At 59.9% G+C, this 55,697-nt stretch carries 56 protein-coding genes and 1 other RNA gene (2 of these 57 running past the window's edge); 38 read left to right on the top strand and 19 right to left on the bottom strand.

Annotated features, from left to right (window positions below):
* The 10 genes from FHR98_RS05555 to FHR98_RS05510 form a co-directional block, all read left to right on the top strand.
* On the top strand, positions 1-707 hold the 3' portion of the coding sequence (locus FHR98_RS05555) for a cell division protein FtsQ/DivIB (protein ID WP_183415637.1). It extends 172 nt beyond the left edge of the window; only the last 707 of its 879 coding nucleotides appear in the window; its start codon lies off the left edge, out of view; the stop codon is at positions 705-707.
* 31 nt (positions 708-738) lie between these two features.
* Positions 739-2,055, top strand: a complete 1,317-nt coding sequence (ftsA, locus tag FHR98_RS05550; RefSeq protein ID WP_183415636.1) for a cell division protein FtsA — start codon at positions 739-741, stop codon at positions 2,053-2,055.
* A 119-nt stretch (positions 2,056-2,174) separates the two neighbouring features.
* Positions 2,175-3,890 (top strand): cell division protein FtsZ, encoded by a 1,716-nt coding sequence (gene ftsZ, locus FHR98_RS05545; protein WP_183415635.1) that lies wholly within the window; start codon positions 2,175-2,177, stop codon positions 3,888-3,890.
* Positions 3,891-4,162: 272 nt separating this feature from the next.
* Positions 4,163-5,113, top strand: coding sequence for a UDP-3-O-acyl-N-acetylglucosamine deacetylase (gene lpxC, locus FHR98_RS05540; RefSeq protein WP_183415634.1), 951 nt, complete (start codon positions 4,163-4,165; stop codon positions 5,111-5,113).
* 130 nt (positions 5,114-5,243) lie between these two features.
* On the top strand, positions 5,244-6,086 hold the full coding sequence (locus FHR98_RS05535; protein WP_183415633.1) for an outer membrane protein assembly factor BamD: 843 nt from the start codon (positions 5,244-5,246) through the stop codon (positions 6,084-6,086).
* A gap of 27 nt (positions 6,087-6,113) precedes the next feature.
* Positions 6,114-7,778 carry a DNA repair protein RecN gene (recN, locus tag FHR98_RS05530; RefSeq protein WP_183415632.1) on the top strand — a complete coding sequence of 555 codons (1,665 nt, stop codon included), beginning with the start codon at positions 6,114-6,116 and terminating at the stop codon, positions 7,776-7,778.
* Positions 7,775-9,868, top strand: coding sequence for an NAD-dependent DNA ligase LigA (gene ligA / locus FHR98_RS05525; RefSeq protein WP_183415631.1), 2,094 nt, complete (start codon positions 7,775-7,777; stop codon positions 9,866-9,868). The genes recN and ligA overlap by 4 nt, the downstream gene beginning before the upstream one ends.
* On the top strand, positions 9,838-10,815 hold the full coding sequence (locus tag FHR98_RS05520; RefSeq protein WP_221205732.1) for a threonine ammonia-lyase: 978 nt from the start codon (positions 9,838-9,840) through the stop codon (positions 10,813-10,815). Before ligA ends, FHR98_RS05520 begins: the two co-directional genes overlap by 31 nt.
* Positions 10,812-11,138 (top strand): hypothetical protein, encoded by a 327-nt coding sequence (locus FHR98_RS05515; protein WP_183415629.1) that lies wholly within the window; start codon positions 10,812-10,814, stop codon positions 11,136-11,138. The genes FHR98_RS05520 and FHR98_RS05515 overlap by 4 nt, the downstream gene beginning before the upstream one ends.
* Before the next feature lie 116 nt (positions 11,139-11,254).
* A complete protein-coding gene (locus FHR98_RS05510; protein WP_183415628.1) occupies positions 11,255-12,193 on the top strand; it encodes an AEC family transporter in 939 nt (312 codons plus the stop codon).
* Here the strand turns inward: FHR98_RS05510 and FHR98_RS05505 are convergent.
* On the bottom strand, positions 12,190-14,943 hold the full coding sequence (locus tag FHR98_RS05505) for an ATP-dependent DNA helicase (protein WP_183415627.1): 2,754 nt from the start codon (positions 14,941-14,943) through the stop codon (positions 12,190-12,192). The genes FHR98_RS05510 and FHR98_RS05505 overlap by 4 nt on opposite strands.
* Before the next feature lie 166 nt (positions 14,944-15,109).
* Here FHR98_RS05505 and FHR98_RS05500 point away from each other — a divergent pair, with 166 nt between their 5' ends.
* The 5 genes from FHR98_RS05500 (at position 15,110) to FHR98_RS05480 (ending at position 18,850) form a co-directional block, all read left to right on the top strand.
* A complete protein-coding gene (locus FHR98_RS05500) occupies positions 15,110-15,673 on the top strand; it encodes an RNA polymerase sigma factor (protein ID WP_183415626.1) in 564 nt (187 codons plus the stop codon).
* A 49-nt stretch (positions 15,674-15,722) separates the two neighbouring features.
* Positions 15,723-16,253, top strand: coding sequence for a hypothetical protein (locus tag FHR98_RS05495; protein WP_183415625.1), 531 nt, complete (start codon positions 15,723-15,725; stop codon positions 16,251-16,253).
* A 13-nt stretch (positions 16,254-16,266) separates the two neighbouring features.
* Positions 16,267-16,740, top strand: a complete 474-nt coding sequence (locus FHR98_RS05490; protein ID WP_183415624.1) for a Spy/CpxP family protein refolding chaperone — start codon at positions 16,267-16,269, stop codon at positions 16,738-16,740.
* Positions 16,741-16,810: 70 nt separating this feature from the next.
* Complete coding sequence (locus tag FHR98_RS05485) at positions 16,811-18,394, top strand: lysine--tRNA ligase (RefSeq protein WP_183415623.1); 1,584 nt, start codon at positions 16,811-16,813, stop codon at positions 18,392-18,394.
* 69 nt (positions 18,395-18,463) lie between these two features.
* Positions 18,464-18,850 (top strand): DUF1761 family protein, encoded by a 387-nt coding sequence (locus FHR98_RS05480; protein ID WP_183415622.1) that lies wholly within the window; start codon positions 18,464-18,466, stop codon positions 18,848-18,850.
* 61 nt (positions 18,851-18,911) lie between these two features.
* Here the strand turns inward: FHR98_RS05480 and FHR98_RS05475 are convergent, their stop codons facing one another.
* Entirely contained in the window at positions 18,912-19,751 is an 840-nt protein-coding gene (locus FHR98_RS05475; RefSeq protein WP_183415621.1) for a branched-chain amino acid aminotransferase, read from the bottom strand.
* A gap of 114 nt (positions 19,752-19,865) precedes the next feature.
* Here FHR98_RS05475 and FHR98_RS05470 point away from each other — a divergent pair, with 114 nt between their 5' ends.
* The 3 genes from FHR98_RS05470 to scpA all read left to right on the top strand — a co-directional run bounded on the left by FHR98_RS05470 (position 19,866) and on the right by scpA (position 23,589).
* Positions 19,866-20,213 (top strand): DUF952 domain-containing protein, encoded by a 348-nt coding sequence (locus FHR98_RS05470; protein WP_183415620.1) that lies wholly within the window; start codon positions 19,866-19,868, stop codon positions 20,211-20,213.
* A 6-nt stretch (positions 20,214-20,219) separates the two neighbouring features.
* A complete protein-coding gene (locus tag FHR98_RS05465) occupies positions 20,220-21,293 on the top strand; it encodes a quinone-dependent dihydroorotate dehydrogenase (RefSeq protein WP_183415619.1) in 1,074 nt (357 codons plus the stop codon).
* 145 nt (positions 21,294-21,438) lie between these two features.
* Positions 21,439-23,589, top strand: a complete 2,151-nt coding sequence (scpA, locus tag FHR98_RS05460; RefSeq protein WP_183415618.1) for a methylmalonyl-CoA mutase — start codon at positions 21,439-21,441, stop codon at positions 23,587-23,589.
* A 7-nt stretch (positions 23,590-23,596) separates the two neighbouring features.
* Here the strand turns inward: scpA and FHR98_RS05455 are convergent, their stop codons facing one another.
* Positions 23,597-25,417: an ABC transporter transmembrane domain-containing protein gene (locus FHR98_RS05455; RefSeq protein ID WP_183415617.1), complete on the bottom strand. Its 1,821-nt coding sequence runs from the start codon at positions 25,415-25,417 to the stop codon at positions 23,597-23,599.
* 191 nt (positions 25,418-25,608) lie between these two features.
* Here FHR98_RS05455 and rpmE point away from each other — a divergent pair, with 191 nt between their 5' ends.
* Both rpmE and FHR98_RS05445 read left to right on the top strand, forming a co-directional pair.
* Positions 25,609-25,833 carry a 50S ribosomal protein L31 gene (rpmE, locus tag FHR98_RS05450; RefSeq protein ID WP_183415616.1) on the top strand — a complete coding sequence of 75 codons (225 nt, stop codon included), beginning with the start codon at positions 25,609-25,611 and terminating at the stop codon, positions 25,831-25,833.
* A gap of 274 nt (positions 25,834-26,107) precedes the next feature.
* Positions 26,108-26,575, top strand: coding sequence for an Hsp20 family protein (locus tag FHR98_RS05445; RefSeq protein WP_183415615.1), 468 nt, complete (start codon positions 26,108-26,110; stop codon positions 26,573-26,575).
* A gap of 144 nt (positions 26,576-26,719) precedes the next feature.
* Here the strand turns inward: FHR98_RS05445 and FHR98_RS05440 are convergent, their stop codons facing one another.
* The 15 genes from FHR98_RS05440 to tkt all read right to left on the bottom strand — a co-directional run bounded on the left by FHR98_RS05440 (position 26,720) and on the right by tkt (position 42,139).
* Positions 26,720-27,496 carry a dienelactone hydrolase family protein gene (locus tag FHR98_RS05440; protein WP_221205731.1) on the bottom strand — a complete coding sequence of 259 codons (777 nt, stop codon included), beginning with the start codon at positions 27,494-27,496 and terminating at the stop codon, positions 26,720-26,722.
* Positions 27,497-27,681: 185 nt separating this feature from the next.
* On the bottom strand, positions 27,682-27,987 hold the full coding sequence (rpmB, locus tag FHR98_RS05435) for a 50S ribosomal protein L28 (RefSeq protein WP_183415613.1): 306 nt from the start codon (positions 27,985-27,987) through the stop codon (positions 27,682-27,684).
* Between the two features lie 140 nt (positions 27,988-28,127).
* Entirely contained in the window at positions 28,128-29,108 is a 981-nt protein-coding gene (meaB, locus tag FHR98_RS05430) for a methylmalonyl Co-A mutase-associated GTPase MeaB (protein WP_183415612.1), read from the bottom strand.
* Positions 29,109-29,180: 72 nt separating this feature from the next.
* On the bottom strand, positions 29,181-31,040 hold the full coding sequence (locus FHR98_RS05425) for an ABCB family ABC transporter ATP-binding protein/permease (protein ID WP_183415611.1): 1,860 nt from the start codon (positions 31,038-31,040) through the stop codon (positions 29,181-29,183).
* Positions 31,041-31,119: 79 nt separating this feature from the next.
* Positions 31,120-32,631: a peptidoglycan -binding protein gene (locus FHR98_RS05420; protein WP_183415610.1), complete on the bottom strand. Its 1,512-nt coding sequence runs from the start codon at positions 32,629-32,631 to the stop codon at positions 31,120-31,122.
* 4 nt (positions 32,632-32,635) lie between these two features.
* Positions 32,636-33,802 (bottom strand): flagellar motor protein MotA, encoded by a 1,167-nt coding sequence (locus tag FHR98_RS05415; protein WP_183415609.1) that lies wholly within the window; start codon positions 33,800-33,802, stop codon positions 32,636-32,638.
* A gap of 195 nt (positions 33,803-33,997) precedes the next feature.
* Complete coding sequence (locus FHR98_RS05410) at positions 33,998-34,948, bottom strand: OmpA family protein (protein WP_183415608.1); 951 nt, start codon at positions 34,946-34,948, stop codon at positions 33,998-34,000.
* A gap of 68 nt (positions 34,949-35,016) precedes the next feature.
* Complete coding sequence (locus FHR98_RS05405) at positions 35,017-35,817, bottom strand: inositol monophosphatase family protein (protein WP_183415607.1); 801 nt, start codon at positions 35,815-35,817, stop codon at positions 35,017-35,019.
* 84 nt (positions 35,818-35,901) lie between these two features.
* Positions 35,902-36,468, bottom strand: a complete 567-nt coding sequence (efp, locus tag FHR98_RS05400) for an elongation factor P (protein WP_183415606.1) — start codon at positions 36,466-36,468, stop codon at positions 35,902-35,904.
* Positions 36,469-36,619: 151 nt separating this feature from the next.
* On the bottom strand, positions 36,620-37,246 hold the full coding sequence (locus FHR98_RS05395; protein ID WP_183415605.1) for a thiamine phosphate synthase: 627 nt from the start codon (positions 37,244-37,246) through the stop codon (positions 36,620-36,622).
* A 17-nt stretch (positions 37,247-37,263) separates the two neighbouring features.
* Positions 37,264-38,184: a class I fructose-bisphosphate aldolase gene (locus FHR98_RS05390; RefSeq protein ID WP_183415604.1), complete on the bottom strand. Its 921-nt coding sequence runs from the start codon at positions 38,182-38,184 to the stop codon at positions 37,264-37,266.
* A gap of 73 nt (positions 38,185-38,257) precedes the next feature.
* A complete protein-coding gene (locus FHR98_RS05385; protein WP_183415603.1) occupies positions 38,258-38,614 on the bottom strand; it encodes a hypothetical protein in 357 nt (118 codons plus the stop codon).
* A 37-nt stretch (positions 38,615-38,651) separates the two neighbouring features.
* Positions 38,652-39,104, bottom strand: coding sequence for a VOC family protein (locus tag FHR98_RS05380; RefSeq protein ID WP_246377465.1), 453 nt, complete (start codon positions 39,102-39,104; stop codon positions 38,652-38,654).
* Positions 39,105-39,134: 30 nt separating this feature from the next.
* Complete coding sequence (gene gap / locus FHR98_RS05375) at positions 39,135-40,142, bottom strand: type I glyceraldehyde-3-phosphate dehydrogenase (protein WP_183415602.1); 1,008 nt, start codon at positions 40,140-40,142, stop codon at positions 39,135-39,137.
* Between the two features lie 41 nt (positions 40,143-40,183).
* On the bottom strand, positions 40,184-42,139 hold the full coding sequence (gene tkt / locus FHR98_RS05370; RefSeq protein WP_322091215.1) for a transketolase: 1,956 nt from the start codon (positions 42,137-42,139) through the stop codon (positions 40,184-40,186).
* Positions 42,140-42,434: 295 nt separating this feature from the next.
* Between tkt and FHR98_RS05365 the strand changes: the two genes are divergently transcribed.
* The 5 genes from FHR98_RS05365 to FHR98_RS05345 all read left to right on the top strand — a co-directional run bounded on the left by FHR98_RS05365 (position 42,435) and on the right by FHR98_RS05345 (position 44,751).
* Positions 42,435-42,677 (top strand): hypothetical protein, encoded by a 243-nt coding sequence (locus FHR98_RS05365; RefSeq protein ID WP_183415600.1) that lies wholly within the window; start codon positions 42,435-42,437, stop codon positions 42,675-42,677.
* A gap of 5 nt (positions 42,678-42,682) precedes the next feature.
* The gene (locus FHR98_RS05360; protein ID WP_183415599.1) at positions 42,683-43,057 is read left to right on the top strand and encodes a cell division protein ZapA; all 375 of its coding nucleotides are present in this window, start codon (positions 42,683-42,685) and stop codon (positions 43,055-43,057) included.
* 16 nt (positions 43,058-43,073) lie between these two features.
* Positions 43,074-43,231, top strand: a non-coding RNA gene (gene ssrS, locus FHR98_RS05355) — 6S RNA.
* Positions 43,232-43,339: 108 nt separating this feature from the next.
* Positions 43,340-43,939 carry a 5-formyltetrahydrofolate cyclo-ligase gene (locus tag FHR98_RS05350; protein ID WP_183415598.1) on the top strand — a complete coding sequence of 200 codons (600 nt, stop codon included), beginning with the start codon at positions 43,340-43,342 and terminating at the stop codon, positions 43,937-43,939.
* Positions 43,936-44,751: a TIGR00282 family metallophosphoesterase gene (locus FHR98_RS05345; RefSeq protein ID WP_183415597.1), complete on the top strand. Its 816-nt coding sequence runs from the start codon at positions 43,936-43,938 to the stop codon at positions 44,749-44,751. The genes FHR98_RS05350 and FHR98_RS05345 overlap by 4 nt, the downstream gene beginning before the upstream one ends.
* A 143-nt stretch (positions 44,752-44,894) precedes the next feature.
* On the opposite strand, the gene FHR98_RS16830 is transcribed toward FHR98_RS05345, so the two are convergent.
* Entirely contained in the window at positions 44,895-45,047 is a 153-nt protein-coding gene (locus FHR98_RS16830) for an EspF repeat-containing protein (protein WP_183415596.1), read from the bottom strand.
* Between FHR98_RS16830 and FHR98_RS05335 the strand changes: the two genes are divergently transcribed.
* The 13 genes from FHR98_RS05335 to ftsH all read left to right on the top strand — a co-directional run.
* Positions 45,036-45,785: a YebC/PmpR family DNA-binding transcriptional regulator gene (locus FHR98_RS05335; RefSeq protein ID WP_183415595.1), complete on the top strand. Its 750-nt coding sequence runs from the start codon at positions 45,036-45,038 to the stop codon at positions 45,783-45,785. The two genes, FHR98_RS16830 and FHR98_RS05335, sit on opposite strands and share 12 nt — an antisense overlap.
* Before the next feature lie 35 nt (positions 45,786-45,820).
* Positions 45,821-46,357 (top strand): crossover junction endodeoxyribonuclease RuvC, encoded by a 537-nt coding sequence (gene ruvC, locus FHR98_RS05330; RefSeq protein WP_183415594.1) that lies wholly within the window; start codon positions 45,821-45,823, stop codon positions 46,355-46,357.
* Positions 46,354-46,971, top strand: coding sequence for a Holliday junction branch migration protein RuvA (gene ruvA, locus FHR98_RS05325; protein WP_183415593.1), 618 nt, complete (start codon positions 46,354-46,356; stop codon positions 46,969-46,971). Before ruvC ends, ruvA begins: the two co-directional genes overlap by 4 nt.
* The gene (gene ruvB / locus FHR98_RS05320; protein WP_183415592.1) at positions 46,968-48,038 is read left to right on the top strand and encodes a Holliday junction branch migration DNA helicase RuvB; all 1,071 of its coding nucleotides are present in this window, start codon (positions 46,968-46,970) and stop codon (positions 48,036-48,038) included. Before ruvA ends, ruvB begins: the two co-directional genes overlap by 4 nt.
* On the top strand, positions 48,035-48,490 hold the full coding sequence (gene ybgC, locus FHR98_RS05315; protein ID WP_183415591.1) for a tol-pal system-associated acyl-CoA thioesterase: 456 nt from the start codon (positions 48,035-48,037) through the stop codon (positions 48,488-48,490). The genes ruvB and ybgC overlap by 4 nt, the downstream gene beginning before the upstream one ends.
* A 5-nt stretch (positions 48,491-48,495) precedes the next feature.
* Positions 48,496-49,224, top strand: a complete 729-nt coding sequence (gene tolQ, locus FHR98_RS05310; RefSeq protein WP_183415590.1) for a protein TolQ — start codon at positions 48,496-48,498, stop codon at positions 49,222-49,224.
* 3 nt (positions 49,225-49,227) lie between these two features.
* Positions 49,228-49,695: a protein TolR gene (gene tolR / locus FHR98_RS05305; protein ID WP_183415589.1), complete on the top strand. Its 468-nt coding sequence runs from the start codon at positions 49,228-49,230 to the stop codon at positions 49,693-49,695.
* A 3-nt stretch (positions 49,696-49,698) separates the two neighbouring features.
* Positions 49,699-50,673 (top strand): cell envelope integrity protein TolA, encoded by a 975-nt coding sequence (gene tolA / locus FHR98_RS05300; RefSeq protein WP_183415588.1) that lies wholly within the window; start codon positions 49,699-49,701, stop codon positions 50,671-50,673.
* A gap of 25 nt (positions 50,674-50,698) precedes the next feature.
* On the top strand, positions 50,699-52,027 hold the full coding sequence (gene tolB, locus FHR98_RS05295; RefSeq protein ID WP_183415587.1) for a Tol-Pal system beta propeller repeat protein TolB: 1,329 nt from the start codon (positions 50,699-50,701) through the stop codon (positions 52,025-52,027).
* Positions 52,028-52,206: 179 nt separating this feature from the next.
* Positions 52,207-52,689: a peptidoglycan-associated lipoprotein Pal gene (pal, locus tag FHR98_RS05290; RefSeq protein WP_183415586.1), complete on the top strand. Its 483-nt coding sequence runs from the start codon at positions 52,207-52,209 to the stop codon at positions 52,687-52,689.
* 214 nt (positions 52,690-52,903) lie between these two features.
* Positions 52,904-53,965: a tol-pal system protein YbgF gene (gene ybgF / locus FHR98_RS05285; RefSeq protein ID WP_183415585.1), complete on the top strand. Its 1,062-nt coding sequence runs from the start codon at positions 52,904-52,906 to the stop codon at positions 53,963-53,965.
* Complete coding sequence (tilS, locus tag FHR98_RS05280; protein ID WP_183415584.1) at positions 53,965-55,332, top strand: tRNA lysidine(34) synthetase TilS; 1,368 nt, start codon at positions 53,965-53,967, stop codon at positions 55,330-55,332. The genes ybgF and tilS overlap by 1 nt, the downstream gene beginning before the upstream one ends.
* Before the next feature lie 81 nt (positions 55,333-55,413).
* A protein-coding gene (ftsH, locus tag FHR98_RS05275) for an ATP-dependent zinc metalloprotease FtsH (RefSeq protein WP_183415583.1) crosses the window boundary here: on the top strand, positions 55,414-55,697 show its beginning. The gene runs 1,663 nt beyond the window's last position; 284 of the gene's 1,947 nt are visible here — the first part of the coding sequence; the start codon lies at positions 55,414-55,416; the stop codon falls past the right edge of the window.

The following is a 55,697-nucleotide window of genomic DNA, read 5'->3' as shown; positions in this document are numbered from 1 at the left end:
CCGGGGTGCCGCAGCGCGGTTGGGACGAGCTTCGTGTCGAGGTGATGGAGCAGTCGGCTGAGGCGGGGATGGCTCTGCAAGACTTGCTGGTCGTAGGCCGGAACCGGACTTCGCAAGCAGAACTGCTGGCCGCTCTCGATGTGCGGCAGGGACAACCGATCCTGGCCTACGATCTGGCAGACCTCCGCGACAGGCTGGCGGCCTTGCCCTGGGTTGCGGAGGCCTCAGTCGGTCGCCGCTTGCCCGGCAGCCTGGTCATTGAGCTTCGTGAGCGCGAACCGCTCGCGTTGTGGCAGAACCGCGGCAAAGTCACGCTGATCGACCGCAACGGCGAAGCCGTTCCTGTGCGGGATCTCCGACAGTTCGCTGCCTTACCTCTGATCGTCGGCCCGGATGCGCCGGGTCACGCGGGTCAACTCGTGCACCTGCTCGATAGCGAGCCGGACCTGGGGCGTCTCGTCACTGCCGCGGTGCGTGTCGGTGGACGGCGTTGGAACCTCCGCTTACTGGGCGACATCGACGTGCAGCTTCCCGAAAGCGGCGAGAAGGCGGCTTACAGCCAACTCGCGCGTTTGGCGCGTGAACATGGGTTGTTGGAGCGCGACGTCCGCATCATCGACCTCAGATTGCCTGACCGGATGATCTTGCACGGCATTCCGGGTGGCATCGAAGGCGAGCAAGACAGCAAACCCGGTCAAGCGACATGACCGAGATCATACCAAGAGAAAGAAGCAAGCAATGAAGAAGGGCCCAGGCAGCAACCGGAACGGACTTATCGCAGCACTCGATGTCGGTTCGAGCAAGGTTTGTTGTTTCATCGCGCAGACCGGCAGCGGCGGCCAGAGCGCGGCTCCCCGCGTGCTGGGGATTGGCCAGCAGGCCAGTCGTGGCATCAAGAATGGCGCGATTGTCGACATGGAAGCCGCGGAGGTTGCTATCCGCAATGCCGTCCATGCCGCCGAACAGATGGCGGGCGACACTATCGAGCGCGTCGTGCTGGGGCTTTCCAGCGGCAAACCGCTGTCGCGACAGATCGCCGTCGAAGTGGCCCTGGATGGGGCACATGTGGGAGACCGGGATCTGCGCCGCGCCCTGAGCCTGGGACATGAACCTAGCTATCTGAACGGGCACATTGGCGAAGGGCGCGAATTGGTTCATTCAATCCCTCTGGCTTATTCGGTCGACGGAAGCCGCGGTATCCGCGATCCGCGCGGCATGGTGGGTGAGCGACTGGGGGTAGATCTTCATTTGGTTACCGCCGGGAGCGGCCCAGTACGAAACCTCGTGAACTGCGTGGAGCGCTGCCATCTGGAAGTCGGTGGCTTTGTGGTCGCGCCCTATGCGTCCGGCCTTTCCGTTCTGGTTGAGGACGAGCGAGATCTTGGCGTTACGCTCATCGACATGGGCGGCGGGACAACCTCCATCGCCGTGTTCTTCGAGGGCAAGGTCATCCATACCGATGTGCTGCCGGTCGGCGGCCTGCACGTCACGACCGACATTGCGCGCGGGCTTTCGACTCCGGTGGCGCATGCCGAGAGAATCAAGACACTCTATGGCCATGCGATTGCCGCCAGTGCCGATGATCGCGAGCTGATCGACGTTCCCCAGGTTGGCGAGTACGACGAGGGATCGGTGCATCAGGTGCCGCGCTCGCTTCTGAACGGAATCATACAACCGCGTCTGGAAGAAACCTTCGAACTGGTGCGCTCGCGCCTGGAGCAAAGCGGCATGTACCGCTTAGGCGGGCGCCGCGTGGTGTTAACCGGCGGGGCCTGCCAACTGCCGGGGGTCAACGATATGGCCGCCCTGATCCTCGATAGGAAGATTCGCATCGGCCGTCCCAGCGGAATTGTCGGTTTGGCTGAGGCGACGGCGGGTCCGGCCCATGCAGTCACTGCCGGGCTTGTGCTCTACGCCATTGAGGCGGAGCGCATTCTGGAGGTGATGCCCCGCGTGCAGGCGCAGGCGGCAGCAGTACAGGACGGCGGAATGACACAACAAGCCGACTTGCCCTTCTTGGGGCGTGTCGGCGGCTGGTTGCGCGAACACTTTTGAGGGTGCGAGCGCGAAATGGCGATCATTGAGGTCCCGATCAAAGCGCCACGGGACGAACGGCAGCCGGAGGACCCGGCTTCAACGAGGAGGCCCCACTTGACGGGGGATTGGAGGAGAAAATGTCTTTGAACCTCAGCGTACCGAAAGATGAACAGGATCATCTGAAGCCGCGCATCACCGTGGTGGGTGTTGGTGGCGCCGGCGGCAATGCCGTTAACAACATGATATCCAGCAAGCTGGAGGGCGTGGAGTTCGTGATTGCGAACACGGACGCTCAGGCCTTGGAGCAGTCGATTTGCGAGCGCCGCATTCAGCTCGGGCGGCATATCACCTCAGGGCTTGGCGCTGGCTCCCGGCCGGACGTCGGTCGTGCGGCTGCCGAGGAAGCCATGGACGAGATTCTTGAGAACCTCGAGGGCTCGAACATGGTGTTCATCACTGCCGGCATGGGCGGCGGCACAGGAACCGGCGCCGCGCCGGTTATTGCCAGAGCCGCTCGCGAAAATGGCATTTTGACTGTCGGCGTGGTGACCAAGCCTTTCCAATTCGAGGGCATTCACCGTATGCGCATGGCCGAGAGTGGGCTCGATGAACTACAGCAGTTCGTCGACACCCTCATCATCATTCCCAACCAAAACCTGTTCCGGGTTTGCGATGAACGCACCACGTTCGCCGATGCTTTCAAGATGGCCGACGACGTGCTGCACTCAGGCGTGCGCGGCGTGACCGACCTGATGATCATGCCGGGTCTCATCAACCTCGACTTTGCAGATATCCGCACAGTCATGTCCGAGATGGGCAAGGCCATGATGGGGACGGGTGAGTCGGAAGGCGACGGCCGTGCTATTGCTGCGTCGGAAGCGGCGATCTCCAACCCGCTGTTGGACGATGTTTCGATGCGCGGGGCAAGAGGCGTGTTGATCAACATCACCGGCGGTATGGACATGACGCTGTTCGAAGTCGATGAAGCGGCCAACCGTATCCGCGAGGAGGTTGATCCCGACGCCAACATCATCTTCGGCTCGACTTTCGATGAATCGATGAACGGCATCATGCGCGTGTCCATCGTCGCCACCGGCATCGATGCGGACGAGGCTCAACGCCCCGTGCCGATCAGTGCGCCGGTTGCAAAAGCGAAGCCGCGCGTAGCGCCGTTGGTCGCGGAGGAAGAGCGGGTTCGTCCTGCCGCTGCGGCATTTGCCCAGGAGCAGGAGGCGGCCGATGCGAACCTGATCGCTGCTGTCGCCGCAATCGAAGAGCCGCAAGAGCAGTTTGACGAACAGGGCACCGAACTGCCCGAACCGGTGGTTGCAGAAGTGGAATCGCAAGAGCCGGTCGATGAGCGTATCCCGGAGCTTGCCGTGGCTGAGGCGGGTCCGGAGTTGGCCGTTGCCGGGCAGCACCAGGACGCGTTCATACCGCCCAAGCCGATGGAGGCGCCGCGGAGGCCGCGTATTCAAGAACAAGCGCGTCGCACTGCCGAACCTTTCGCCGAAGCTGCGATGGCCAATGGAAGCAACGAGGCTGCGTCCCAGCGTCGCAGCAACATCTTCAACAAGATGACGAAGGCGGCGTTGGCTTTCACCGGTGTAGAGCGCAAGGAAGAAGCGGCAACGCTGCGTGAAGTGCCAACTGCGGGACGGCAGGAAGCGGAGCCGAAACTTGCCTCAAGCAGGCGTGAGCCGCAGGTTCACAGGACCGAAGCCAAACCGGAAGCAGCTGCTGGACAGCAGGCAAATCTGTCTGGATTGGACAGCCGCGCCCAACCGGCCGAATCGGAGTTCGAGGATGATCTCTTCGAAATTCCAACCTTCCTGCGGCGTCAGGCTAACTGACGTCCTGGTCCGTAAAGTTTGAGGGGGCCTAGTGACCCGCCTGCCGTTAGGTTTATAATCCAAGCGGCAGGCGGGTCATTTTATTCAATGAAGTGAATATCTTGACCTTTTTCAAGCTGTGGTCTTTGAGGCCGCGCAACAACTTGCAACAAAGATTGATTTCCCTTTGAAGTTGAGAACTCTTAGTTATCTCTTAAGCAACAACGGGCAATTATAGGCTCGATGCTATAAAAGTTTGGGGGGTGCGGTTCTGAAAAACCCGCAGAAAAGGAATGCTTGATAGGGTGACAGTTTCTCAATGCACATTAAAGAATCCCATTCATTGCTCGGGCGTTGGTGTGCACAGCGGACAATCCGTTGCCATGACCTTGCGCCCTGCGGCGCCCGATTCGGGAATCATCTTTCGACGCACTAAATTGAGCCAAGGAAGCGCTGACGTTCCGGCGCTTTGGAGCAATGCGGTCATCACGCCCCTTTGCACCACCATCGAGGCTTATGGCGTTCGAATTGCGACGATCGAACATCTGATGGCCGCGCTCTATGCGAGCGGTATCGACAATGTCCTGATCGAGCTTGATGCCGACGAAGTGCCGATCATGGATGGAAGCTCCGCGCCATTTCTCTCGCTTATCGCCAGCGCTGGCCGCGTGCGCCAGGCGCTGACCCGTAAAGCAATTCGAATTCTCAAGGAAGTGCGCGTCGAGGACCCTGATCGATGGGCATCCTTGTCGCCATCGGACAAAGGTCTGACGATCAACCTGGAGATCGACTTCGAGAGCCGCGCAATCGGCAATCAGGTCTGGTCCGGTGCGATCACTGAGGAATGTTTCAGGCACGAACTTGCTCAGGCGCGAACCTTCGGCTTCCTTCAGGAGGTCGAAATGCTTCGCCGTATGGGTTTCGCCCGAGGTGGCTCGCTTGAAAACGCCATCGTCATCGATGATGACAGAATCCTGAATGAGGGCGGTTTACGGTACAGCGACGAGTTCGTCCGTCATAAGGTACTCGATTCGATTGGCGATCTTTACCTGATGGGCGCTCCGGTCATCGGGCATTTCACGGGTGTGCGGACGGGACATGCGCTGAATCTGCGTTTGCTGGATGAAGTTCTCAGCGACTCCGAAGCGTGGGAGTGGGTAGAACTCGTGACCCCAGCCTTGGTTGACGCGCCCATGGGCGCCAGCGGGCAGGTGCTTTCCAGAGCCGTAGCCGGCGCCGCATAAGATTTTTTGCCAATTCAGAGGCAATGAACTGCCAATCATGTCGCGGAGTGGCTTGAGGCACTCCCGGCTTGCTCCTATAGTCTTGCTCCACAGTCTAATCGCCCGAACCTCTGTGGGCTGATGGAGAACCATGACGAAGCGCTACACGACGCCAAAAGCCACTGCCCTGAAGTTGCTGCTCGCAGTTTTGTTGATGGGACCTCTGCTCGCCGCTTGCGGAAGCGATGACGTCGCCGTGCCTTATGTAGAGCGCCCGGTGGAGGAGCTCTACAATGACGCGATAGCCACCTTGGCCGAAGGCGACGATTACACCATCGCCGCCCAGAAGTTTGAAGAAGTCGAGCGCCAACATCCTTATTCGGTCTGGGCGACTAAAGCGCAGCTGATGGCCGCTTACAGTTACTACCTCAACAATAGTTACGACGAGGCGATCGATGCATTGGATCGGTTCATCGCGCTTCACCCCGGCAGCCCGGACATTGCCTATGCGCATTACCTGAAAGCGCTGTCCTATTACGAGCAGATTTCCGACGTTGAGCGCGATCAGAAGATGACGCGTCTGGCTCTAGAGTCGCTGGAGGAAATCGTTCGCCGCTTCCCGGAGACGGAGTATGCGCGCGATGCAGGTTTGAAAATCGATCTCACCCGTGACCATCTGGCTGGAAAGCACATGGCCATCGGTCGTTACTACCTGCGGCGGAACCAGTATCTGGCGGCAATCAATCGGTTCCGTTTGGTGATCAAGGATTATCAAACCACGACGCACGTTCCAGAAGCCTTGCACAGGTTAGTCGAAGCCAATCTTGCATTGGGGCTGGCCTCCGAAGCGCAATCGACCGCAGCAGTGCTGGGTTACAACTTCCCTGGCAATGATTGGTATCTCGATAGTTATGCCCTGTTGACGGGGCAGGATTTGCGACCCGAAGAGGACAAGGGCTCCTGGATATCCCGGACTTGGAAATCCATTTTCTGATCGACGAGGGGGTGTACAACCCGTTCCATGCTGGCAGGGCTCTCCATCCGCGACGTGGTTCTGATCGACAGACTGGATTTGCAGTTTGAATCGGGATTGGTTGTCCTGACCGGCGAAACCGGGGCAGGAAAATCTATTCTCCTCGATTCTTTGGGATTGGCACTCGGCGAGCGCTCTGATAGCGGGCTCCTCAGACCCGGCGCCGATAAGGCGACGGTGATCGCGTCCTTCGAGGCACCTTTGGACCATCCCTTGTGGCTTTTGTTGGACGAGGGCGGCGTCGAGATCGAACCTGGCGAACCCTTGCTGCTGCGCCGTCAAGTCTCGGCGGATGGGCGCAGCCGTGCGTTCGTCAACGATCAACCGGTGTCGGTCACGCTTTTACGGCAACTGGGCGAATCCCTTGTAGAAGTTCAGGGGCATTTCGAGCAGCGCGGACTTCTGGACCCTAAAACGCATCGCAAGACCCTGGATCTTTTTGGCGGACTGCGGGTCGAGCGAACGGCGGTCGAGCAGGCCTGGGCCCGATGGCAGAACCTCAGAACAACATTCGAAGCCGCGCAAGAGAAACTGGCGAACGCCCGTCGAGACGAGGATTTCCTGCGCCACGCGATTGAGGAACTGGCGCGCATCGATCCACAGGAAGGCGAGGAGGAAGCGCTCGCCGAACGTCGAGCGCTGCTGCTCAATGCAGGGCAGCTCCTAGAGGCCATGCAAGATGCCCTAACCCAACTTGACAGCGCCGAGCGGCCGCTGGCGGCTGCACAGCGTCGTCTTGAGCAAATGTCGGACAAGGCCGCCGGTCGGCTGGACGGCGCGGTCTCGGCTTTGGGGAGAGCTTTGGCGGAGACCGAGGAGGCTCGCGAGACCTTGCAGGCTCTTGCCAGCGACGGCGATTTCGAAGGCGAGGGGCTGCAACAGATCGAAGACCGCTATTTTGCTCTAAAGGACCTCGCTCGCAAGCACAGGGTCGAGGTTTCCGGGCTGTCCGATCTGCACCGCGACATGTCGGAGCAACTGGCGGCTATCGACAGCGGGGATGCGGAGTTGCAGCGGCTGGAGAAGGAATGCGGTTCGGCCGAGGCGCTCTACTGGCAGGCTGCGGATGCTTTGTCGAAACGGCGCAAGACGTCGGCGGAAGCTCTGGATGTTGCCGTGAACGCCGAGTTGCCCCCGCTCAAGCTCGATAAGGCGCGTTTTCGAACAGCGGTGGAAAAACTCGATCCCGACCAAGCTGGGCCGTCGGGTTGTGATCGCGTTGTTTTTGAAGTGGCGACCAATCCAGGCAGTCCGCCGGGCGCTTTGGGCCGTATCGCCTCGGCAGGCGAATTATCCCGTTTTCTATTGGCCCTCAAACTGGTGCTGGCCGAGGCCAGTCCGGTGACGACCCTGGTATTTGACGAGGTGGACAGCGGGGTTGGAGGGGCGACGGCGGCGGCGGTTGGAGATCGCTTGAGCCGTTTGGCGGAGAAGCGGCAGATTCTGGTTGTGACCCACAGCCCCCAAGTCGCATCCCGGGGACGGCAGCACTGGCATGTGGAGAAGCAGGCGGATCAGGCGCAAACCGTGACCAATGTTAGGGTGCTGGATTCGAAAGCGCGTCGTGAGGAGATTGCCCGCATGTTATCCGGCGCCAGCATTACCGAGGAAGCCCGTGCCGCTGCCGCGAAGCTGATCGGAGTGCCCGAATGATCCCCGATGAGAGCGTCAAGGCTATCGAGGACCTGACAGAGCAGGAAGCCCGGCAAGAGCTTGCCCGTTTGGCGGCTCTAATCGCGCATCACGACCGTCTGTACTATCAGTCCGACGCACCGGAAATCAGTGATGCGGCCTATGACGAACTGCGAAAACGCAGCGACGCCATCGAGGCGCGTTTTCCGGCACTCGTTCACGCAGACAGTCCGTCGCAAAAAGTCGGCGCTGCGCCATCGCGCGAGTTTGGATCGGTCACGCACTCGGTTCCCATGTTGTCTTTGGCAAACGCTTTCAGCGACGAGGACGTCGCCGATTTTTTGGCGCGGATCCGGCGTTTCCTTGGATTGTCGGCAGACCGGCCGGTTGCCATCCTCGCTGAACCGAAGATCGATGGACTGTCCTGCTCACTGCGTTACGAAGATGGGCGTTTGGTGAAGGCCGCAACGCGCGGCGATGGAGCCACCGGAGAAGATATCACGTCTAATGTGCGCACTATCGACAGTGTTCCTGAACGCCTGTCCGGTGAGGGTTGGCCGCGGGTGCTGGAAGTCCGGGGCGAGGTTTTCATGCGGCGCCAGGATTTCCAAAGACTGAATGAGCGGCAGGAGGCCCAGGGCAAGGCAAGCTTCAAGAATCCGCGCAATGCGGCTGCGGGGTCGTTGCGTCAACTCGATGCGCAGGTTACCGCGCAGCGGCCTCTGGCTTTCCTAGCTTATGCTTGGGGCGAGGTTTCCGCCCCTCTGGGCGCGACCATGAGTGAGGCGCGGCAGCATATGGCGGATTGGGGTTTTTCCGTTAACGGGCCAGCCGAACTCTGTAACGACGCAGAAGCACTCATCGCCTATCACCGCACAATCTTGGCCGCGCGGCCAGATATGCCGCATGACATCGACGGTGTTGTCTACAAGGTCAATGACCTTTCGCTGCAAGAGCGGTTGGGCTTTGTCAGCCGCGCACCGCGCTGGGCTATCGCGCACAAGTTCCCGGCCGAACGCGCGGAAACTATTCTGCACAAGATTACGATTCAAGTCGGTCGCACCGGCGCCTTGACCCCGGTGGCCAATTTGGAGCCGATAACCGTTGGCGGGGTCGTCGTGTCCCGGGCCACACTTCACAACGAGGACGAGATCGCCCGCAAGGACGTCCGCGAGGGCGATCGGGTCGTTGTTCAGCGTGCCGGCGACGTTATTCCGCAAGTCGTGGAGGTCGTGCAAGACGCGGCCCATGAAGCCCGTCCACTCTATGCATTTCCCGACCACTGCCCCGAATGCGGCAGCCAGGCGATGCGGGAGGAAGACGAAGCGGTTCGGCGCTGTCAGGGCGGGTTGATTTGTCCGGCGCAGGCAAAGGAACGGTTGAAGCATTTCGTCAGCCGCGATGCCTTCGACATAGAAGGGTTGGGCGGCAAGCATATCGAGGCCTTCTGGGAGGAAGGCCTGATCCGCGAGCCTGCGGACATTTTCCGGCTTGCCGAGCATCAGGATCGTTTACGCGGACGTGAAGGTTGGGGCGAGAAGTCGGTGATCAATCTTTTGAACGCCATTGAACAACGCAGCCGGATTACCCTGGACCGCTTCATTTTCGCCCTTGGTATTCGACAGGTAGGGCAGGCGACCGCAAAGCTCCTCGCACACCACTATGGCGACCTCGAGACCTGGCGTCGGGAAATGGCCAAGGCGGCGGAAGGCGATCAGGAGGCCTATGAAGGACTATTGTCGATTGACAGTATCGGTCCGGTCGTTGCCAAGGACCTGATCGGCTTTATTACCGAAGACCATAACAGCAACGCCCTGGACAAGCTGGCCGAGGTTCTGACTATCGATTCTGTCGCCGCGCCATCGCTCGGCGATTCGCCGCTCGCCGGTAAGACGGTGGTCTTTACCGGCACTCTTGAAACGGTGACGCGCAGCGAGGCGAAGGCCCGCGCGGAGGCTCTGGGTGCGAAGGTCGCAGGCTCGGTCTCCAAGAAAACCGATTACGTGGTGGTCGGGCAAGATGCGGGTTCGAAGGCGCGCAAGGCGGTCGAACTGGGGCTGACGGTATTGAGCGAGGAGGAATGGTTGGAACTGACGGGACAGCGGGCATGACCGTAGGTGTTGGGTTGGAGGATATTCAGGCCGCGGCGCGGCGACTAAAGGGCCGTGTGCGCCGCACACCCATTTTGCCGGCAACATTTCAGAAGCAGCCTGTTGGCGCTGGCGATCTGTTTTTGAAGTTGGAGCATCTCCAAGTATCGGGTTCCTTCAAGGCCCGCGGCGCCGTCAACACGCTTCTCAGCCTATCCGATGACGAAATCAAACGCGGTATTTGCACCGCATCGGGCGGCAATCACGGCCTGGCGGTGGCCTATGCAGGTTGGGTGGCGGGGACTAGAGCCGTTGTCTACCTGCCAAGCTCAACGCCTGGACCAAAGGCCGACAAGGTGCGCGCCTGGGGCGCTGAAGTGATCATTGAAGGAGTGGTTTGGGACGAAGCCGACGCAGCCGCGCGCCTGCGCGCGGACGAGGAAGGCATGACATACGTTCCCGCCTTTTCCGATCCTCGTGTCATTGCGGGGCAAGGCACGCTGGGCCTGGAAATACTGGAGGACATAGCCGAGTTGGACACGGTGGTGGTCGCGATCGGTGGCGGTGGACTCATCTCCGGTGTAGCGACCGCCATTAAGGCTTTGCGCCCAGAGATCAGGGTGATCGGGGTCGAGCCAACCGGCGCGCCGACCCTTAAGCGCAGCGTCGAGCAGGGTGCGTTGGTCACGTTGGAGCGTATCGAGACGGCTGCTGGAACGCTGGCACCGCGCACTTCGGCACAGATCAATCTCGATATCATCAAGGAACGGGTCGATAGCTTTGTTTTGGTCAGCGATGCGGAGATGCATGAAGCGGCCCGCTGGCTTTGGTTCGAATATGCGATCGGCAGTGAGTTGGCCGGGGCCGCCTCGGTCGCCGCCATCATGAAGGGCGCTATCGATATGGGCGAAGGCCGACGCGTTGCGGCCATCATTTGCGGTGCGGGCGAGGACGGGATTGTCCGATGAGCGATACTTCGACCGGGCAGGTTGAGAGCGGGACGGTCTTGGCATTGGAGCCCGGCGGCAGTCGGGTCGTGGTGCATCAAGATCAAGGCGGTGAGTACGAACTGATCCATATCCACGATTTTTTCCAGCTAGGCGAGCCCGAGAGGGATGCGTCGGGGCGCGACGTCTTGACCTTCGATTCATCCAGCTTGATGAAGCTAAAAGCCTTAGCCGACGCCTACTCCTTCGATTATGAGGAGGGCTTGATCCTCCTTTGCCTCGACCTGCACCGTTATGCATTGGCAAATCCACGCGAATCCTACAGTTTTCTTGACGACCTCTGAGGTCTCCGAGACAGGTCCAGGCGGTATGCATGCCGGCGGGATATGCCGCAGGCGCGCAGAGGGCATGCGCGATTCTAACTCGACAAAATTGTCGCTTGTCGTCACATTCCCGCCCCATGTCAGCGGTCATTGAAGTTGTCCTTCCGGTCTTCGGTATCATTCTCGCGGGGTTCCTCTGTGGTTGGAGGCGCTTGCTCGGCGAAGACAGCAGTCGCGCCTTGAACGGCTTTGTCTTTTACGTGGCTTTACCGGCGTTGTTTTTCCTCGCCATGGCGCGTCTCGAACTCGACGATCCCTCTCTGGTTCCCTTCACGTTGACATTGACCGGAGCGATGGTCATTCCCTTCGCCTTCATCGTTGTGTTGGCGCGTCAGTTCCTTGGCTATCGCCTGGGCGAGGTCAGTATGCATGGCCTGTCGGGAGTCTTCGCCAATACCGGCTACATGGGAATCCCGCTGCTGCTCACGGCTTACGGTGAGCCTGGGGTGCTGCCGGGTGTCGTGGCGACGGTCTTTAACGGAGCGGTGGTCATCGGTCTTGGAACCGCGGTTATGGAAATCCACCGCAGCGAGAAAAGCGGCTTTCTACCTTTGTTCAAAACCGCTGGCGGCGGTTTGGCCCGCAATCCGCTGGTTCTTTCGGCCGTTGCCGGACTGGTCGTGGGTCAGTTGAAAATTCCCCTACCTGCGGCGTTGGTCACCTTCTGCGAAATTCTGGGGGGCGCGGTTGGTCCTTGCGCTCTTTTCGCCATGGGACTGTTTTTAGTTGGCCGCTCGGTGACACGTGGTGCTTTGGAAGTGGCTTGGCTGACGATCGTGAAGCTGCTGATCTCACCTTTGATTGCTTGGGTTCTGGCATTTCACGTTTTTGATATGGATCCACTGTGGGCGGCGTCCTCGGTGATTCTCTCGGCGCTTCCCTTGGGAGCCCTGGTTTTCATTCTGGCCCAGCAGTACGAAATTTATGTTCAGCGGGCGACCGCAGTCATCCTCGTCTCAACGCTTTGCTCCGTCGTGACCCTTTCCATTGTCATGAATTATCTAGGCGTCGATTAAGACTGATCCGGCGGGTTGGCGAGGAACTCCTGGGTAACCGAAACGGCTTCGGCCAGTCCGACACGCGCCACCGACACGTCCTTGGGGAAGGCGCCCAGTAAGCGTGAGGGCATCATCGGATCGAGCAGCACGAAAACCCCATGATCCCCTGCGCGCCGAATCAAACGTCCAAAGGCTTGCTTGAGCCTTAAACGCGTCAGCATGTCCTCATATCGACGCTTGCCGAAATACTCTCGACGGGCCTTATGCACCAATGAGGGTCGAGGCCAGGGAACGCGGTCGAATACGATGAGGCGAAGAGCACGGCCGGGGACATCGACACCGTCCCGCACGGCATCGGTGCCCAACAAGCAAGAATCCGTTTCGGCGCGGAAGATCTCCACCAATGTCGAGGTATCCAGTCGATCGACGTGCTGTGCATAGAGCGGCAAGCCGCTTTGTTCCAGCGGCCCTGCGATGCGCTCATGGACCGCGCGCAAACGACTGATCGCCGTGAAGAGGCCCAGCGCGCCACCTTGCGAGGCCTGGAACAAAGCCCGGTAAGCGGCGGCGACCTGCGCCATATCATCCTTGCGGACGTCATTGACGATCAGGACCTTGGTTTGCGCGGGATAGTCGAAGGGCGAGGGCATCTGCGCCCGCCACGCCGGCACCTCAAGATGCTGCGTGCCGCTCCTGGCCTCGGCCGCGCGCCAATCATCTTCCACGTCCTCGCTACCGTCCGTCAGCGTGGCCGACGTGATCAGAAGGCCATGCGCCCGGCGATAAACTGCCTCGGCAAGGGGTTTGGTCGGATCTATGAAATGCCGGTGCGCGCCTATATCGAGATCGCGGCCCTCGATTCGCTCGACCAGGAAGCTATCGACGAACTCCTTGGGCGTCACCCCTTCGCGCAGGGCGTCGAGTAGCGCGTTCCAAGCGGCCAGCGGCATGAGGCAGCGGCGCTCCAAACTGCGCACCAGAGCGTCGATGCGCCGTCTCGTTTCGCTTTCCAGGTCTTCGCTATGTTCATCGGAAAGCCGTTTTGCGAGGCTTTTCATAATGCGGCTTAGTGGCTGCGCCAGTTGTGCGAGTGCGGCCTGCAGGCGTTCGGCGGCCGGAATGAGATCGGGGTCAAGCGGATGCGGGCTGCACTCGATGCTATAGGGGTCGCTGACCCGCTCGCTGCGTGCCAGAACCTGGCGGCGAAGCTGCGCCAGGAACCCTTCTACCGGCCCCTGAGGCTCGGCTTCAACGATACGCTTGAGCCACCCTACGGCGGGCAAGGCGCGCGCCGCACGCAGGGCGTCATCCAACCATTCGAGCGCTGCTTGATCGTCGACGATCAGGTCCTCGACCCGCCGCTTCAGACCGCGCAGTCGTCCGGCGCTGCGTCCGCTGGCATCGGCGCCCAGCAGCCAACGCCGTAGTTCGCGTGTTTCCTGGCCGGAGAGGTGAGCGGAAAAAGCGCTATCGGCAGCATCGAAAAGATGATGACCCTCGTCAAAGACGTAACGGGTCGGCAGGCGCTCCTCGTCATTCCCGCCGAGTGCCGCCTGGATCATCACCAGGGCATGATTGGCAATGACAATGCGTGCCCGCTTCGCTCGCCGTACCGACTTCTCGATAAAACAGCGGTTGTAGTGCGGGCAGGCGGAATAGATGCATTCGCCGCGCCGGTCCGTCAGGCCGAGCGTTCTTTGTCTGCCGACGATGTCGGGTAGCCAGCCGGGAAAGTCGCCGCCGACCATATCGCCGTCGCGGCTGTGCGCGACCCAACGCGCCATCAATCCGACCGCCACGATCTCCTGGGGGCGGTTGGCCAACTGGTTCACCGCCTCTTCGAAATTCAGCAGGCAGAGGTAGTTCTCGCGCCCTTTGCGGACGACAACCCGGCGCGACTTCGTCGTCAGGTCCGGATAGAGGCGGCCAAGCTCAGAGTCGATCTGCTGCTGCAGGTTTCGTGTGAAGGTCGATACCCAAACAGTGCCGTCGTTCTTCTCCGCCCAGACGCTTGCGGGCGCCAGGTATCCCAGGGTCTTTCCCACACCTGTTCCGGCCTCCGCCAGAAGCACGTTGGGTTGATCGGCTTCGGCACGTGGCTGGAACACCTCGGCGGCGGCGGCGGCGTAGTCGGCCTGAGCGCTGCGTTGTTCTGCGCCGTCGCCCAGGATATCCCGCAGGCGCTCGCGCGCTTCCTGCGGGCTGACGGCCTGCTGGCCGGGCGGTTGCTCCGGAGCATGCTCGGACCAAGGCGCCAGCCGGTGCCAGCTTTCCAGCGCCCGCTGCACGGCCCTGTCGCCTGTCAGATCGCGATCCTGTCCATACCCCAATGCGGCCAGCACGTAAGGGCCCCAGAGCCACCCTCCACGCGCCATGGTCCAGGCAACTGCCGCCGCCTCCCGGCGATCCTTGGTCTCCATGCCGGCCGCCTCGTTTAGCAGTAGGGCGGCGGCGCGTGGCAGCGATAGAGCCTGTTCAGCCAAATTGGTCGGCAAGTCCTGGCCTAGAGCAATCGCGAGGCCGCGCGGTGTCGGTGCACAGCTTCTGGCCGGGCGGACGAAGGCGAAGAGCTCCAACACGTCATAGGCCGCCAAGCTTTCGAGTCCCAATCGACGTGCGGTGGCCGGCGCATGGCATAGAATGGGTGGTGCTTTGTCGCAACGCCTGCGCGCCTTCAGGCGATCCAGTTCTTCGATCTCGCCGTCGGGCGTCAACCAGATCGCACGCCGAAATCCGGCCACCAGCGCCGCCGTGGGGGGTAGTCCCATGGCGCTGGATCCGGTGTTGGGGGAAACTCCGCTGGAGTCGCTGCGAATCATGGGTTAGAGACTAGCTCGGGCCGGGGGCTACGTCATCCAGACAAAGTCCCCGAGGACGACCGGCTGCAGCATCCCGTCGACAGTTTACGACCTTGCTCCTTATAGTGACCATGGAATGACGCAGTATCCCGATTGGACGGCCAGCGACATAGAGAAGCTCTTCGGCAGCAATAAGGGTGCCTGGGATCGTTTCGTGCGTGACCACGCACCGCTGGTCTTTGCCGCCGTGCGCCGCAAACTCGTCCCGGCGGGTAAGGGTCATGAAGCCGAGGACGTGGCCCAGGATGTCTTTTTGAAGCTGGTGCGCGGCGATTTCAAACTCTTGCGCGGTTTCGATCCAGAGCGGGCGAAATTGTCCACGTGGCTGACGGTCATCGCGACCACGACCGCCATCGACCACTTGCGACGCCATGCGAGGCCTACCCAGGATATCGATGCCTTGCCGGAAGGGCTGCTGTCGGTGGAGGCGAAGGAGTATGTCTGGATCAACATTCCCGAAGGGTTGCTTTCACCGCGTCAGGCGCTGGTTCTAGAGCTTCTGTATAAGCAGGAGTTGGAAGTACAGGAGGCAGCGGCCTTTCTGAAAGTCGATCCGCAGACGGTCAGATCGACGCACCACAAAGCGCTGCTGAAGTTGCGGCAGCATTTTGCAACCCAAGACGAATCTTCTGGGGGATGAGTCTCACGGCAATGCCGTATAATTGATTGGAAGCGAACGAGGTTCTGCCATGACAAGCGATGATAGAAAAGATCTGAAGGAGGGCGCCGCACTTTGGTTGGCGGCCAAAGAGGCTTGGCGAGAACCCAAACAAGACGGCTCACAAGAGCAGACGGAGAGTTTGGACCCTCTGACGGTAGCAGCTTACCTCGACGGCGCTCTGGAGGGCGACGAGCTGGAGGCGGTGGAAGGGGTCCTGGCGCGCAATCCGGCACTTCTTGAGGAAGTCTTGGCTTTATCCGCACTGGAACCTGAAGCAGCGCCGGTATCCTTGACGCTGCGCGCCCAAGGCTTGGTACGTGCACCTTCCATCGACGAAGCACCTGTGAAGGGCGGTATGGCCCGACGGTTCATGGGGTGGTTTGATCCGTCACGCTGGACGCAAACGGCTGCTTGGGCCAGTGTGGCCGCAGCCATGCTGTTGGCTTGGGGCTTGGCTTTCGAATTGGGTTTCAGCGGTCTGGAGGCCGTCGCAGCCGTGGATGAGTTGGCCGCGCGGGACTTCCTGATTGCCCCGGCTTCGGACGAGACATTGTTATGAGGGGCTTGGTGGCATGAACAAAAGTCGTTTCTTGTGGCTGTTGCTGATCGGGTCCCTAGCGCTCAACGTATTCTTCGTCGGCGGTGCGCTTTACTACCGTTCGATGGCCGGCCATCTGCGCGGAAACCCGGAAGCGCGGATAGAATATTTGAGAGACCGCCTGAATCTCACGGATATGCAAGTCGAAGAACTTGGCAATCTGCGCCGCACCATGCAGGAGCTCCGGGAGGGGCGCGAGGAGAGCCGCGCCGAGCGCCGTCGCGATCTCTGGGCACTGATGGTCAAACCCGAACTGGACCGCGACGCCCTGCGGGCCATTATGCTGAAGGCTCAGGACGAGCGCGTGGAGCGCTGGATGGAGATGGCGGAAATCATGCACCGCTATCTCGCCGATCTGTCACCCGAGCAGCGGGCGGCTTTCGTGGAAATGGCACAGGATCGCGATTTCTTCCGCCGTTTCATGGGACGGGATCACCGCGGACATTGACGACTGTCCTGCAGCCCCCTAATTTCTGCGCCGCACAATTTTTTGGCTAACGGAAAAAAGGAACGGCGTCATGTCCAACGAGCGCGAACTGGCCCAGGAGGCCCGCGCATGGCCCTTCGAGGAAGCGCGTAAGCTAGTCGAGCGCATCGGAGGAAAAACGCCGGAGAAAGGCTACGTTCTCTTCGAGACCGGCTATGGACCGTCCGGACTGCCTCATATCGGCACCTTCGGCGAAGTCGTGCGCACCACCATGGTGCGCCAGGCGTTTCAGCGCCTATCGGATGTTCCCACGCGTCTGTTCTGCTTTTCCGATGATATGGACGGCCTGCGAAAGGTGCCCGAAAACGTTCCCAACAAGGAAATGCTGCGCGAGCATCTGAACAAGCCCTTGACCCGGATACCCGACCCCTTCGGCACGCACGAGAGTTTTGGCCATCACAACAATGCCAGACTGCGCGCCTTCCTGGACTCCTTCGGTTTCGAGTATGAGTTCCAATCCTCGACGGATTGGTACTTCGCGGGAAAGTTCGACAAGGCCCTGTTAGACGTGCTGCGTCATTATGACGAGATCATGGAGATCATGCTGCCCAGTCTGCGCGAGGAGCGGCAGCAGACCTACAGTCCTTTCCTGCCGATATGCCCCAAGACCGGGCATGTCCTGCAGGTTCCGATCCTGGAGCGCAACGTCGATGCCGGAACCATCGTTTTCGAGGATGAAAGCGGCCGGAAGGTCGAATTGCCGGTCACCGGCGGCAACTGCAAGCTGCAGTGGAAGCCCGACTGGGGTATGCGATGGTATGCGCTGGGCGTCGATTACGAAATGTCCGGCAAGGACCTGATTGATTCAGTGAAGTTGGCAGGCCGCATTTGCGATGCAATGGGTGGGCGCAAGCCCGACGGCTTCAACTACGAACTGTTCCTGGATGAAAAGGGCCAGAAGATTTCCAAATCGAAGGGCAACGGTCTTTCGGTGGACGAGTGGCTGACCTATGCGCCGCCCGAGAGCCTGGCGCTCTTCATGTATCACAAGCCGCGCGCCGCCAAGAAGCTGTTCTTCGATGTCATCCCGAAGACCGTGGACGAATATCTGACCTTCCTGGAAAAGTTTCCCGACGAAACCCCGGAGCGCCAGATTGAAAACCCAATCTGGCATATTCACAACGGTGAGGCGCCCGGAACGACCTGTCCCTTGTCGTTCGGCTTGTTGCTGAATCTAGCCAGTGTGGCCAACACCGAAGATCGGACGGTGATCTGGGGCTTTATCGAGCGTTACTTCCCCGGCACCACGCCGGAGAATACGCCATTGTTGGACCGCTTGGTTTCCTACGCGCTGGTTTATTACCGGGATTTCGTGTTGCCGCATAAGGCCTACCGCGCAGTCAACGATGTCGACCGGGCGGCCTTTACCGATCTTGTATCGGTCCTGGAAGCCTTGCCCGCCGACGCGAGCGCCGAGGATATCCAGACACAGGTCTATGAAGTCGGCAAACGCCATCCCTTCGAATCCCTGCGGCATTGGTTCAAGGCGCTTTACGAAGTGCTGTTGGGGCAGGAGCAGGGGCCGCGCATGGGTTCCTTCATAGCCCTCTACGGTCGCGAGAATTTCCTCTCGCTGATCAAACGGGCTCTGGCGGGTGAGGACCTCAGCAAGTAGACTCTCGGCACGTGCAGGCAGGGGTGTGGCTTTTAGGGCCGCCATAACCAAGACGGAGGATTATCCGCGATGCCCACTGCAATAGAGCCGTTGAATCTTCTTGCCGTCGCCGTTGGAACCATCGTTGCGTTCCTGTTTGGTTGGCTGGTCTATAGCCCAAAGGTTTTCGGCAAGGGTTGGGCCGAGGGGTCGGGCGTAGCGCTTGGCCAAGGTTCGGAGATGCCGTACTTCGCCATGGCCAGTCAATTGGTGGCGCTTGCGCTGCTATCGCTGGTGATCGGCCTCCTGGCGGCGCAGGCTGCGTTCTGGACAGCGATCCTGGCAATCCTGGCCGCGATGATGTTCGTCGTCTCCGCAGGCGCATTCCTCAAGAAATCCACTTATGCGATGCTCGTCGACGGCGGCTATATCCTTGGCTCCGGCGTCCTGATGATCCTGATCCAGGCAGTCCTCTGAAAAGCCAAGATTGCGTTTGGCGGAGACTCTTTACTTAAACCTCCCGGGAAATGATGTTTCCTCAGGCGTCGCCGTGGGCGTAGGACCAGTAAAGATCGCGGGCGCGGGCATAGACCGGACCGGGTTGCAGGTCGCGTTTCTCGATGCGGGTGATCGGCATGACTTTGCCGTAGTTACCGGTGGTGAAAAGCTCGTCCGCATCGCAGAGCTCAGGGTAGGTGATGCTGCGCTCATGAACCTTGATTCCGGCTTTGCTGAGCAGGCCAGCGACCCGTTGACGCGTCACGCCGTTCAGGAAGGTGCCGTTGGGAATGGGAGTGTGCGCGGCGCCGTCCTTCACCATCCAGATATTTGCGGTCGCCAGCTCCGCCACATTGCCGATGGCGTCCAGAACCACGGCGTTGTCAAAACCCTTCGCGGAGGCTTCCCTGAGCGCCATGCCGGATGCGGGATAAAGACAGGACGCCTTGGCCAGGGTCGGCGCCATGTTGGGTGACGGGCGGCGGAACGAAGAGAGGGTGACGGACATGCCTTTCGGTTTGGGCAGCGGCGCCTCATAAACCGACAGACAAAAGCGTGTCGATTCCGGGTCGGGGGACACGAAGCCGGATTCGGCAAAGAACATTGGGCGGATGTATAGCTCCGAGCCCTTCTTGAAGCGGCTGACGCCATCCAGGCAGAGCTCCTGAATCTCCGGTGCGGTGAGGATTGCTTTCAGTCCAAAGTTGTTTGCCGAGTTCACAAGCCGTTGGCAGTGCTGATCCAGGTCCGGGACCAGATTGTCAAAGGCCCGGGCGCCGTCAAAGACCGTCGAGGCCATCCACATTACGTGATCCATCGGTCCAATGATCGCCGGATTGCCCGACTTCCAGCCGCCGTTCACAAAATGTATAGGCTTCATGACGCTCCGCTCCGCTTGCCAGAATTGATGGCATTAGCATACCCCAGACACGATCCGCGGCAAGCGCCTGCAATCACTGTTCATGCGGACTGCCTTGGGCTAGTCTGCGCCGCCATGGTGAACAAACGCATCTATCATATCTGTCGCATTGACGAATGGGCGGCCGCAGAAGCGGAAGGCCGCTATCTCGGCTCATCGCAAGATCGGGCCGATGGCTTCATCCATTTTTCCAGAGCCGAACAGGTTGAGGCGAGCGCGGCAAAGCACCGCGCCGGACAGGATAATCTGGTGTTGATCGCCGTCGATCCGGCGCGGCTTGGTGATGCCTTGAAATGGGAGCCGTCGCGCGGTGGTCATTTGTTCCCGCACCTTTATGGCCCGCTACCCTTGACGGCGGTTATCCGAACCTGGCCATTGCATCTGGATGCCGAAGAGCGACACCTGTTTCCGGAGGCTTACTGAGCACGCGTGACTAGGCTCTATTCCCTTGCGGCTCCCCTGCTGGCATCGCTCGATCCCGAGCGGGCGCACCGGCTGACGATCCGGGCATTGCAAGCCGGTTTGGCCTCTGCTGGCGGGTACAAGGACGATCCGATCCTACAACTGGACGTCTGGGGGCTCACCTTCCGCAATCCGGTCGGTATCGCGGCGGGCTTTGATAAACATGCAGAGGCGGTGCGGCCAATGATCGGCCTGGGTTTGGGACTGGTGGAGATCGGTTCCGTTACCCCCCAGCCTCAACCCGGCAATCCGCGGCCGCGGGTCTTCCGACTTCGGCAAGACGAGGCAGTCATCAACCGTTACGGCTTTAACAGCGAGGGCATGACCCGGGTGGCCGCGCGTCTGGCGCGCCTGCGCAATTCAGGACAACCCGCTCTTACTGCACCGTTGGGTGTCAATCTCGGCAAGAACAAGACCAGCGATGACGCTGCCGCCGACTACTGCAGGGGCGTTGAAACATTGGGGCCTTACGCGGACTATCTCGTCATCAATGTATCCTCGCCCAATACGCCGGGCCTGCGGGCGCTGCAGAGCCGGGAAAGCCTGCAAAAGTTGATAGAAGCGGTGCAGGCTGCGCGCCGCCGATTGGCAAGCCAACCACCGTTGCTGCTTAAGGTCGCACCGGACCTGACCGAACAGGACAAGGCCGACATCGCCGAGGTTGCGCTTGCGACCGAATTGTCCGGTTTGATCGTTTGCAATACCACCATCGAACGCCCGCCCGGCCTGCGGAGTGAAAGCAAAGACCAAACCGGCGGTCTATCCGGACGGCCGCTCTTTGCGCCTTCGACAAAGGTTCTGGCCGATTTCTACCATTTGACCGCAGGGAAGTTGCCGCTGGTAGGCGTCGGGGGAATTTTCAGCGCCGCGGACGCCTATGCGAAGATACGCGCCGGGGCCAGCCTGGTTCAGTTATACACCGGCCTTGTTTATCGGGGGCCAAACTTGATCCCGGAGATAAAGGAGGGCTTGGCGGACTTCTTACGCCGGGATGGGTACGCAAGCCTCTCGGAAGCCATCGGCGCGGATCATCGGCGCTAACCGGTAACAGCGGTGCGAATCCCTGACATATGGACGCGGACCGCGGCACGGCCTTATAGTGGCAAAATTATTGCACTGCGACATAGGCGGGCCTGAGCTGAAAAGCTAAGGGTCCTGCCCGAGGGATGATGGCAAGGACGGTGGCATGGCCGGTTTCGACAAGAAGACGCTTTCCGATTGGGAGGCGGTAGCGCAAAAGGAATTGAAGGGAAAGAGCCCTTCAGACCTTACTTGGCAAACGCCAGAAGGCATTGCGGTCAAACCGCTTTACACCGAAGCTGATCTGGCCGAATTGGAAACGCTGGGATCGCTACCCGGTTTTGCGCCCTATCTTCGTGGCCCCAAGGCGACCATGTATGCCGGTCGACCCTGGACTATCCGCCAGTATGCCGGCTTCTCAACCGCCGAGGATTCCAATGCCTTTTACCGGGCCAATCTGAAAGCAGGTCAGAAAGGCCTATCGGTCGCCTTCGATTTGGCGACACATCGGGGCTATGACAGCGATCACCCCCGTGTTGTCGGCGATGTTGGCAAGGCCGGCGTCGCTATCGACTCGGTTGAGGACATGAAGATCCTATTCGATGGCATTCCGTTGGATCAGATGACCGTTTCCATGACCATGAACGGCGCTGTGTTGCCGGTTTTGGCGGGTTACATCGTGGCTGGAGAAGAGCAGGGGGTTCCCCATGCACAACTTGCCGGAACGATCCAGAACGACATCCTCAAGGAATTCATGGTTCGCAACACCTATATCTACCCGCCGCGGCCCTCTATGCGGATCGTTGCCGATATCATCGCCTTTACCGCCGAGCATATGCCACGCTTCAACTCAATCTCGATCTCCGGCTATCACATGCAAGAAGCCGGAGCGACGGCGGTCCAGGAACTTGCCTTCACCCTGGCCGACGGACTGGAGTATGTGCGGGTCGCTCGCTCACGCGGGTTGGACGTCGATCGCTTTGCTCCACGTCTTTCCTTCTTCTTTGCCATTGGCATGAACTTTTTCATGGAAGTCGCCAAGCTGCGGGCGGCGCGCTACCTCTGGTCCAAGCTGATGCGGCAGTTCGACCCAAAGGACGAACGTTCCCTGGCGCTCAGGACACATTGTCAGACATCGGGGGTCAGCCTGACCGAGCAGGACCCGTACAACAACATCATCCGCACTGCCTATGAGGCGATGGCGGCTGCTCTGGGCGGCACGCAGTCGCTGCATACCAATTCCTTCGACGAGGCCATTGGCCTGCCGACCAAGTTCTCCGCAAGAATCGCCCGCAACACACAGCTCATCCTGGCCGAGGAAACCGGCGTTACCAAGGTCGTCGATCCGCTGGCCGGCAGTTACTACGTCGAAAGCCTGACCGCCAGTTTAGTCCAGCACGCCGAGGCGCTGATTGCCGAGGTTGAGGAGATGGGCGGTATGACCAAGGCGGTCGAGAGCGGCATGCCCAAGCTGCGCATCGAGGAGTCGGCGGCCCGCTGGCAAGCGCGCGTCGACCGGGGCGAGGAAACCATCGTCGGCGTCAATCGTTATCAGCCGGAGGAGGATGTCGCGGTTCCGGCCCTGGATATCGATAACACAAAGGTCTTGCAGGGCCAGGTTGAACGCTTGAAGCGCATCCGCGCCGAGCGTGATGAGCAGGCTTGTCAGCAGGCGCTCCAGGCTTTGGCCAAGGCGGCGGAAACCGACGAGGGTAACTTGCTTGAACTGGCGGTCGTCGCCACCCGCGCCCGGGCAACGGTCGGTGAGATATCCAGCACCCTGGAAAAGGTCTACGGGCGCTATCAGGCGACGACCCAATCGATCTCAGGCGTATATGGCTCGGCCTATGATCAAGACGAGGATTTCCAGGCAATTCGCCGGGATGTGGAGGCCTTTGCAAACGAAGAGGGCCGACGCCCGCGTATGCTGGTCGTCAAGCTGGGCCAGGACGGCCATGACCGCGGGGCGAAGATCATCGCCACCGCTTTTGCCGACTTGGGTTTCGATGTCGATATCGGCCCACTGTTCCAAACGCCGGCAGAGGCGGCCCGCCAGGCCTTGGAGAATGATGTCCATATTATCGGCGCCTCCAGCCAGGCAGCCGGGCACAAAACATTGGTGCCGCAACTTATCCAGGCTCTGCGCGATCAGGGCGCGGAAGATATCGTCGTGATTTGCGGCGGCGTGATACCGCAACAGGATTACAGCTTCCTGAAGGATGCCGGCGTAGCCGCCATCTATGGGCCCGGGACCAACATTCCCACTGCTGCCCAGGAAGTCCTGGGGCTGGTTCGCAGGCTGCGCAAGGCAGCTTGATCGAACATCAAGAGGCTGCGGTATCCAGGTCCCCGCTGGTTTGAAACTGCAGGGACGCCAGCCGTTCGTATAGCCCGCTTCTGGCTGTCAGTTCTTCGTGGGTTCCCCGATCGACGATGCTGCCATTGTCAATCACCTCGATACGATCCGCCTTCTTAACGGTCGCCAAGCGGTGGGCAATGATCAAGGTGGTTCTGCCCTTCATCAGGCGCTCCAAGGCCTGCTGCACCATCCGCTCGCTCTCAGCGTCAAGAGAACTGGTTGCTTCATCCAGCAAAAGAAGGGCCGGGTCACGAAGGATGGCGCGGGCAATGGCGACACGCTGGCGCTGGCCGCCGGACAGACGCACGCCGCGCTCGCCGACAAAGGTTTCGAATTTCTCGGGCAGCGTGTCGATGAACTCCGTTGCGTAAGCCGCGGTGGCAGCGGCTTCGACTTCCTCGTCGCTGGCGTCGGGACGGCCATAGCGGATGTTCTCGGCGATCGTGGCCGAGAAGATCGTAGGTTCTTGAGGCACCAGCCCAATGCGCGCGCGCAGGTGGCCGGGATCAGCGGCTCGCAGATCGACGCCGTCAAACAGAATCTCGCCCTCTTGTGGGTCGTAGAATCGCAGCAACAATTGGAAAACCGTCGATTTCCCCGCGCCGGAGGGACCCACGAGAGCGACTTTTTCGCCAGAACCCACGGTCAGATCGAACCTATCGAGTGCGGCATCCCTCGGTCTGGAGGGATAGCGAAAGGTCACATTCCGGAAATGAACCTCGCCCCGCGGTGGCACCGGCAAAGGTACGATCTGCGTGGGAGCGATGATATCCGGTTCCACTTCCAGCAATTCATAGATGCGTTCGGTTGCGCCGGCGGCGCGTTGCAGATCTCCGACAACTTCGGACAACGCGCCCATCGAACCTGAAACGATGATCGAGTAAAACACAAACGCAGAGAGGTCGCCGGGCGAGAGTCGGCCTTCGATCACATCGTAACCGCCAACCCACAGCACGGAAGCGACCGCCGAGAACGCCAGTAGAATGACAATGGCAGTGAGCCCGGCTCTGGCCCTGGTGCGGCGTACAGCCGACTGGAAGGCTTCCTCCGCCTCACTGGCAAAGCGGTTGCGTTCGCGGGCTTCATGCCCAAAGGCCTGCACGACGCGAATACCGTACAGCGTTTCATTCAGACGGCTTCCCACATCCGCAACCCGGTCCTGGGATTCGCGGCTGAGGCGGCGCACCTTCTTGCCCAGGATGATGATGGGCGGAATGACCAGCGGCAGCACCAGGAAGACCATAAGCGTGAGTTTCGGACTGGTGACGAACAAAGCGATGCTGCCGCCGATGAACAGCAGCACATTGCGTACGGCGATAGGTAGGGAGGTGCCGACGACGACTTGAAGAAGTGTGGTGTCGGTGGTGACCCGCGAGAGTACTTCGCCGGTTCTGGTAATCTCGTAAAACGCCGGCGATAACTTCACCACATGATCAAAAACCGCACGCCGCATGTCCGCCACGACCCGTTCGCCGAGCCACGTGACGCTGTAAAAGCGGAAGTAAACCGAGATGGCCAATAGGAGGACGAGGAAGAACAGACCGATCACGGCCTTGTTGAGGAGGGCGATACTGCCCTCGGAAAGACCGGTATCGACCAGAAAGCGGATGCCCCAGCCAACGGTCAGCACGATGGATACGGAGAACAGCACCGCGAGAAGGGCGTAGATGATGTTCTTCTTGTAAGGCAAGAGGAACGGCCAGAGCCGCGCCAGCGGCCGCAAGTCCTTTTTTCGCGGCTTATCCTCGTGTGATGGGTCGTCGGCGGATGAGGGTTCGCGCATCATTGTCCGGCGTGTCCTGCTTTTCCTGGTTTCGTCGTTTTGGGTCCGGGAATCGGCCAACCTGACAGTGGCGGCACGGTTTATTGCTATCTCATTGCCCGGCTTGGCTCAAGTTCCAGGGAAAAATTGGATCGCGGGCCTTGCCTTGGCTTCGTACCTCGGCTATAGAAACCGCCACTTCAGGAGCAGAACCGATGAAGACAGACATTCACCCAGACTACCACACGATTAAAGTCATCATGACGGACGGCACCGAGTTCGAGACGCGCTCAACCATGGGCAAAGAGGGCGATACCCTCCGTCTGGACATCGATCCCAAAACGCACCCGGCTTGGACGGGCGTGCACCGCCTCATGGATAGCGGCGGCCAGCTTGCCAAGTTCAACAAGCGTTTCCAGGGTCTCGGCCTTAAGTCCTAAGTTCGACGCCTTACCGTCGGTAAGTCAAAAGCCTTTCGGGGCGCCGTATCAGCGGCGACCCGAGGGCTTTTTTGCGTCGGCTGAGTTACGCAGCGCACCTTCTCGAAAAATTCCCTCTTGACGCTGATTTTTACCGACCCCAAATAGGTTTCGGACGGGACGCCGAATAGTCGGGTTCCGCCCTTTGACGGCCCCAGAGCCGCGGATGACCAATTCGGTATCCGTTGCGCCAGAGGGTCAGTAAGTCGCTTCGACGTTAAGGAGGACTATTGTCATGCGAAGCTATGATCTCACGCCACTATTGCGTTCAACGGTTGGTTTCGACCGGATGGCCCGTCTTTTGGACGGGATGACCCGCCTCGATGAGCAGGCCGTTGGCTACCCACCCTACAACATCGAAAAGCTTGGCGAAGACGACTACCGCATCACCATGGCGGTGGCCGGTTTCGGCGAGGATGAACTAGAGATCACCGTTTCCGACGGGAATCTCGTCGTTCGTGGCGAAACGAAGGAGAAAGCTGAACCGCAAGAGGTGACCTATCTTCATCGCGGCATCGCCAGCCGTACCTTCGAGCGCCGCTTCGACCTGGCGGAGTTTATCAAGGTAACCGGCGCCAAGCTTGAGAACGGACTGCTGCATATCGCGCTGGTGCGTGAAGTGCCGGAGGCGAAGAAGCCCCGCACCGTCCAGATCGAGAGCGCGGCGACCAAAACCAAGGCGATTGAGCAGAAAGCAGCCTGACGGCTGACCGCCTAAACAACACCGCAAGACTGAAGGGCCGACTTCCCCGAACGGGAGGCCGGCCCTTTTTTCGTTTGGATCCGCCATCAAGCTCCTCATTCCGAGGAGGTGACGCAGCCTTTGTTTCGAAGGATGGAACTGCCGCTAACCCTTCAGATTGCGGGCAAGGAACGTCAGCGTTCTGGTCCAAGCCAGCGCCGCGTCTTCCTCGTCATAGCGGCTGCCTGTTGGATTGGCGAAGGCGTGGTCGGCGACATACCAGTGGACCTCCAGGGATTTCTTCGCTTCGGCCATCATCTTTTCGAATTCGCCAATCATATCGCTGTTGATGAAACCGTCGCGCGTCGCGAAATGTCCCAGCACCGGTCCCTTCAAGTTGACCAAATCCTCCGACGCACGATTGACGCGGCCGTAATAGATAACCGTAGCATCGACAGGCGTGGCGATGGAGGCATTGAGCGACCAGCCGCCGCCAAAGCACCATCCCACCGTTCCAAGCTTGCCTGTGCTGGACTCATGGGTCCGCAGCCATTCGGCCCAGGCGGTCAGGGTTTCTGTCGCCACGCTGCCGTCGACAGAGCTCATCAGCGCCTTGGCTGCGTCGCGGTCATCCGCCATGGCCACTTTGCCACCGTACAGATCGACCGCCAGCGCGACATATCCCTGCTTGGCGAATTCAACGGCCATTGTCTTGATTTGGTCATTGAGACCCCACCATTCATGAATTAGCAGAACGGTGGGCGCCGGCTTGGCCTCCGGCAGTGCAAGAGCCCCGGAAACCTTATGGCCGCCGGGCGTCGTGATAGTGACTGTTTGCGTTTCCTCCGCTGCTGCCCGCGCCAACCGTGGATCGGCTAGGATTGTGGCGAGCGGCAAACTTGCGATACCGGCGAGCAGTGAACGGCGTTGTAGTGGGACCATGGAACCCTCCATACACTATGCGGCAACAACCCAAAGGGGCGATTATGGCAGCTTATGCGAGAGAAGGCTTGGAAGGTATGGACTTCACGAATTTGTGAGCGAGGCTACAAGCTCACGAAAAGAAGAGAGCCCGCAACTCAAGTGAGTAGCGGGCTCGTCTGATCGGCTATGTAGCAGTCGCGGCCTCAGGCGGCGGCGGTTGCCTCGCGCTTGGCGCTCGCCTTGGCGATGGCCCGCTTCAGCACGAGCGCATCCTGACCAAGCTTGGAATTCGGGGTCGACAGCAGGAATGCGTCGATGCCGCCATTATGCTCGATCGTACGAATCGCCCTGGTCGTCAGGCGCACGCGGACAGCCTTGCGGAGGACCTCGCTATAGAGCGCGGCGTCCTGCATGTTCGGCAGGAACCGGCGACGGGTCCTGTTGTTTGCGTGACTGACATTGTTGCCGGTCTGCACACCCTTGCCGGTGAAGGCGCAACGTCGTGCCATGATTCTAAATCCCGTTATCTGGTCGTTTGAAGTCGTCGAATTTCCTAAAACTCTACGAGCGCTTCGCTAGGGAAGCGCCCGATTGAGGCCGCTTTTTACGGTCTTGGCACTTGTGCGTCAAGCTGAAAGCGGTCCCAAGGTCAGGATCTGCGCAAAAATCGAGCAAGCAGATCCTCGGCAGCCAGTGTCGGCGTTGTGGTTCCGTCACGCACCGCACCTTCCAATGCGGGAAGGGCCGCTTTGACGGCAGGATCGTCCTTGAGAGTCTGCAACAATCCTTCTTCGAGGGTTTGCCAGAACCAAGCCTGTGCTTGTGCGGCGCGTCTATCCTTAAGCGCACCGCTCGGCGCCAAAGATTCATGAAATGCGGTGACCGTTTCCCAAACTTTGCTGATGCCCGCGCCTGTAAGGGCCGAGCATAGCTGAACCTTCGGCTGCCAGTCCTTGTAGCTGGGCTTTAGGAGTCCCAAGGCGTGACGATATTCCGCAGCTGCGCGCTGGGCAGCCTTCTCCAGATCGCCGTCTGCTTTGTTGATGAGGAAGAGATCGGCCAGCTCAACCACGCCCTTCTTGATGCCCTGGAGCTCGTCTCCGCCAGCAGGGGAGAGCAACAACAGGAACATGTCGACCATTTCAGCCACGGCTGTCTCGGATTGACCGACGCCTACGGTCTCGACGATGACCACGTCGTAACCCACCGACTCCAGCAGCAACATTGTCTCGCGGGTACGGCGTGCAACGCCGCCCAGCGTACCAGCGGTGGGGGAGGGACGGATGAAGGCATCAAGGCTCCGCGACAACTCGGGCATGCGTGTCTTGTCGCCCAGGATCGAGCCGCCGCCCCGCTTGGAGGAGGGGTCGACCGCGACCACAGCAACACGGCGCCCGGCCTCCAGGAGATGAAGGCCGAAGGTCTCGATGAAGGTCGACTTCCCAACGCCGGGCGTACCGGTGATACCAAGGCGGATCGCCTTGCCACTCTCCGGTAGGGCGGCTTCCAACAAGCGCCGCGCCTGCTCCCGGTGATCGCGCCGTGTAGACTCGATCAAGGTGATGGCGCGGCCCAATGCGCGACGATCACCGTTCCTGGCTTGATTCAATAGGGATTCCGGGGCGTTCATAGGCGTTGCTCCGCGACCGGCTGCGGCAAGAAGATGTCTATCCGATTCGTCTGTGCCATGGCGGGAGCAAGGTTAACCTGTGCTTTCCGGCTTCGCCATCATCTCGGAAGCCTTGCGAATGGAAAGTCCGCGATCCTCTTCCTCACCGCTTTGCTGACGAGCCCACATCTCGGCATAGACACCGCGCTGCGACAGCAATTCGGCATGGCGGCCCCGCTCTGCGATTTCGCCATCTCGCAGGACGATGATTTCGTCCGCATCTATCACCGTCGACAAACGGTGGGCAATGACCAGCGTCGTGCGGTCGCGTGATACATCGGAGAGTGATCGTTGGATGTCACGTTCGGTTGCGGTATCCAGCGAAGAGGTGGCCTCGTCGAACAGGAAGATCGCCGGACGCTTCAACAGAGCTCGTGCGATGGCGACACGTTGCTTCTCTCCACCGGAGAGCTTTAGCCCGCGCTCGCCCACGGCGGTGTCATAGCCGTCGGGGAGTTGCGACACGAAATCGTGGATGCGCGCTAACTTGGCTGCCTCCTCGACATCCTCGCTGGGTGCGTTGGGGCGGCCATAGGAAATGTTATAGTATATCGTATCATTAAACAGGACGGTATCCTGGGGTACGATGCCGATAGCGGCGCGCAGGCTGCTTTGGGTGACGGTGCCAATATCCTGGCCGTCGATGAGAATCCGGCCGCTGTCGGGCTCATAAAAGCGGAACAGCAGCCGAGAGATCGTGGACTTTCCTGCGCCGCTCGGCCCCACGATGGCGGTTCGTTTTCCGGCAGGGACGGTAAAGGAGATGCCCTTCAGGACTTTGCGGCGCTGGTCGTAGTTGAAACGCACGTCCTCGAAAACCACGGTGCCGCCTTGAACGACCAGTTCCTCGGCGCCGGGGCGATCCTTGATTTCGGCTTCCTCCGCGCCAAGGCGAAAGAGCATCTCCAGATCGACCAGGGACTGCTTGATTTCGCGATAAACGGTGCCCAGGAAATTGAGCGGCATCGCCAATTGCAAGAGGTATGCGTTGACCATGACGAAGTCGCCCAACGAGAGTGACCCGTCCGCGACACCTACGGCGGCCAGGATCATCATGACAGTGATGCCAAGCGAAATGATGAGGCTTTGCCCGACGTTGAGGAGCGACAAACTGGTGCGGCTGCGAATCGCAGCTTTCTCGTAAGCCAGTAGCCCTTTATCGAATCGCCGGGCTTCGTGCTCCTCGTTGCCGAAGTACTTGACCGTCTCATAGTTCAGAAGGCTGTCGACGGCGCGTGTATTGGCAACGTTGTCGGCGTCGTTCATGGCACGGCGCAGGCCAATGCGCCATTCCGTGATCTTGAAGGTTAGAACGACGTATCCAACGATGGTGAGCAACGTCACGGCCGCGAAGCGCCAGTCGAGAAGCCACCATAGCAAGCCCGCTACAAGCCCGACCTCCAACAGTGTCGGCAGAACGTTGAACAGGACGAAGAAGAGCAGGAACTCGATACCTTTGACGCCACGATCAATGGCGCGTGTCAGGCCGCCGGTCTGGCGTTCAAGGTGAAACCGCAGTGACAAGGCATGTAAGTGCCTGAAGGTTTTTAGGGCGACTTGACGGATTGCGTTCTGTGCAACGCGGGCGAAAAGCGCGTCGCGCAATTCGCCGAACGCCAATGCGCCGACTCGCGCGCCGCCGTAGGCGAGAAGTAAACCGACCGGCGCTACGATTAGGCTGGCGTCCGGTGCAGAGAGGCTGTCGACCGCATTCCTGAGGATCAGCGGCACGTAAATGTTCGTCAGCTTAGCAGCGACAAGCAAGCTAAGCGCCATCACCACGCGCAGCTTCAAACCGCGGGAATCTGCTTGCCAGAGATAAGGCAATAACTGCCGCAGGGTTTTCCAGTGACCGTCGGAGGAGGTCGAGGAGTCTATGGTTGTCGGGCGCATCCGCCCTAGTTAGGCATATCCACAATAAAGGCAAGCTCAATCACGACATGGCAGCCCATCTCGTGCCGCAAAAGGGGCCTTAGCGCTCAGTCAGCTTGAACTCTATCCGCCGGTTCCGGCTGAGTGCGAGTTCGTTATCGCCGGTTGCGAGTGGCTGGTAGGGTCCAAATCCGGTGGCCGCGAGGCGCTCGGGCGCAATGCCCTCGGCAACCAGGAATTTGACGACCGACAGGGCACGCGCCGTTGAAAGCTCCCAATTCGAGGGAAACTCCGGTGTGGCAATCGGCCGCCGGTCGGTGTGCCCGTCAACCCGCAGAATCCATTCAAGATCGGCGGGAATCTGAGCTGCGATCTCTTTTAATGTCTCGGCGAGCTGATGCAGTTGTGCGCGACCATCTTCGCCGATCTCGGCCTCGGCGGTATTGAAGAGCACCTCTGATTGCAACACAAAACGATCGCCGACGATCCTGATATCCGGTCGATCGCCCAACGCTTCACGCAGACGGCCGAAGAACTCCGATCGATAGCGGGCGAGTTCTTGAACCTTTGTAGCAAGCGCTGCATTGAGGCGTTGCCCCAGATCGACGATCTGCACCTCCTGTTCGCGGTTGAGGGCTTCGGAAGCCTCCAAGGCCGCATTCAGGCTGGCAAGTTGACGGCGCAGGGCAGCCAGCTGCTGGTTCATCAGGCGAATTTGCGCCTTGGCTTCCTCGGTCATTTCCACCTGCTGCCCCAAAGCGCTGGTCGTGGAGACAAGCTGGTCACGCAAGGTTTCCAAATCACGGTCGGCATCTTCCTGGGCAGTTCGGGCGGCCTCGATCTTGGCGTCGAGCGCGGCGACCTCGCGTTGAAGCTGGTCACGCAGGTCTCGCAGAATGGCAAGTTCTTCGACCTGTAGCGAAACCTTGCGTTCGCTCGCATCGATGGCCGCGTAGGCTTGTTCCAGCTCCTGGCGCAGTTCTTCTGTTGCCGCCTGACGCGATTCCAGCGTTGCTTGCAGTCCGGCAACTTCCTGGCGCAGGGAATCGCGCAATTCCCGGAGCGTCGCCAGCTCGGTGATCTGAACCTCAATCTTTTCCCTGTCGGCCTCAATCGTCTTGTAGGCATCTTCGAGCTTTTGCGAGAGCTCGGCGGAAATGGCGATTCGGGCGTCGATGTCAGCCTGCAGGTCGCGATTCTGGTCCTGTAGTTTGGCGGTTTCGGCGTCCAGGATCACAATGCGTTGCTCGGACGCTTGGAGCTTGCCGCGCAAGTCGTCGCGTTCTCCTGCAAGCGCCGCTAGCTGGTTTGTCAGGCTGTCGCGTGCTTTCAGGGAGCTTTGCAGCTCCGAGGATAGCTGCGCCACATTGACCCGAAGATCCGCGTTGGCCGAGCGTTCCAGCGACAGCATCTCGGTTAGTTCCAGTATCTCCGACTGTAGCCGTTTGAGCGCTTGTTCACGTCCCGACAGGGCCGTCGAGAGATAAAATTGAGCGACCACGAAGACCAACAGCACAAATATGATAACGAGCAGCAGTGTCGCCAGGGCATCCACGAAACCGGGCCAGATGTTGACCGCGCGTCGACCGCCGCCACGTCGAAGATTATACATGGGCCTAGCGCTCTGGATCCTCGGCCAGGGCCGCTATCGTGCGGGCCAAAAGCCGAATCTCGTTGCGCATCTCTTGAACGATCTCGCCGCGTCCCTTGCCGATTTCCCCGGCAATACGTTCCAAGCGGTAATCCATGGAGCGTATGTGGTCGCGTGTGGCGTCATCCATGCCACCGCCCGCCAGATCGGCTTCGGCCAGACGTTGCAAAACCGGGCGCAGTTGATGTTGGGTTTCCAGCAGCGACTTAAGCACCTGTTGCTCGCCGCGCATTTGATCGGTGATCTGTTGCATGCGCTCGGCCAACAACGCCAAGTCCCGATCCAGTGAGACACGGTTTTCTTCACCGCGTGCCATGATGCGTTGCAGATTGTCCAGGGAATCGGCGGTCTGCTCCAGCAAGGCCTGGATGTAAGCGGGAACGGAATGCTCGCCGTCGCCGATCGGGCCGCCGCCGCCAAGTTTGGTCAATCCGGACAGCCATTCTTCCAGGTCATTGACGAAGCGGTTGTGAGCTTGGCTTGCCTGTAGCTCCAGGAAGCCCAGAACCAGGGAACCGGCGAGGCCAAAAAGGGAGGAACTGAACGCCGTACCCATACCTGATAGCGGCGTTGCAAGTCCGCTTTTCAAATCCTGGAACAGGCCAGCTGCATCGCCTCCCTCGACGCTCAAATTCTGGATTGTTTCTCCGACGGCGCCGACCGTTTCAAGCAAGCCCCAGAAAGTCCCCAGCAAGCCCAAAAAGACCAGCAAGCCGATTAGGTAGCGGGAAATTTCGTGGACTTCCTCTATGCGGCTGGCAATGCCATCCAGTAGCGTGCGCAACGTCATGGCCGACAGGGTGAGGCGCCCCTTGCGCTCGCCCATCATTGTAACCATCGGTCCGAGCAAATGCGGTGCGCGTTCGGAGGTTACGCTACCTGGCATCACGAGATTCGGGCCATCGCGGCCTTCCTGCTGAAGCTTTTCAACGAAGCTGATCTCGGGAAAGAGCATCAAAACATTGCGAAAGATAAAGATGATGCCAAGCGCCAACACGAAAAGGATCAGGCCATTGAGCACAACGTTGGCTCCGAATGCGCCTGATAGCCTGGGATAGAGGGCCGCACCGGCGCCACCGACCAAAAGCAAGAAGATAACCATGCGGACGAGAAAACGGGTGGGGCGGTTCATTTCCGACTCTCTTGATGTTTGTTGTTCGCAATGCAGCTCATCGGTTCACGCGTCAGACAATTGCATGTTCGTGTGGCCCGGACAAAAAACCGATCCTAAGAAACGGCTCAGATCATGAGACCGTAGTAGGGCGAAATCGTGGCAACTTGCACTTGTCCCCTTAAATCCGGCGACTTGTTCAATGCTACACGCCATTCAATTCGTCACCGGAACTATGTCTACACGGTCTACGGGACCCGACTCGAGGTTTGCGCCGAGCGGACGTATCTCCATACGAGTTGAACGTATGCCTTGCGCCACCAGAAACGAACGGACCGTCAATCCACGTGCCAAGGACAAACGCCTTGCGCGGTTGTCGTCTTCGCCGCCCTCGGAGGAAGCATAGGCAAGAACCTGAACTCGAAGCGAAGGGTCGGCGTTCATGCGATCGGCAACCTGGGCCAACAGAGCTTGGCCCACATCGTCCAACTCGGATGACCCCTCTGCAAAGATCACCGAGGGTTCTGATGCCGGGGACGATTGTGCAATGGGCTCGACAACAGGCTCGACAACGGGCTCGGCAACTGATTCGGGGACGGGTTCTGCCAGGGGCTCCTCGGCTGCGGCAGTTTCAGGTTCGGTGACAGGCTGGGCTTCAGCTGCGGTCTCGGGCTCAACCGCTGGCTCGGGTTGAGCCGTTGGTTCGGCCTCCGCTGCGGTCTCAACCACAGGCTCGATAACGGGTTCCACGGCGGGTTCCACGGCGGGCTCAGTTTTCGGCTCGACCGTCGGTTCGGCGATGGTTTGGAACTCTGGCTCTGCGGGCGGCGCGACATTTGGCGCCGGTTCAGCGACAGGCGCCGGTTCAGCGACAGGTGTGGGCGCAACGGCCGGTACCGTCACTGGCGCCGTCACGGACTCAGCCACGGGGTTCGCGGCAGGCTCATTCGCGGGCGCAGGCTCCGCGACCGGTGCTGGCATAGGTACGGTAAGATGACTGCGCGGCGGTTCGGCAGGTGGCGGCTTCAAGGTTGCCGTCTGCGCCGCGAGGTCCGTTGTCATGAGAACCAGGAATGCAAAAAGCAACGCAAATGCCGTCGTTGCGGCGGCGGGCCTGGAACAGGATGCCGAAACTAGGTTGGTCGCTATGGTCTTGCTTCTCGCCATGCCGGTCCGTCGTCCCCCAATTCATACTGCCGGGAAAGACTACGGCGACAGATCGCGCCGAACAACCGTTAAGCGCGGCTCTTCTTCCGTCCGATCAGCTTCTGTAGGTCGCGGTGCAGATGCGGGTTTGCCGCGAGGATGCTGGGACCGTCCAAGGCAAAGGTGCGGCCGTCCATCTGCGATACATAGCCGCCCGCTTCTCTGACGATCAGCACACCGGCGGCCCAATCCCAGGCCGCCAGGTCGCGTTCCCAATAGCCGTCATAACGTCCGGCGGCCACATAGGCGAGATCGAGCGATGCCACTCCCCAACGCCTGACGCCCGCGGTTTCGGCCATAACGGCTTCAAGCTCGGCCAGGAAGAGGCCGTGGTCGCGGACGCCCTTGAAGGGGATGCCGGTCGCCACAAGGGATTCGTCGAGACGCTTGCGCCCGGACACGCGGAGGCGGCGGTCATTGAGGTAGGCGCCCTTACCACGCTCGGCGACGAAAAGTTCTTCTTTGATCGGGTCATAAACGACGCCGGCAGTGACCTCGCCGCGCTCGACCAGCGCCAGAGATACTGCGAAATGCGGCAAACCATGCAGGAAGTTGGCCGTACCGTCCAAGGGGTCCACGACCCAGGTTGGCTCGTCGCCGGGCTTGGTGACGCCGCCCGCGGATTCCTCCATCAAAAAAGCAAACTCGGGTCGTGCAACACTGAGTTCCTGGCGGATGATCTCTTCCGCTTTCAGGTCCGACTGCGAAACGAAATCGGCTGGTCCCTTACGCGAGACCTGAAGGTTTTCCACTTCGCCGAAATCACGTCGCAAGCGACGGGCGGCCTTTGTGGCTGCCTTGACCATGACGTTGATGAGAGGAGAGCGCATAGGTAAATTGCTTTCTTGTCGCTATTGCCAGGATACCGCTGCCAATCAGCGCAGTGGTTGGTGCCTACCAGGCGTCTTTCGCCATCAATCCTTGGCGCGTTCCACATAGGCGGCATCGATCGTGTTAACCACGACTCGCGTGCCTACGCCGATATGTGGCGGCACCATGATCCTGACGCCGTTGTCGAGCACTGCGGGCTTGTAGGAGGAAGAGGCAGTCTGACCTTTGACCACCGCGTCCGCTTCTACGATTTCATGCACCACTGTTTCCGGCAGGGTGACACTAATCGGATCGTCCTCATAGCTTTCGATGGCAACCACCATACCCTCGCTGAGGAAAGGCAGAGGGTCGCCCACCAGTTCCGCATTGATCGATATCTGTTCGTAGGTTTCCTGGTCCATGAAGGTCAGGTGATCGCCGTCGGCGAAGAGAAACTGATAATCCTTTTGGTCAAGGCGCACGCGCTCGACCGACTCAGCCGAACGAAATCTCTCGTTGAGCTTCGTTCCGTCGCGCAGGTCCTTCAACTCGACCTGTGCATAGGCGCCGCCCTTGCCGGGCTTCACATGCTGCACCTTCACCGCGCGCCAGATGCGTCCGTTATGCTCGATAACATTACCAGGACGGATTTCATTGCCGTCGATTTTCATCCGTGTACCTTCCGGGTTCAAACAGTCTTAGAAATGTAAAAGCGCGCGGAAGCTACCAGAAGGTCCACGCGCCCGCAATCCGCCTTGCGGTCAGGGGCAATGATCAAGCCAGTGGATCAAGCCAGTGTATCGAGTTCGGGAGCATTCTCCGCTATTCGCCGAGTTGTCGCTCAAACCAGGCAACCACGGAAGCCGGGCCATCGGGATCGTCCCAGACCACTTCTCCCAGTAGGATGAAATCCGCACCGGCTTGTGCCAGCCGTTCGGCATCCTGCAGGTTGTGCGCTCCAGCGGCGACACTCGGCAGAAGCATTGTTTCCTGCCACCAGGCAAGGGTTTCTGCCTCGGCGGTCTGACCATCCGCGGAAAGATCGCCGAACACCACATAATCGGCGCCACTTTCGCCAGCAACCATGGCGTCATGGCGAGAGCCGCCACATGCCGCTCCTACGATTGCGCCATCATCCAAAAAATCGCGAGCCTTTTGAACGGCCTTTCCGTCGCCGGAAACCTGCACGCCGTCGCAACCCGCCGCCTGTGCTTCCTCCAGGAAGCCCTCCACCAGGAACGCGCCATCGTGCTTTTGAACCAGAGGGCAAAACAGCGCGATCAGATCGCTGACAAGCGGCTTGGTAGCCTTGGGGCTGTCACAACGCAAAAGCACCGCCGCAATGTCGCCGCCCGCGAGCGCTGCCTCCAGTTGCGGCAGGAAGTCGGCCGCCGACAGGTTCCCCTCGACCAACGCCAGAGGCGTGGCGAGATAAAGGCGGCTACTCACCGGTGCGGTCTCCTATCCTACAGTTTGCCCTGATAGATCTTGATCACCGAATCGAGCAGGGCAAGCGCCTCGCTGCGGGGCCGCTGGAATGTGTTGCGTCCAATGATCGACCCATTCGCCCCACCGTCGCGCAGCGAACGGACTTCGTCCAGAAGACCCGCGGTATCCTTAGCCGCGCCGCCGGAGAAGACCACCACGCGGCGACCGTTAAAGGCAGATTGCATGACATGCTCAATGCGTTTCGATAGGGTCGATACGTCAATCTTCTGCTGCTCGTAAACCTTCTTGGCTTCGGCTTGCTCGATATGATCCGTTGGCGGTTTGACCTTGATGATGGTGGCGCCAAGTAGGGCGGCCATATGTGCCGCGTATGCGGTCACGTCAACCGCCGTCTCGCCAGCCTTGGAAAGGTCCCCGCCGCGTGGGTAGGACCAAATGACGACGGCAAGGCCACAGGACTTGGCTTCCTCGCTGAGTTCGCGAATTTCTTCCATCATCTCGAACTGGTAGTCGGACGCAGGATAGATGGTGAAGCCGATGGCCGAACAGCCGAGGCGCAGGGCATCGCTGACCGAGGCGGTGATGGCCTGGTCTTTGGAAACTGCCCAGGAGTTCGAGCTGTTCATCTTCAGAATGGTCGGGATTGCCCCGGCAAAGCTGTCTGCACCTGCTTCAAGCATACCCAGTGGCGCTGCATAGGCGTTCAGCCCGGCGTCAACCGCCAACTGATAATGATAGGTGGGATCATAGGCCGCCGGATTGGGCGCGAAACTGCGCGCCGGCCCGTGCTCAAAGCCTTGGTCGACCGGCAGAATAACCAAGCGGCCAGTGCCACCGAGCTTACCGTTCATGAGGATACGCGCGAGATTGCCCTTGGTGCCCGGGTTTTCACCCTCGTAGCTGGCTAGAATACGTTTGACACGCTGTGTAACGCGCATGGTTTCCCTCCTTGGTTATGTGCTGGCGGCGGTCCAGTTTCCGCGCTTTCAATAGCTGAGCCTCAGACCGAATTCAACGGCCAGAGAAATCCGTTTCCAAATCCGTTCTTTGCAGGACACGCGCGCCATGCTGGGCCGCAATCTCCTGCAGTTTGTGCAAAACTTCCTCCGGTCCCGAAAAGCAGATCGCTTTACAGCCCTCGTTCAGCGCCGCAAGAACGTAGCCTGCATCGCCCGCACAATCGAGCCAGGCATCGACTTCAATCTGCGGAAACGCCGCGCGCAACTGCTCCAGGATCTTGAGCCACACCAAAGGCCCAATCTGACCCGCGGCGCCCGGTAGGGAGCGGAACCTGGCAACCGAGGACCCTCCCGCTTGCAGACTCCTTAGCAGCGCCTCTCCATCCTGGTAGCAGCTAATCTCCCGCATCTTCGTCTACTGGTCCGTTGCTACGTACCTTCAATCGCTAATTGCTTGGAGGTGACGGTGGTCCCTTGAGTTCGACTGTGTTGCCTTCGGGGTCCTGGATGTAGATCGAGGGGCCGTAGCCGAGTGCGCCGTATCGTTTGGCAATCTCGCTCGGTTCGACACCCAAGCTGCGAAGGTGGGTCAAGATGGCGTCCGCGTCAAAGGGCACGACCTGCAAGCATACGTGGTCCAGATTGCGCCCCTCATCCCCCGGTGCGGCGCCACCTGGGCGACCCAACTCGCTGTCCACCTCAACCAGATCGATCAAGCATTCTCCGGCGCGCAGCTGATAAAGTCCAATGGCAGCCTGCTGACGCTCAAGGCGGCAACCGAGAACGTCCTGGTAGAACCCAATCATGCGATCCAGGTCGCTAACCCGAAGGACGATGTGATCGATGGCCTTGAGATTAATTGGGTTGGCTTTCCTACCCATCGCTTTCCCGCCGGTCATCGACCCATCTCCCACAAAGCCCGGGCTGCTCTAGAGCAAGCCGCCCATCACCACCGCGGTATCGCTCATGCGGTTGGAGAAGCCCCATTCGTTGTCGTACCAGGACATGACACGCACGAAGGTCTTATCCAAAACCTGTGTTTCATGCAGATCGACGGTCGAACTCGCCTTGTTGTGATTGAAGTCAACGGAAACCAGCGGCAGATTGTTGGTTTCCAACACGCCCTTGAGCGGGCCGGCCGCCGCTGCGGCGATCGCCTCATTGATCTCCTCGACGCTGGTACCCCGATTGGCTTCGAAGGTGAGGTCGATCAGGCTGACATTGGGCGTCGGGACGCGGATTGACGTACCGTCTAGCTTGCCTTTCAGCTCAGGCAGAACCAGGCCGACCGCGCGGGCAGCGCCGGTCGAGGTCGGAATCATGGAGACCGCCGCCGCGCGGGCGCGGGCCGGGTCCTTATGCAAGGTGTCGACGGTCTGCTGATCGCCGGTATAGGAGTGAACGGTCGTCATGAAACCGTGCTTGATGCCCACGGTCTGATTAAGGACGTGAGCGACCGGCACAAGGCAGTTCGTGGTGCAAGAAGCGTTGGAGACGACAGTATGCCCGCGCTCCAGCTTCTGGTGGTTAACACCGTAAACGACGGTGAGATCTGCTTCGGTGGCCGGAGCAGAAACCAGAACCTTCTTTGCGCCGCCCTTCAGGTGGGCGCTGGCTTTTTCCTTGCTTGCGAAAATGCCCGTGCACTCCAGCACGATATCAACGCCGAGGTCGCCCCACGGCAAGCTGGCGGGATCGCGCTCGGACAGCACTTTGACTTCGTGACCATCGACCGTGATGCTTTGGTCGGTCGAGGAAACGGTTCCGGGATAACGGCCGTGCACGCTGTCGAAGGCCAGTAAGTGGGCGTTGTCCTTGGCGGAACCGAGGTCGTTGATGGCAACGAACTCGATATCGTTGCGCTTGGATTCCATGGCGGCGCGCATCACCAGACGGCCAATGCGCCCGAAACCGTTGATACCTACCCGAAGTGCCATTTTCTGCTTTCTCTCCTTCGCTGCGCGCGCAGTCTGCTACATCAGAGTGCGGCTTTTACTCGACGCACCACCTCATCAGCGGTGATCCTGAACTCCTTGTAGAGGGCATCGGCAGGTGCCGAAGCGCCAAAACCGGTCATGCCGACGAAACTGCCTTCCAATCCTACCCAGCGGTTCCAACCGAAACCGGAAGCCGCTTCCAGGGCGATGTGAAGTGTTCCCGGCCCCAGTACCTCGTCGCGATAGTGCGCGGGTTGCTCCAGGAACAGCTCCCAGCAGGGCATGGACACGACGGCTGCGGAAATACCCATTTCCTGAAGTTTCGCCCGCGCCTCACAGGCGATCGCGACCTCTGAGCCAGACGCGATGAGCGTGACCGCGCGCTGCCCATCTTCCGCCGTTTGAAGAATATAGGCGCCGTGGGCGCAGTAGTTCTCGCCGGAATCGACGCGAAGGGTTGGCAGACCCTGGCGTGTCAGCGCCAGCACCGACGGCCGATCCTGTTGCTCCAGCGCAAGCTGCCAACATTCAGCCGTTTCAATCGCGTCACAGGGCCGCATCACCAAGAGATTGGGAATGGCCCGCAGGCTTGCAAGGTGCTCGACCGGCTGATGGGTCGGGCCGTCTTCGCCAAGGCCGATCGAATCGTGGGTCATGACATAGACGACGCGTTGCTTCATCAAGGCCGAGAGACGAATGGACGGTCGGCAATAATCGGTAAAGACAAGGAAGGTGCCGCCATAGGGGATAATGCCGCCATGCAGCGCCAAACCATTCATTGCGGCCGCCATACCATGTTCGCGCACGCCGTAATGAACATAGCCACCAGAGAAGTCTTCGGCGGTCACGGGTTGCTGGCTTTTGGCGCGGGTGTTGTTCGATCCCGTCAAGTCGGCGGACCCGCCGACGAGGCCCGGCAGGGCATCGGCAATGCAGTCGAGCACCTGTTGTGAAGAAACACGCGTGGCCGCTTTGGGCTTGTTGGCGACGACCTCCTCCTTGAATTTTTCCAGTGCAGCCGTCCAGCCTTCGGGTAGCTTGCCGGCCATCTGGTCGGAGAAGCGCTTGCGCTGCTCCGGATCGCGGGCCGCCAGCCGCGCGTCCCAGGCCGTTGCTTCGGCTGCGCCGCGTGCACCAGCGGCGCGCCAGGCGTCAAGCACATCCGCGGGAATTACAAAGGGCTCGTGCGGCCAGCCCAGCTTTTCCCGCGCACCGGCAATTTCCTCGTCACCGAGCGGCGCACCGTGGGTTTTCTCCGAGCCTGCTTTGGTCGGGGCGCCGAAACCGATGGTGGTGCGGCAGGCAATCATCGTCGGCAGGTCGCTACCCTTTGCCTGTTCGATGGCCTGAGCAACCGCTTTGGGGTCGTGGCCGTCTACCGAAAGAGTGTTCCAGCCTGCCGCCTCGAACCGCTTCGGTTGGTCAACCGTATCAGTCAGCGTGACCGGGCCGTCGATTGAAATGCCATTGTCGTCGAAGAGGACGATCAGCTTGTTGAGCTTTAGATGCCCGGCCAGTGCGATGGCCTCGTGACTGATGCCCTCCATCAGGCAGCCGTCGCCGACCAAGCAGTAGGTATAATGATCTACTAGGTCCGCGCCGAATCGACTCGCCAACAGACGCTCGGCCATGGCCATGCCGACAGCGTTCCCCAACCCCTGACCAAGTGGCCCGGTGGTGGTTTCGATACCGGCCGCATGGCCATACTCCGGATGGCCCGCAGTCCGGCTTCCTAGCTGGCGGAAGTTTTTCAAGTCCTCCAGCGTCATATCCTTGTATCCGGTCAGGTGGAGCAGGCTGTAAAGCAACATCGAGCCGTGACCAGCCGATAGCACGAAGCGATCTCTATCTGGCCAATCAGGGCGTTGCGAGTCGTACTTAAGAAATTGCCTAAAAAGAACGGTCGCGACATCGGCCATACCCATGGGCATTCCGGGGTGGCCGGAATTGGCGCGTTGGACGGCATCCATGGAGAGAAATCTTATGGCGTTTGCCATGTCCTGGTGGGACACCTTTTGGGAAACCATTTGGCTATAAGTCCGTTGTTCGTGGGGCCGTCAATCGTGTGGGCAAGCCGACAAGCGTGGGCCCAAGCCCGCCAACGCCCAGTGGTCCTACTGCCTTCGCGAATAGGGGGGAAGATGCCGATGCCATGGCCAAGCGTCAACCGGCAACTTGTCCCTATATGTTGCTCCTTGTTGCGATTGGTTGACCAATTGGCTCAACACAAACTATCCTGTGTGCGGCTTTTGGTGTTCAAAGCCTATAGTTAGGGGAAGTTCCTCACGCGCCATGTCACAGTTGAACGACAAGTTAAATCGCCTTGATGGCGTTATCGGTCGGCTTGAAGAGATCATCGGTTCCGCCGGGTCGGCGGGAGGGTCGGTGAGTCGGCTCGTGGCTGAGGCTGGAGCGGTGCCCGCGGCCGTCAGTGCAAGCGATGCCGAATCGGAGGCTTTACGCGAGAGTATGGAGGGGATCGTGGATCGCCTCGACGACACCATTCAGCGCTTGCGCACAATCCTGGAGAACTGAAGGCGATGGCTCAGGTAACCTTGACGGTCAATGGCCGTAATTACGAAGTGGCCTGTGGCGACGGCGAGGAGGAGCGCATCCGCAGCCTGTCCCGTGAGATCGATGCCAGGGTGCGGGCGATGGCCGAAGCGGTTGGGCAGGTGGGCGAGGCGCGTTTGCTTTTGATGACAAGCTTGATCATGGCCGACGAGATGAAGGAAATGAGTGCCGGAGGTGGTGGTAATGGCACTGCGAACGGCACAACGGTGAACGAGGAAGAGTTGAACGAGCGCGAAAATGCCATCGCGGCCGAGGAAAAGAGACTCTCGGAAATGGTTGTTCAGCTCGATTCCTATGCCGAACGACTGGAAACTATTGCCGAAAGGCTCGTACAAGCCTAACTATGCCCATGGAAGCGGCGTGCTGCGTGGTGCGTTAGGCCATTCGATCCCTGGGGCCAATATCGAAACTCTAGGGAGCTGTCCCTGCCGGAGCCGTGGTTCCGGTATATGGCGCCCACCTGCTTAGGCAGGCCACAGAGGATGATGCAAGCCGACGGCCGACGTGGCACCCGCTTTCAATTTCCAGTGTCTATCCGACCAGGACTGCTGCCAGGGCGGATTGGACTTCACGAAGCGAAAAACCTTTCCACCGAATTGTGATCGGGCGACGAGGAAACGGCGATGGGCCACGCATTGGATGACGAAAAGGCGCTCCTTCGCCGTGAACTTTTCCAACGTCGCAAGGAAGCCGCGGCCAATGCGCCAGAGGCTGGACGATATGTCGCGGAGCGCATAGCGCGTGATATCCCTTTGCCAATCGAGGCGCCGATTTCCGGGTTTTGGCCCATGGGGAGCGAGATAGATATTCGGCCCTTACTGGAGAAACTGAACCGAGAGGGTCATCCCGTCGGGCTGCCGGTTGTGGCACGCAAGTCGGCGCCCCTCACCTTCCGTCGCTGGCAAACGGGAGACAACCTGGTCTCCGGAGGTTTCGGCACCAGCATACCCGATCCCAATCAGCCGGAGATCGAGCCTCGGGTGCTCTTTGTTCCACTGCTGGCCTTCGACCGGCAGGGCTACCGCCTGGGATACGGCGGCGGGTTTTATGACCGCACGCTTGAACGCCTCAGGCGCATCGGCCCGCGCCTTGCGGTGGGTGTTGCCTTTGCTGCCCAGGAGGTTGCGGAGGTCCCGCGCGACCGATATGACCAAAAGCTGGACGTCATCGTGACCGAGCAGGAAGTCATCTCTATCGACATGAAGAAAGTCGGACGAACATGAGAATTCTTTTCCTGGGAGATATTGTCGGACGTCCCGGCCGGGACGCCGTTGCCAAGCACCTCCCCGATCTTCGCCGTGAACTGAAAACCGATGCCGTGATTGCCAACGGCGAGAACGCGGCGGCTGGATTTGGAATTACCGAAAAGATCTGCAACGAACTTTATGCAGTCGGCGTCGATATCATCACCGGAGGGAACCATTCCTGGGACCAACGCGAGGCGCTGGCCTTTATCCAGGACCAGCCCAAGCTCCTGCGCCCCCATAACTACCCGCAAGGAACGCCTGGGCGTGGCGTGGCAAACTATGAAATAGGACGCGGGCGCAAGTTGCTGGTGATCAATGTCATGGGCCGCCTGTTCATGGACCCTCTCGATGATCCTTTTGCCTCGGTGGAGGCGGTGCTTTCCAGCGTGCGCCTGGGCGCGACTACAAATGCTATCCTGCTGGACTTTCACGCCGAAGCGACTTCGGAAAAAATGGCCATGGGTCACTTCGTTGACGGCAAGGTTTCGCTGTGTGTCGGAACCCACACTCACGTACCCACCGCGGACACGATGATCCTCCCCGGCGGTACGGCCTACCAAACCGACGCGGGGATGTGTGGAGATTATGATTCCGTCATCGGCATGGATAAGGGCGTGCCGGTGCAGCGGTTCCGGCGCAAGCTGCCAACAGACCGTTTATCGGTTGCCAGTGGCGAAGGCACGCTATGCGGCCTGTTCGTCGAGACCGACGACAGCAGCGGGCACGCCATCTCCGCCCAGCCGATACGCCGCGGCGGAAAGCTCCAGGCCACACCGCCGCTGGATTGACCGGAAAAGCTACGACAAGGCCGGTTTAGATCTGCAACATAGCCAGGTCATGTTGAATGGTAGGTCCGTGACGGGCTTTCGAGCAGAACCAAAAGCTGATAGAAGGCGCGCTGCGCCGGAGGTCATCTGTTCACAACCTGTTCTCAGCGTGATATTCCAGGCGTCGAAATGCACGACAAACTACGAAATATGGTATAAGCGGCGAGCGACAGCCGCATGATATTGATGGAATCCCGATTCTGAACGCTTGGCGTCGGCATCGGCCAGATGGGACGAAGGGGACCATGGCAGGTCATTCACAATTCAAGAACATCATGCATCGCAAGGGTGCGCAGGATAAAAAGCGCGCCAAAATATTTGCGCGGCTGGCGAAGGAAATTCTCGTGGCGGCGAAGTCCGGTTTGCCGGAAGCCGACAAGAACCCCCGGTTGCGCCTAGCGATCCAAAACGCCCGTGCGCAGAACATGCCCAAAGACAACATCGATCGGGCTATTGCCAAGGCAGTCGGCGGTACGGACGATTCAAACTACGAGGAGATTCGTTACGAGGGTTACGGCCCCGGCGGCGTTGCCGTCATCGTGGAAGCGCTGACCGACAACCGTAATCGCACCGCGTCCGAGGTGCGGACGATCTTCGCAAAGAACGGCGGCAGTTTGGGTGAGACTGGCAGCGTCGCCTTCAACTTTGAACGTGTCGGGCAGATCATTTATCCGCTTGCCGCCGGCGATGCGGAGAGTGTCTTCGAGGCTGCCGTGGAAGCGGGCGCACTCAATGCCGAAAGCAGCGACGGCGGCCATGAGATTACCTGTGCGCCGGAAGACTTCGCCGAAGTGCGTGATGCGCTGGCGGAGTCTTTGGGAGAGCCGGAGGAAGGTGGCTTGGCCTGGAAGCCGACAAACACCATTCCCGTCGAAGAAGAGCAGGCGCAAACCCTGTTCAAGCTCCTAGATGCTCTAGACGACAACGACGATGTGCAGAGCGTCGCCGCCAACTTCGACATTGCAGACGATGTGATACAGCGCTTGACGGCCTGACGGCTGAATCGCGCCTTGAAAGACGGAAGGACAACATGCGCGTCCTCGGATTGGATCCCGGCCTTCGCCGTACCGGCTGGGGCGTCATAGACGCCGAGGGCACGCGCTTGGTTCATGTCGCCAATGGTGTGATCACCTCGGATGATAAGGCCGAACTCGCTGATCGCCTGGTGCAGCTTCACCGGGGAATCGAGGCGGTGATGGCGGCGCAGGAACCCGACGAGGCGGCGGTCGAGGTGTCGCTCGCCAACAAGAATCCGGCCTCGACCTTGAAGCTTGGGATGGCACGGGGGATCGCACTCCTGACGCCGGCCCTTGCGGGCCTGCTTGTGGGTGAGTACCTGCCGATGATCGTCAAGAAGTCGGTCGTGGGGACGGGCCATGCCACCAAGGAGCAGGTGCAGATGATGGTCCAGCGATTGCTGCCGGGTTGCGAGATTAAGAATGCGGATTCAGCGGATGCGCTGGCGTTGGCCATCTGCCATGCGCATAACCGTGAAACCGATCGTAAGTGGACGCGCGGCGGTGAAGATCCCCTGCAGATGGCCCTAGCCGGGAGGCGACGCCGATGATTGGCAAGCTAACGGGCTTGGTTGAGGGTTTTGACGGCGATGCGGTGATCCTTGATGTGAACGGCGTCGGCTATCTGGTCTTTGCTTCTGCGCGCACCTCCGGCGCTTTGCCGCGTGGCGAGTTGCGTAGTTTGTTGATCGAGACCCACGTCAGAGAGGACCATATCCATCTCTACGGTTTCCTTGATGTCGCCGAACGCGACTGGTTCCGCTTGCTGCTGGGCGTGCAGGGTGTCGGCACCCGGCACGCGCTCTCGATCCTCTCGGTGCTGTCTCCCGAACAGTTGACGCAAGCAGTGGCGGCACAGGACAAGGCATCTCTCACCCGGGCCAGCGGCGTGGGTCCGAAACTGGCGGGGCGGCTTGTCTTGGAGCTGAAGGACAAAGTCACCAACATGGCGTTGGGTGCGGCAGCGCAAATCGGCGATTCTGCGGCAGCCTTGCCAGCGGGCGGGCTTTCCGGCGCAGCGGAGGACGCGATTTCGGCCTTGGTCAACCTGGGGTATCGCCGGGCGGAGGCTTTCACGGCGGTGGCTAAGGCGATGAAGGCCCAGGGCAAGGATAGCAGCGTCGAATCCCTGATACGTGACGGTCTCAAGGATCTATCGGCATGAGCGAAGATCGGTTGGTTTCACGCGAAGAGCAAGGGGACGACACTCTCGACAATGGGATGCGGCCTCTGCGCATGGCCGATTTCATCGGTCAGAAGCAGTTGCGTGAGAATCTACAGATTTTCATCGAGGCGGCCCGCAAACGCGGTGACGCGCTGGATCACGTGCTGCTGTTCGGCCCTCCGGGACTTGGCAAGACGACGCTTGCTCAGATCGTCGCCCGTGAAATGGGCGTCGGCTTCCGCGCCACCTCGGGGCCGGTCGTCGCGCGGGCGGGTGACCTGGCGGCCATTCTGACGAACCTGCAGCCGCATGATGTGCTCTTCATCGACGAGATTCATCGACTCAATCCGGCGGTGGAGGAAATCCTCTACCCGGCGATGGAGGATTTCGTGCTGGATCTCATCATCGGTGAAGGTCCGGCGGCCCGCTCGGTTCGGATCGACCTGCCACCCTTTACACTGGTGGGGGCAACAACCCGCTCTGGTTTGATCACCACGCCCTTGCGCGAACGTTTTGGCATTCCTCTACGGCTCAACTTCTACCAACCCGAGGAACTACGGCTGATCGTCGAGCGCGGCACCAGGGTATTGGGTATCGAAATGGATGAGGAGGGCGCGCTTGAAGTTGCACGGCGATCACGGGGAACGCCGCGCGTTGCCGGGCGGCTACTCCGCCGTGTCCGAGATTTTGCGGCGGTGGCCGGCGACGGACGGATAGACCGAAAGATTGCCGATGCGGCCCTGTTGCGGCTGGGCGTCGACCCCCGCGGCTTGGACGCCATGGATCGGCGCTACCTACACTGCATTGCCGATGTTTACAGCGGCGGTCCAGTGGGCGTGGAAACATTGGCCGCAGCCCTTTCCGAGCAGCGCGACGTGCTGGAGGAAGTGATCGAACCCTATTTGATTCAACAGGGTCTGCTACAGCGAACGCCGCGAGGCCGCATGCTGACGCGGGGCGGTTATGAATACCTGGGGTTGACGCCGCCCAAGGGGTTGGAGCGCAATCAATACGATCTGTTGGACGCTGATGAGACGGCCGTCAGTGAAGATGGGGAGGATCTATGACCTCCGAATCCGAAGCTGCTGGATTTAGGCAAGACGATTGGTATTGCCTGCCATTGCGCATCTATTACGAGGATACCGATGCCGGAGGCATCGTCTATTACGCGAACTATCTGCGCTTCGCCGAGCGCGCGCGGACCGAGATGCTGCGCCATGCAGGGATAGAACAACAAGCTTTTAGGGCACAAAACGGCCTCATTTTTGCCGTATCAAGCTGTCAGATTCATTATCGCCAACCTGCGCGCCTCGATGACCGGATCATTGTTAAGACGCGGGTCGAGGCGATGACGGCGGCGAGGATAAAGATGCAGCAGGAAATCTGGCGCGATGGCGACAGGCTGACCGATCTTGAGGTGTGGATCGTCTGCCTGCGGGAGGACGGCCGCCCGGCGCGGGTGCCATCCATGGTAAAGGCGAGTTTGGAGCTGTTCACGAGAGAAGGGAAGGCAGACTAGACGTCATGGAACAACAAGCGATTGACAGCGTGACCCTCGGCGGGTCGGTAGTGCCCCACGACTTCTCGGTCTGGGCGCTTTTTTTACAGGCCGATACGATCGTCAAGCTGGTGATTCTCCTGTTGCTGGCCGCATCGGTTTGGTGCTGGGCCATCATCATCGATAAGTCGATGAAGCTGCGACGCCTGAAGGCACGCGCCAACCAGTTCGAGGAAACCTTCTGGTCTGGCGGCTCCCTGGAAGACCTCTATGACAGGATGAGCGACCGGCCCAACGATCCCATGTCGGCGGTCTTCGTTTCGGCCATGCGTGAGTGGCGACGCAGTATCGGGCGCTCGCTCGACAGCGAGAGTGCGCGTGCGGGCCTGCGTTTGCGCCTGGAGCGGGTGATGGACATTGCCTTGGGCCGGGAAATGGAGCGCTTGGAACGTCATATGATCTTTTTGGCTTCTACCGGTTCGGCGGCGCCGTTCATCGGGCTTTTCGGCACGGTTTGGGGCATCATGAACGCCTTCACCTCCATCGCCGCCTCGAAGAACACCAGTCTTGCTGTCGTGGCGCCTGGCATCGCCGAGGCGCTTTTTGCCACCGCACTCGGTCTGGTTGCCGCAATTCCAGCGGTTATCGCCTACAACAAGTTGTCGAACGACATGGGACGCTATGCCCAGAGGCTGGAGAACTTTGCCGGCGAATTCAGTTCGATCCTGTCCCGTCAACTTGAAGATGAGGACTGAGTCATGGCCGGAGGCGTCATCCATGGTAGTGGCAGAGGGCGGCGCAGTCAGCGTTATCGCCCGCTATCCGAAATAAACGTCACGCCCTTTGTGGACGTGATGCTGGTGCTGCTGATCGTCTTCATGGTGACGGCGCCCTTGCTAACCGTTGGCGTGCCTGTCGATTTGCCAGAAACCGAAGCGCAGATGATCTCTGATCCACAGGAGCCGTTGGTTATTTCCGTGGATCGCGAGGGCAGCGTTTATCTGCAGGACACCAACATTGATCTGGAAAAGCTGGTGCCGCGCCTGATTGCCATTACCGGCAGCAATCCAGACGCCAAGATTTTCGTGCGTGGCGACCGAGCGATCGCCTATGGCCGCATTATGGAAGTCATGGGGCTGGTCAACGCCGCCGGATTCAAGAAGGTCGCCTTGATCGCAGAGATGCCGCGCGACAAGGGAGCTTCCAAACAGGGAAGCGGTGGCTGATCCATGCGCCGCGCGGTCATCCTTTCTGCAACCTTCCACGTCAGCGTGATTGCGCTGATGGCAATAGGATTACCGTTGTTCAAGCAGGAACCGCTTGAGATCGCGCCCGCTGTCCCGATCGAGGTCGTGACCATCGACGATGTGACAACAGCAAAGCCAGCCAAGGAAGCGCCACCGGAAAAGCCGACGCCACGCCCCGAGCCGACTCAAGCGGCAAAGGCGCCGCCACCGCCGCCACCGCAGAAATCGGAGCCGCCGACACCGCCGCCCTTACCGAAGAATGAGCCGGAGCCGATTCCGGAACCCAAGCAACCTGAACCGGTCAAGGAGCCGACGCCCATTCCTCAGCCTGAGCCACCGCCCCAGGTTGCGGAAGCGCCTCCCAAGCCGGAACCGGAGCCAACTCCGCTGCCCGATCCCGTGCCGGCACCGAAGGAAGAGCGCGTCGATGAAACACCGCCGCCGGCACCTCCCGTGCCGTTGGAAAAACCGAAGCCGCCCCAGTTGGCCGAAAAGCCGCAGGAAAAGGAACCAGTCAAGAAAGCCGACAGCTCATTGGATTCCATCCTCAACAACGTGCTGAAGGACCTTAAGCCGGCGGCCAAGGAGCAGGATCAGCCGAAGAAAGATCCGCAGCCGCAACCGACGGAGACGGCGCAGCTTTCCAGCAAGCCAATGACGATTAGCGAGATCGACGCCATCCGCCGAAAGATCGAAGGCTGCTGGAACGTGCCTGCCGGCGCCCGCAATGCAGAGAATTTGATCGTTGAAATCAGGCTCTTCATGAATCCGGACGGTACGGTGAGCCAGGCAGAAGTCGTGGATCGGGCGCGTATGGGCGGCGATCCTTTCTATCGCGCCGCTGCCGAAAGCGCGCTGCGTGCGGTTTTCCGCTGCCAACCCTTGCCCGTGCCCTTGAAGAAGTATGACACCTGGCGTCAGATCACGATGCGATTCGACCCCTCGAAAATGCTATAAGGCCCCAAGGAGGAAAAGAGTAACCATGAGACGCACCCTGAGCCTTGTGAGCTTTTTGCTGCTCGTCTTTGTCGCGCTGTCACCGTTGCATGCGCGCGCTGAGTTGCGCATCGACATCACGCGCGGCACCATCGAGCCCCTGCCGATCGCCATTTCCGCCTTTTACTCGGACAATCCCGAGGCGGCGCGCATGGGGCAGGATATCGCCAACGTAGTAAGCGCCGATCTGGAGCGTTCCGGCCTGTTCGTGCCGCTCGACCCGCTGTCGTTCATTCAGGATGCGAAGTCGACCGCGCTAACACCGCGCTTTGGCGAGTGGAGCGTTCTCAAGACTCAAGCCTTGGTGGCCGGCACCGCCGAATTGCAGGGCGACGGTCGCCTCCGGATTGAATTCCGCCTTTGGGACGTTTTCGCCCAGCAGCAGATGCTCGGCCTGGCTTACGCGACGACCCCGGCAAACTGGCGGCGCGTCGCCCACATCATCGCTGATTCGGTCTACAAGCGGCTGACGGGCGAGGAAGGGTACTTCGACACCCGTATTGTCTACATTGCTGAAAGCGGCGCGCAGAACCGCCGTGTTAAGAGGCTGGCCATCATGGATCAGGACGGCGCCAACCACCGCTTCCTGACAGACGGAAGCGACCTGGTTCTAACCCCCCGGTTCTCGCCGACAAACCAGGAAATCACTTACGTTTCTTACGTTAATGGGACTCCCAGGGTCTATCTCTTCAATCTCAATACCGGCCAGCAGGAAGTACTGGGCGATTTTCCGGGCATGTCCTTTGCGCCCCGTTTTTCGCCGAATGGGAACAGCGTTATCATGAGTTTGGCGCGGGACGGAAATTCGGATGTGTTCACGCTTGACCTGCGGACGCGCGAATTACGCCGCCTGACCTCGGACCCTTCCATTGATATTTCGCCATCCTATTCGCCCGATGGCAGCCAGGTGGTCTTCAATTCGGACCGCGGCGGCAGCCAGCAACTCTACGTGATGAATGTCGACGGCTCGAACGTGCGTCGTATCACGTTTGGCGAAGGACGCTATGCAACACCGGTCTGGTCGCCGCGCGGCGACTTGATCGCCTTTACCCGGTTGTTCAAGGGTGAGTTTTACATCGGCGTCATGCGGCCGGACGGCAGCGGTGAGCGAATGTTGGTGCGCGATTTCCGTGTCGAGGCGCCGACATGGGCGCCAAATGGGCGCGTGCTTGCCTACTACCGCCAGGGGCGGGCGAACAGCCGTGGAGAGGTGTCGAGCAAGATCTACACGATCGACCTGACGGGCTTCAATGACCGCCAGTTGCTCACGCCCATTGACGCCTCGGATCCAGCTTGGTCGCCCTTGATTCCGTAATATCCGACCAGTATAGTCTGGCAAACGAGCGGCCCAGGGATCGATGGGGGGAGCCGCAGTTGAAACAGGGGACAGGTTGCCACGCGGCACAAACGCACTTTCCCAAGCGAAACACACAACCTTGGCCATGACCCATAATGGGAAGCAATGCGGTCAAGGGTACTGAAGGGATCGATACTATGCGCTTCAAATTCCTTTCTATTTTCGCGGCCCTCATCCTCCTGACGGCGTGTGAATCAACGCCCAAGGACGGTGGCGACAGCATGAGCAGCGGCCAGCAGGCCGCACCGGTCGCAGGCCCGACGCCGGGCACTCAAGAAGACCTCGTTGTCAATGTTGGCGACCGAGTCTTCTTTGGTCTCGACCAGTATGATCTGCAGAGCGATGCTCGCGCCACTCTCGACCGAGTTGCAGCATGGCTGAATACCAACCCGTCGGTGACCTTGACCATCGAAGGTCACGCCGATGAGCGCGGTACGCGCGAGTACAACTTGGCGCTCGGTGATCGCCGTGCCACCTCTGCTCGCGATTACCTCACGGCTCTCGGTGTGAGCTCCGGCCGCTTGCGGACGGTGTCCTACGGCGAGGAACGGCCTGCTGTGTTAGGGTCCAACGAAGCATCCTGGGCACAGAATCGTCGCGCGGTCTTCTTGGTTAACTAAGCCCGCCAGCGATATTTTGATACCGGAGGGCGCTTGCTGGCGACGGCAAGCGCCCTTTGCTTTGAGTCATCGATCCATGATCGCCATAATTCTGCCAACAAACGGCGTAAAGCTCGGTTAGACTTCGGACATCCTTTGGAGTGCGCTGCGGTTTAGCCATTCCGTGCGACAATGGTTAATGTCTAATGGCCGAAATCCTGTGAGAGTGTCTTACATGCCTGAACTGAATGCCTTTTCTCGAATGTTGCAAAGCAATCGCGCCTACCTTGGCGCCCTGGCTTTGTTAGTGCTTCTGGCCCTACAGCCGCAAGCCCACGCGCAGGACGTACAGGCACTGCAGAATCAGGTGGATCGTCTGCAGCGCGAACTGACCGATCTGCAGCGGACAGTTTATCAGGGTGGGACTGCGACCGGCAGTAGTGCAGCGTCTGAACTGCCTGCCGGTAGTGCCGCGCGCCTGGAGGTGCGTATGGGTGAGTTGGAGCAAAGCTTGCGTCAGCTTCGTGGCCAAATCGAAGAGATGAGCTTTCGAATCACCCAGAACCAGGAACGCTTGGATAAACTTTCCGCCGACGTGGATTATCGCTTAACGGTGCTTGAAGGTGGTAACCCCGCCGGCGCCGCTGCGCTCGGCAGTGCGAGTTCCGAAGGTACGGATGCAGGTAGCGCGGCTTCCGGCGCCGGCGCGGCAACAACGGACACTGGCACCGGCGGCACCGCTACGGCATTACCGGAGGGAAGCGCCCCGCAGCCTGGCGTGCTTGGGCAAGTCAGTGAGAATGAACTGGCCCGCGTGCAACAAAACAAACCTGCGGATGCCACGGCAGGGACGAGCGCTGCCGCTGGGCAGCAAACCGCTTCCGCACCGGTCAAGGTGACCTTGCCGGAAGGTTCGGTCGAAGCGCAGTATGAGTTCGCTCTGAGCCTTTTACGTCAAACCCGCTTTGACGAGGCAGAAGTGGCGCTGGGTTCGTTCCTTGAGAAGCATCCCGATCATATTCTTTCATCCAACGCCAAGTACTGGCTGGGAGAAACCTATTACGTGCGTGGCGACTACCAGAATGCGGCGGTGACCTTCGCTGAAGGCTTCCAGGAGTTTCCTAACAGCGCAAAGGCACCGGATAACCTTCTGAAGCTGGGTATGGCTTTGGGTCAGCTTGGTGACAATGAAAATGCCTGCGCCACGTTTGCGCAGTTGCAGCAGCGGTTTCCGACCGCCCCGGCCAATATACAGCAGAAGGTTCAGTTGGAACGCCAACGCTTCGGCTGTTCTTAATGCAGGAACGCGCGCTGTCAGGCGGTGCTCAACGTACTGTCGCGGCTTTCAAGTTCGCGATGGAACGCTTTGGCCCCTACGAGAATAGCCCCCATTTCGCGGTAGCCTGTTCAGGTGGCGCTGATTCTCTCGCGCTGACGGTTCTTCTTCACGAGCAAGTTGTCTCTTTGGGCGGGATGGTAACGGCTTTGACCGTGGATCATGGTTTGCGGGAAAACGCGCGAGCCGAAGCCGAGGCGACCGGCAAAGTGCTGGACGGATTGGGTATCAGGCAGGAAATCCTAACCTGGAGCGGCCCCCGCCCGGCCAGCGGGATTCAGGCTGCAGCGCGGGACGCTCGCTACCGGTTGATGTTTGAATGGTGCCGCGAACATACGGTTTTGCACCTTTTTCTGGGCCATCACGCGTTGGACCAAGCCGAAACGCTGATTCTGCGGCAGCGCAAAGGCAGTGGGGAGAGCGGCCTGAGTGCTATGCCTGCAATCCGTGATCTGCCGGATTTGCGATTGGTCAGGCCCTTGCTGGCGGTCAATCCACAAGATTTGAGGTGCTTCTTGTCTGATCGGGAGCTGGCCTGGATCGAAGATCCCAGTAATAGGGATCGCCGCTTCACCCGCGTGCGCCTGCGCGAGGAATTGCAGACAGACGCTGCCGGCAGGGTCGGTGAGTTGGCGGACAGTGCGCGCGGACATGGCTTTGTGAGAGACCAGACTGAAAGGCGGTTGGCCAACTGGTTCGCGCGCCATGCGCGACTGGACCCCTTTGGCTGCTTGCTGCTTGAGCGCGGCGCATTAAAGCAAGGTTCTGATACCGATGCGAAGGCACTGCTGGCACGGGCCTTGATGACGGTCGGCGGCGCCGTCTACCCGCCGCGTGGGCGCGCCCTTGAGGGATTGCTGTCCGAGATTGCTGCTGGAAAGTCATTTCGTCGCACCTTGGGCGGTTGTTTGATCGAAGGCCGTCTTGACGATTTGTTGATCTTTCGCGAGTTAGCTCTTACGACATCCCAGCCCATGGTTGAGGCTCAATTTCTATGGGACGGCAGATTTCTCCTCTCGGTTTCCGTCGAGGCCGGTTATGGCGAACGGCTGGGAGATCGGGGATTTCGCGCGGCAGCCCTTGGAAACAAAGGCTGGAAGGGGCTTTGCGCTGCTAATGCCGAAAGTAGCCTGCGAGCCAAACCACATCCGGCCCGCCTGGCAATTCCGGCGATTTGGCAGGGTGACAAATTGGTTGCCGTACCGCTCACAGGCTGGTACTGCCCCGATTGGCCGAAAGATTTAGCGGTAAAATGCCGCTTTAGGCCAATTTTTCCACTTTCTGCTGGAGGCTTTACAGTTGTCCAGAACGAAAGGCACATTATCTAGCTTAGGACGGATTAATTGAAAGCGGCGCGCCATGTCCATCCGTGATAGACTTGGCAACGTACCGCAGAGGACGGAAAAGACGTGAACTTCAGCCGCAACGCAGCGCTATGGATTGTCGTTATCTTACTTCTCTTCGCGCTGTTCAGCGTGTTTCAGGGAAGTGGGCCTCGTGGAGTACAGCAACAACTCGCCTACTCCGACTTCGTTGAACGTGTGACATCGAGTGGTGTCCGCGATGTCGTGATCCAAGGCGAAAAGATATCTGGCCATCTTTCTGATGGGACAAGTTTCCAAACTTACTCGCCGCCCAACGACGCGCAGATCATCGATCAGTTGATGCAGGCAGGTGTCCGGGTTCAAGCAGC

It is taken from the genome of Limibacillus halophilus (genome assembly GCF_014191775.1).
In the GTDB taxonomy this organism is placed as follows: Bacteria; Pseudomonadota; Alphaproteobacteria; order Kiloniellales; family CECT-8803; genus Limibacillus; species Limibacillus halophilus.
Note: the sequence above shows the minus strand (reverse complement) of the source record. Positions and strands in the feature narration are given on the sequence as shown.

What these genes read in the sequence shown, in the direction of transcription:
- ftsA (WP_183415636.1), top strand. Translation starts at nt 739, where the DNA reads ATGAAGAAGGGCCCAGGCAGCAACCGGAACGGACTTATCGCAGCACTC.
- ftsZ (WP_183415635.1), top strand. Translation starts at nt 2,175, where the DNA reads ATGTCTTTGAACCTCAGCGTACCGAAAGATGAACAGGATCATCTGAAG.
- lpxC (WP_183415634.1), top strand. Translation starts at nt 4,163, where the DNA reads ATGCTTGATAGGGTGACAGTTTCTCAATGCACATTAAAGAATCCCATT.
- FHR98_RS05535 (WP_183415633.1), top strand. Translation starts at nt 5,244, where the DNA reads ATGACGAAGCGCTACACGACGCCAAAAGCCACTGCCCTGAAGTTGCTG.
- recN (WP_183415632.1), top strand. Translation starts at nt 6,114, where the DNA reads ATGCTGGCAGGGCTCTCCATCCGCGACGTGGTTCTGATCGACAGACTG.
- ligA (WP_183415631.1), top strand. Translation starts at nt 7,775, where the DNA reads ATGATCCCCGATGAGAGCGTCAAGGCTATCGAGGACCTGACAGAGCAG.
- FHR98_RS05520 (WP_221205732.1), top strand. Translation starts at nt 9,838, where the DNA reads ATGGTTGGAACTGACGGGACAGCGGGCATGACCGTAGGTGTTGGGTTG.
- FHR98_RS05515 (WP_183415629.1), top strand. Translation starts at nt 10,812, where the DNA reads ATGAGCGATACTTCGACCGGGCAGGTTGAGAGCGGGACGGTCTTGGCA.
- FHR98_RS05510 (WP_183415628.1), top strand. Translation starts at nt 11,255, where the DNA reads ATGTCAGCGGTCATTGAAGTTGTCCTTCCGGTCTTCGGTATCATTCTC.
- FHR98_RS05505 (WP_183415627.1), bottom strand. Translation starts at nt 14,943, where the DNA reads ATGGGACTACCCCCCACGGCGGCGCTGGTGGCCGGATTTCGGCGTGCG.
- FHR98_RS05500 (WP_183415626.1), top strand. Translation starts at nt 15,110, where the DNA reads ATGACGCAGTATCCCGATTGGACGGCCAGCGACATAGAGAAGCTCTTC.
- FHR98_RS05495 (WP_183415625.1), top strand. Translation starts at nt 15,723, where the DNA reads ATGACAAGCGATGATAGAAAAGATCTGAAGGAGGGCGCCGCACTTTGG.
- FHR98_RS05490 (WP_183415624.1), top strand. Translation starts at nt 16,267, where the DNA reads ATGAACAAAAGTCGTTTCTTGTGGCTGTTGCTGATCGGGTCCCTAGCG.
- FHR98_RS05485 (WP_183415623.1), top strand. Translation starts at nt 16,811, where the DNA reads ATGTCCAACGAGCGCGAACTGGCCCAGGAGGCCCGCGCATGGCCCTTC.
- FHR98_RS05480 (WP_183415622.1), top strand. Translation starts at nt 18,464, where the DNA reads ATGCCCACTGCAATAGAGCCGTTGAATCTTCTTGCCGTCGCCGTTGGA.
- FHR98_RS05475 (WP_183415621.1), bottom strand. Translation starts at nt 19,751, where the DNA reads ATGAAGCCTATACATTTTGTGAACGGCGGCTGGAAGTCGGGCAATCCG.
- FHR98_RS05470 (WP_183415620.1), top strand. Translation starts at nt 19,866, where the DNA reads ATGGTGAACAAACGCATCTATCATATCTGTCGCATTGACGAATGGGCG.
- scpA (WP_183415618.1), top strand. Translation starts at nt 21,439, where the DNA reads ATGGCCGGTTTCGACAAGAAGACGCTTTCCGATTGGGAGGCGGTAGCG.
- FHR98_RS05455 (WP_183415617.1), bottom strand. Translation starts at nt 25,417, where the DNA reads ATGATGCGCGAACCCTCATCCGCCGACGACCCATCACACGAGGATAAG.
- rpmE (WP_183415616.1), top strand. Translation starts at nt 25,609, where the DNA reads ATGAAGACAGACATTCACCCAGACTACCACACGATTAAAGTCATCATG.
- FHR98_RS05445 (WP_183415615.1), top strand. Translation starts at nt 26,108, where the DNA reads ATGCGAAGCTATGATCTCACGCCACTATTGCGTTCAACGGTTGGTTTC.
- FHR98_RS05440 (WP_221205731.1), bottom strand. Translation starts at nt 27,496, where the DNA reads ATGGTCCCACTACAACGCCGTTCACTGCTCGCCGGTATCGCAAGTTTG.
- rpmB (WP_183415613.1), bottom strand. Translation starts at nt 27,987, where the DNA reads ATGGCACGACGTTGCGCCTTCACCGGCAAGGGTGTGCAGACCGGCAAC.
- meaB (WP_183415612.1), bottom strand. Translation starts at nt 29,108, where the DNA reads ATGAACGCCCCGGAATCCCTATTGAATCAAGCCAGGAACGGTGATCGT.
- FHR98_RS05425 (WP_183415611.1), bottom strand. Translation starts at nt 31,040, where the DNA reads ATGCGCCCGACAACCATAGACTCCTCGACCTCCTCCGACGGTCACTGG.
- FHR98_RS05420 (WP_183415610.1), bottom strand. Translation starts at nt 32,631, where the DNA reads ATGTATAATCTTCGACGTGGCGGCGGTCGACGCGCGGTCAACATCTGG.
- FHR98_RS05415 (WP_183415609.1), bottom strand. Translation starts at nt 33,802, where the DNA reads ATGAACCGCCCCACCCGTTTTCTCGTCCGCATGGTTATCTTCTTGCTT.
- FHR98_RS05410 (WP_183415608.1), bottom strand. Translation starts at nt 34,948, where the DNA reads ATGGCGAGAAGCAAGACCATAGCGACCAACCTAGTTTCGGCATCCTGT.
- FHR98_RS05405 (WP_183415607.1), bottom strand. Translation starts at nt 35,817, where the DNA reads ATGCGCTCTCCTCTCATCAACGTCATGGTCAAGGCAGCCACAAAGGCC.
- efp (WP_183415606.1), bottom strand. Translation starts at nt 36,468, where the DNA reads ATGAAAATCGACGGCAATGAAATCCGTCCTGGTAATGTTATCGAGCAT.
- FHR98_RS05390 (WP_183415604.1), bottom strand. Translation starts at nt 38,184, where the DNA reads ATGCGCGTTACACAGCGTGTCAAACGTATTCTAGCCAGCTACGAGGGT.
- FHR98_RS05385 (WP_183415603.1), bottom strand. Translation starts at nt 38,614, where the DNA reads ATGCGGGAGATTAGCTGCTACCAGGATGGAGAGGCGCTGCTAAGGAGT.
- FHR98_RS05380 (WP_246377465.1), bottom strand. Translation starts at nt 39,104, where the DNA reads ATGACCGGCGGGAAAGCGATGGGTAGGAAAGCCAACCCAATTAATCTC.
- gap (WP_183415602.1), bottom strand. Translation starts at nt 40,142, where the DNA reads ATGGCACTTCGGGTAGGTATCAACGGTTTCGGGCGCATTGGCCGTCTG.
- tkt (WP_322091215.1), bottom strand. Translation starts at nt 42,139, where the DNA reads ATGGCAAACGCCATAAGATTTCTCTCCATGGATGCCGTCCAACGCGCC.
- FHR98_RS05365 (WP_183415600.1), top strand. Translation starts at nt 42,435, where the DNA reads ATGTCACAGTTGAACGACAAGTTAAATCGCCTTGATGGCGTTATCGGT.
- FHR98_RS05360 (WP_183415599.1), top strand. Translation starts at nt 42,683, where the DNA reads ATGGCTCAGGTAACCTTGACGGTCAATGGCCGTAATTACGAAGTGGCC.
- FHR98_RS05350 (WP_183415598.1), top strand. Translation starts at nt 43,340, where the DNA reads ATGGGCCACGCATTGGATGACGAAAAGGCGCTCCTTCGCCGTGAACTT.
- FHR98_RS05345 (WP_183415597.1), top strand. Translation starts at nt 43,936, where the DNA reads ATGAGAATTCTTTTCCTGGGAGATATTGTCGGACGTCCCGGCCGGGAC.
- FHR98_RS05335 (WP_183415595.1), top strand. Translation starts at nt 45,036, where the DNA reads ATGGCAGGTCATTCACAATTCAAGAACATCATGCATCGCAAGGGTGCG.
- FHR98_RS16830 (WP_183415596.1), bottom strand. Translation starts at nt 45,047, where the DNA reads ATGACCTGCCATGGTCCCCTTCGTCCCATCTGGCCGATGCCGACGCCA.
- ruvC (WP_183415594.1), top strand. Translation starts at nt 45,821, where the DNA reads ATGCGCGTCCTCGGATTGGATCCCGGCCTTCGCCGTACCGGCTGGGGC.
- ruvA (WP_183415593.1), top strand. Translation starts at nt 46,354, where the DNA reads ATGATTGGCAAGCTAACGGGCTTGGTTGAGGGTTTTGACGGCGATGCG.
- ruvB (WP_183415592.1), top strand. Translation starts at nt 46,968, where the DNA reads ATGAGCGAAGATCGGTTGGTTTCACGCGAAGAGCAAGGGGACGACACT.
- ybgC (WP_183415591.1), top strand. Translation starts at nt 48,035, where the DNA reads ATGACCTCCGAATCCGAAGCTGCTGGATTTAGGCAAGACGATTGGTAT.
- tolQ (WP_183415590.1), top strand. Translation starts at nt 48,496, where the DNA reads ATGGAACAACAAGCGATTGACAGCGTGACCCTCGGCGGGTCGGTAGTG.
- tolR (WP_183415589.1), top strand. Translation starts at nt 49,228, where the DNA reads ATGGCCGGAGGCGTCATCCATGGTAGTGGCAGAGGGCGGCGCAGTCAG.
- tolA (WP_183415588.1), top strand. Translation starts at nt 49,699, where the DNA reads ATGCGCCGCGCGGTCATCCTTTCTGCAACCTTCCACGTCAGCGTGATT.
- tolB (WP_183415587.1), top strand. Translation starts at nt 50,699, where the DNA reads ATGAGACGCACCCTGAGCCTTGTGAGCTTTTTGCTGCTCGTCTTTGTC.
- pal (WP_183415586.1), top strand. Translation starts at nt 52,207, where the DNA reads ATGCGCTTCAAATTCCTTTCTATTTTCGCGGCCCTCATCCTCCTGACG.
- ybgF (WP_183415585.1), top strand. Translation starts at nt 52,904, where the DNA reads ATGCCTGAACTGAATGCCTTTTCTCGAATGTTGCAAAGCAATCGCGCC.
- tilS (WP_183415584.1), top strand. Translation starts at nt 53,965, where the DNA reads ATGCAGGAACGCGCGCTGTCAGGCGGTGCTCAACGTACTGTCGCGGCT.